General features: G+C 57.3%; 63 protein-coding genes, 1 tRNA gene and 5 pseudogenes (2 of these 69 running past the window's edge). 34 read left to right on the top strand and 35 right to left on the bottom strand.

Annotated features, from left to right (window positions below; translation table 11 throughout):
• The 3 genes from AC1Z1G_RS10850 to AC1Z1G_RS10840 form a co-directional block, all read right to left on the bottom strand.
• Positions 1-317 carry the 5' portion of a HEAT repeat domain-containing protein gene (locus tag AC1Z1G_RS10850; RefSeq protein ID WP_483626914.1) on the bottom strand. The gene continues 1033 nt to the left of window position 1, outside the view, so 317 of the gene's 1350 nt are visible here — the first part of the coding sequence; its start codon is at positions 315-317; the stop codon falls past the left edge of the window.
• A gap of 4 nt (positions 318-321) precedes the next feature.
• Entirely contained in the window at positions 322-1551 is a 1230-nt protein-coding gene (locus AC1Z1G_RS10845) for an RtcB family protein (RefSeq protein ID WP_483626913.1), read from the bottom strand.
• Between the two features lie 701 nt (positions 1552-2252).
• Positions 2253-3803: an RNA-binding protein gene (locus AC1Z1G_RS10840; RefSeq protein ID WP_483626912.1), complete on the bottom strand. Its 1551-nt coding sequence runs from the start codon at positions 3801-3803 to the stop codon at positions 2253-2255.
• Positions 3804-4000: 197 nt separating this feature from the next.
• Between AC1Z1G_RS10840 and rtcR the strand changes: the two genes are divergently transcribed.
• Complete coding sequence (rtcR, locus tag AC1Z1G_RS10835; protein WP_483627803.1) at positions 4001-5614, top strand: RNA repair transcriptional activator RtcR; 1614 nt, start codon at positions 4001-4003, stop codon at positions 5612-5614.
• 9 nt (positions 5615-5623) lie between these two features.
• On the top strand, positions 5624-6313 hold the full coding sequence (locus AC1Z1G_RS10830) for a DUF3885 domain-containing protein (RefSeq protein ID WP_483626911.1): 690 nt from the start codon (positions 5624-5626) through the stop codon (positions 6311-6313).
• A 10-nt stretch (positions 6314-6323) separates the two neighbouring features.
• Here the strand turns inward: AC1Z1G_RS10830 and AC1Z1G_RS10825 are convergent, their stop codons facing one another.
• Positions 6324-7679: an MATE family efflux transporter gene (locus tag AC1Z1G_RS10825; protein WP_483626910.1), complete on the bottom strand. Its 1356-nt coding sequence runs from the start codon at positions 7677-7679 to the stop codon at positions 6324-6326.
• 2 nt (positions 7680-7681) lie between these two features.
• On the opposite strand from AC1Z1G_RS10825, the gene AC1Z1G_RS10820 reads away from it, so the two are divergent.
• Both AC1Z1G_RS10820 and AC1Z1G_RS10815 read left to right on the top strand, forming a co-directional pair.
• On the top strand, positions 7682-7921 hold the full coding sequence (locus AC1Z1G_RS10820) for a hypothetical protein (protein WP_483626909.1): 240 nt from the start codon (positions 7682-7684) through the stop codon (positions 7919-7921).
• 138 nt (positions 7922-8059) lie between these two features.
• Positions 8060-9010: a class I SAM-dependent methyltransferase gene (locus AC1Z1G_RS10815; RefSeq protein ID WP_483626908.1), complete on the top strand. Its 951-nt coding sequence runs from the start codon at positions 8060-8062 to the stop codon at positions 9008-9010.
• Positions 9011-9019: 9 nt separating this feature from the next.
• Here AC1Z1G_RS10815 and thpR read toward each other — a convergent pair whose 3' ends face one another.
• A complete protein-coding gene (gene thpR / locus AC1Z1G_RS10810) occupies positions 9020-9571 on the bottom strand; it encodes an RNA 2',3'-cyclic phosphodiesterase (RefSeq protein ID WP_483626907.1) in 552 nt (183 codons plus the stop codon).
• Positions 9572-9738: 167 nt separating this feature from the next.
• Here thpR and AC1Z1G_RS10805 point away from each other — a divergent pair, with 167 nt between their 5' ends.
• Positions 9739-9951, top strand: coding sequence for a DUF1059 domain-containing protein (locus AC1Z1G_RS10805; RefSeq protein ID WP_483626906.1), 213 nt, complete (start codon positions 9739-9741; stop codon positions 9949-9951).
• Positions 9952-10012: 61 nt separating this feature from the next.
• On the opposite strand, the gene AC1Z1G_RS10800 is transcribed toward AC1Z1G_RS10805, so the two are convergent.
• Both AC1Z1G_RS10800 and AC1Z1G_RS10795 read right to left on the bottom strand, forming a co-directional pair.
• Positions 10013-10585, bottom strand: a complete 573-nt coding sequence (locus tag AC1Z1G_RS10800) for a YceI family protein (protein WP_483626905.1) — start codon at positions 10583-10585, stop codon at positions 10013-10015.
• Between the two features lie 137 nt (positions 10586-10722).
• Positions 10723-11622, bottom strand: coding sequence for a LysR family transcriptional regulator (locus AC1Z1G_RS10795; RefSeq protein ID WP_483626904.1), 900 nt, complete (start codon positions 11620-11622; stop codon positions 10723-10725).
• 139 nt (positions 11623-11761) lie between these two features.
• On the opposite strand from AC1Z1G_RS10795, the gene AC1Z1G_RS10790 reads away from it, so the two are divergent.
• The 6 genes from AC1Z1G_RS10790 (at position 11762) to AC1Z1G_RS10765 (ending at position 16582) form a co-directional block, all read left to right on the top strand.
• Complete coding sequence (locus AC1Z1G_RS10790) at positions 11762-13213, top strand: MFS transporter (protein WP_483626903.1); 1452 nt, start codon at positions 11762-11764, stop codon at positions 13211-13213.
• Between the two features lie 82 nt (positions 13214-13295).
• On the top strand, positions 13296-14147 hold the full coding sequence (locus AC1Z1G_RS10785) for a CAP domain-containing protein (protein WP_483626902.1): 852 nt from the start codon (positions 13296-13298) through the stop codon (positions 14145-14147).
• A 77-nt stretch (positions 14148-14224) separates the two neighbouring features.
• Complete coding sequence (locus AC1Z1G_RS10780) at positions 14225-14785, top strand: alpha-ketoglutarate-dependent dioxygenase AlkB family protein (protein WP_483626901.1); 561 nt, start codon at positions 14225-14227, stop codon at positions 14783-14785.
• A 93-nt stretch (positions 14786-14878) separates the two neighbouring features.
• A complete protein-coding gene (locus tag AC1Z1G_RS10775; protein WP_483626900.1) occupies positions 14879-15379 on the top strand; it encodes a PaaI family thioesterase in 501 nt (166 codons plus the stop codon).
• A 30-nt stretch (positions 15380-15409) separates the two neighbouring features.
• Positions 15410-15784 carry a GFA family protein gene (locus tag AC1Z1G_RS10770; protein ID WP_483626899.1) on the top strand — a complete coding sequence of 125 codons (375 nt, stop codon included), beginning with the start codon at positions 15410-15412 and terminating at the stop codon, positions 15782-15784.
• 351 nt (positions 15785-16135) lie between these two features.
• Positions 16136-16582 (top strand): DUF3806 domain-containing protein, encoded by a 447-nt coding sequence (locus tag AC1Z1G_RS10765; protein ID WP_483626898.1) that lies wholly within the window; start codon positions 16136-16138, stop codon positions 16580-16582.
• A 217-nt stretch (positions 16583-16799) separates the two neighbouring features.
• On the opposite strand, the gene AC1Z1G_RS10760 is transcribed toward AC1Z1G_RS10765, so the two are convergent.
• The gene (locus tag AC1Z1G_RS10760) at positions 16800-17522 is read right to left on the bottom strand and encodes a GNAT family N-acetyltransferase (protein ID WP_483626897.1); all 723 of its coding nucleotides are present in this window, start codon (positions 17520-17522) and stop codon (positions 16800-16802) included.
• A 196-nt stretch (positions 17523-17718) separates the two neighbouring features.
• Between AC1Z1G_RS10760 and AC1Z1G_RS10755 the strand changes: the two genes are divergently transcribed.
• From AC1Z1G_RS10755 to AC1Z1G_RS10745, 3 genes are all read left to right on the top strand, one after another.
• Positions 17719-18429: a FadR/GntR family transcriptional regulator gene (locus AC1Z1G_RS10755; protein ID WP_483626896.1), complete on the top strand. Its 711-nt coding sequence runs from the start codon at positions 17719-17721 to the stop codon at positions 18427-18429.
• 116 nt (positions 18430-18545) lie between these two features.
• Complete coding sequence (gene lhgO, locus AC1Z1G_RS10750) at positions 18546-19739, top strand: L-2-hydroxyglutarate oxidase (protein ID WP_483626895.1); 1194 nt, start codon at positions 18546-18548, stop codon at positions 19737-19739.
• Positions 19740-19900: 161 nt separating this feature from the next.
• The gene (locus AC1Z1G_RS10745; protein ID WP_483626894.1) at positions 19901-21229 is read left to right on the top strand and encodes an MFS transporter; all 1329 of its coding nucleotides are present in this window, start codon (positions 19901-19903) and stop codon (positions 21227-21229) included.
• A 52-nt stretch (positions 21230-21281) separates the two neighbouring features.
• On the opposite strand, the gene AC1Z1G_RS10740 is transcribed toward AC1Z1G_RS10745, so the two are convergent.
• A complete protein-coding gene (locus AC1Z1G_RS10740) occupies positions 21282-22853 on the bottom strand; it encodes a L,D-transpeptidase family protein (protein ID WP_483626893.1) in 1572 nt (523 codons plus the stop codon).
• A 144-nt stretch (positions 22854-22997) separates the two neighbouring features.
• Between AC1Z1G_RS10740 and AC1Z1G_RS10735 the strand changes: the two genes are divergently transcribed.
• The gene (locus AC1Z1G_RS10735; RefSeq protein WP_483626892.1) at positions 22998-23711 is read left to right on the top strand and encodes a murein L,D-transpeptidase catalytic domain family protein; all 714 of its coding nucleotides are present in this window, start codon (positions 22998-23000) and stop codon (positions 23709-23711) included.
• Between the two features lie 2 nt (positions 23712-23713).
• On the opposite strand, the gene AC1Z1G_RS10730 is transcribed toward AC1Z1G_RS10735, so the two are convergent.
• Positions 23714-24325 carry an NAD(P)H-dependent oxidoreductase gene (locus AC1Z1G_RS10730; RefSeq protein ID WP_483626891.1) on the bottom strand — a complete coding sequence of 204 codons (612 nt, stop codon included), beginning with the start codon at positions 24323-24325 and terminating at the stop codon, positions 23714-23716.
• A 92-nt stretch (positions 24326-24417) separates the two neighbouring features.
• Between AC1Z1G_RS10730 and AC1Z1G_RS10725 the strand changes: the two genes are divergently transcribed.
• Both AC1Z1G_RS10725 and AC1Z1G_RS10720 read left to right on the top strand, forming a co-directional pair.
• Entirely contained in the window at positions 24418-25065 is a 648-nt protein-coding gene (locus tag AC1Z1G_RS10725) for a TetR/AcrR family transcriptional regulator (RefSeq protein ID WP_483626890.1), read from the top strand.
• Positions 25066-25178: 113 nt separating this feature from the next.
• Positions 25179-25973: a suppressor of fused domain protein gene (locus AC1Z1G_RS10720; protein ID WP_483626889.1), complete on the top strand. Its 795-nt coding sequence runs from the start codon at positions 25179-25181 to the stop codon at positions 25971-25973.
• A gap of 87 nt (positions 25974-26060) precedes the next feature.
• Here the strand turns inward: AC1Z1G_RS10720 and AC1Z1G_RS10715 are convergent, their stop codons facing one another.
• Together AC1Z1G_RS10715 and AC1Z1G_RS10710 are read right to left on the bottom strand one after the other, a co-directional pair.
• Positions 26061-26696 carry a DUF6348 family protein gene (locus AC1Z1G_RS10715; protein WP_483626888.1) on the bottom strand — a complete coding sequence of 212 codons (636 nt, stop codon included), beginning with the start codon at positions 26694-26696 and terminating at the stop codon, positions 26061-26063.
• Between the two features lie 175 nt (positions 26697-26871).
• Complete coding sequence (locus AC1Z1G_RS10710; protein ID WP_483626887.1) at positions 26872-28164, bottom strand: Wzz/FepE/Etk N-terminal domain-containing protein; 1293 nt, start codon at positions 28162-28164, stop codon at positions 26872-26874.
• A gap of 494 nt (positions 28165-28658) precedes the next feature.
• On the opposite strand from AC1Z1G_RS10710, the gene AC1Z1G_RS10705 reads away from it, so the two are divergent.
• Entirely contained in the window at positions 28659-29231 is a 573-nt protein-coding gene (locus AC1Z1G_RS10705; RefSeq protein ID WP_483626886.1) for a type 1 glutamine amidotransferase family protein, read from the top strand.
• 116 nt (positions 29232-29347) lie between these two features.
• On the opposite strand, the gene AC1Z1G_RS10700 is transcribed toward AC1Z1G_RS10705, so the two are convergent.
• Positions 29348-29842, bottom strand: a complete 495-nt coding sequence (locus tag AC1Z1G_RS10700; RefSeq protein ID WP_483626885.1) for a GNAT family N-acetyltransferase — start codon at positions 29840-29842, stop codon at positions 29348-29350.
• A gap of 826 nt (positions 29843-30668) precedes the next feature.
• On the opposite strand from AC1Z1G_RS10700, the gene AC1Z1G_RS10695 reads away from it, so the two are divergent.
• Both AC1Z1G_RS10695 and AC1Z1G_RS10690 read left to right on the top strand, forming a co-directional pair.
• Positions 30669-31901 carry a hypothetical protein gene (locus AC1Z1G_RS10695; RefSeq protein ID WP_483626884.1) on the top strand — a complete coding sequence of 411 codons (1233 nt, stop codon included), beginning with the start codon at positions 30669-30671 and terminating at the stop codon, positions 31899-31901.
• A complete protein-coding gene (locus AC1Z1G_RS10690) occupies positions 31895-32083 on the top strand; it encodes a hypothetical protein (RefSeq protein ID WP_483627802.1) in 189 nt (62 codons plus the stop codon). The genes AC1Z1G_RS10695 and AC1Z1G_RS10690 overlap by 7 nt, the downstream gene beginning before the upstream one ends.
• 56 nt (positions 32084-32139) lie before the next feature.
• Here the strand turns inward: AC1Z1G_RS10690 and AC1Z1G_RS10685 are convergent, their stop codons facing one another.
• From AC1Z1G_RS10685 to AC1Z1G_RS10675, 3 genes are all read right to left on the bottom strand, one after another.
• The gene (locus tag AC1Z1G_RS10685) at positions 32140-32778 is read right to left on the bottom strand and encodes a LysE family translocator (RefSeq protein WP_483626883.1); all 639 of its coding nucleotides are present in this window, start codon (positions 32776-32778) and stop codon (positions 32140-32142) included.
• 74 nt (positions 32779-32852) lie between these two features.
• Positions 32853-33149 carry an AzlD family protein gene (locus tag AC1Z1G_RS10680; RefSeq protein ID WP_483626882.1) on the bottom strand — a complete coding sequence of 99 codons (297 nt, stop codon included), beginning with the start codon at positions 33147-33149 and terminating at the stop codon, positions 32853-32855.
• A complete protein-coding gene (locus tag AC1Z1G_RS10675) occupies positions 33146-33796 on the bottom strand; it encodes an AzlC family ABC transporter permease (RefSeq protein WP_483626881.1) in 651 nt (216 codons plus the stop codon). Before AC1Z1G_RS10675 ends, AC1Z1G_RS10680 begins: the two co-directional genes overlap by 4 nt.
• Positions 33797-33978: 182 nt before the next feature.
• On the opposite strand from AC1Z1G_RS10675, the gene AC1Z1G_RS10670 reads away from it, so the two are divergent.
• The 3 genes and pseudogenes from AC1Z1G_RS10670 (at position 33979) to AC1Z1G_RS10660 (ending at position 36067) form a co-directional block, all read left to right on the top strand.
• The gene (locus AC1Z1G_RS10670) at positions 33979-34890 is read left to right on the top strand and encodes a LysR family transcriptional regulator (protein WP_483626880.1); all 912 of its coding nucleotides are present in this window, start codon (positions 33979-33981) and stop codon (positions 34888-34890) included.
• Positions 34868-35152 (top strand): annotated as a pseudogene (locus tag AC1Z1G_RS10665) (SOS response-associated peptidase family protein); the annotation flags it as partial. The gene AC1Z1G_RS10670 and the pseudogene AC1Z1G_RS10665, both read left to right, overlap by 23 nt.
• Positions 35153-35233: 81 nt before the next feature.
• Positions 35234-36067 carry a hypothetical protein gene (locus AC1Z1G_RS10660; RefSeq protein ID WP_483626879.1) on the top strand — a complete coding sequence of 278 codons (834 nt, stop codon included), beginning with the start codon at positions 35234-35236 and terminating at the stop codon, positions 36065-36067.
• A 199-nt stretch (positions 36068-36266) separates the two neighbouring features.
• Here AC1Z1G_RS10660 and AC1Z1G_RS10655 read toward each other — a convergent pair.
• From AC1Z1G_RS10655 to AC1Z1G_RS10645, 3 genes and pseudogenes are all read right to left on the bottom strand, one after another.
• Positions 36267-36383 (bottom strand): annotated as a pseudogene (locus tag AC1Z1G_RS10655) (lysis protein); the annotation flags it as partial.
• Positions 36384-36851: 468 nt separating this feature from the next.
• A complete protein-coding gene (locus AC1Z1G_RS10650) occupies positions 36852-37376 on the bottom strand; it encodes a GNAT family N-acetyltransferase (protein ID WP_483626878.1) in 525 nt (174 codons plus the stop codon).
• Positions 37377-37503: 127 nt separating this feature from the next.
• Positions 37504-37728: pseudogene (locus tag AC1Z1G_RS10645) on the bottom strand (lysis protein); the annotation flags it as partial.
• A gap of 1 nt (position 37729) precedes the next feature.
• Between AC1Z1G_RS10645 and AC1Z1G_RS10640 the strand changes: the two are divergent.
• From AC1Z1G_RS10640 to AC1Z1G_RS10605, 8 genes and pseudogenes are all read left to right on the top strand, one after another.
• Positions 37730-38026, top strand: a complete 297-nt coding sequence (locus AC1Z1G_RS10640; protein WP_483628021.1) for a hypothetical protein — start codon at positions 37730-37732, stop codon at positions 38024-38026.
• Positions 38023-38223, top strand: coding sequence for a hypothetical protein (locus AC1Z1G_RS10635; protein WP_483626877.1), 201 nt, complete (start codon positions 38023-38025; stop codon positions 38221-38223). The genes AC1Z1G_RS10640 and AC1Z1G_RS10635 overlap by 4 nt, the downstream gene beginning before the upstream one ends.
• The gene (locus AC1Z1G_RS10630) at positions 38220-38396 is read left to right on the top strand and encodes a hypothetical protein (protein WP_483626876.1); all 177 of its coding nucleotides are present in this window, start codon (positions 38220-38222) and stop codon (positions 38394-38396) included. The genes AC1Z1G_RS10635 and AC1Z1G_RS10630 overlap by 4 nt, the downstream gene beginning before the upstream one ends.
• 113 nt (positions 38397-38509) lie before the next feature.
• Complete coding sequence (locus AC1Z1G_RS10625; protein ID WP_483626875.1) at positions 38510-38695, top strand: hypothetical protein; 186 nt, start codon at positions 38510-38512, stop codon at positions 38693-38695.
• A gap of 639 nt (positions 38696-39334) precedes the next feature.
• Entirely contained in the window at positions 39335-39565 is a 231-nt protein-coding gene (locus AC1Z1G_RS10620) for a hypothetical protein (protein WP_483626874.1), read from the top strand.
• Positions 39510-39722, top strand: coding sequence for a hypothetical protein (locus AC1Z1G_RS10615; RefSeq protein ID WP_483626873.1), 213 nt, complete (start codon positions 39510-39512; stop codon positions 39720-39722). The genes AC1Z1G_RS10620 and AC1Z1G_RS10615 overlap by 56 nt, the downstream gene beginning before the upstream one ends.
• 423 nt (positions 39723-40145) lie before the next feature.
• Positions 40146-40397 (top strand): annotated as a pseudogene (locus AC1Z1G_RS10610) (DNA cytosine methyltransferase); the annotation flags it as partial.
• Positions 40393-40786, top strand: a pseudogene (locus tag AC1Z1G_RS10605) (site-specific integrase); the annotation flags it as partial. The pseudogenes AC1Z1G_RS10610 and AC1Z1G_RS10605, both read left to right, overlap by 5 nt.
• Before the next feature lie 89 nt (positions 40787-40875).
• Here the strand turns inward: AC1Z1G_RS10605 and AC1Z1G_RS10600 are convergent.
• The 9 genes from AC1Z1G_RS10600 to thrS form a co-directional block, all read right to left on the bottom strand.
• A tRNA-Pro gene (locus AC1Z1G_RS10600) sits at positions 40876-40952 on the bottom strand.
• Between the two features lie 88 nt (positions 40953-41040).
• Positions 41041-41397: a MerR family transcriptional regulator gene (locus AC1Z1G_RS10595; RefSeq protein ID WP_003179985.1), complete on the bottom strand. Its 357-nt coding sequence runs from the start codon at positions 41395-41397 to the stop codon at positions 41041-41043.
• Positions 41378-41680 carry an integration host factor subunit alpha gene (ihfA, locus tag AC1Z1G_RS10590; RefSeq protein WP_002553164.1) on the bottom strand — a complete coding sequence of 101 codons (303 nt, stop codon included), beginning with the start codon at positions 41678-41680 and terminating at the stop codon, positions 41378-41380. Before ihfA ends, AC1Z1G_RS10595 begins: the two co-directional genes overlap by 20 nt.
• A gap of 3 nt (positions 41681-41683) precedes the next feature.
• Positions 41684-44062, bottom strand: coding sequence for a phenylalanine--tRNA ligase subunit beta (pheT, locus tag AC1Z1G_RS10585; RefSeq protein ID WP_483626872.1), 2379 nt, complete (start codon positions 44060-44062; stop codon positions 41684-41686).
• Between the two features lie 26 nt (positions 44063-44088).
• A complete protein-coding gene (gene pheS / locus AC1Z1G_RS10580; protein WP_007905876.1) occupies positions 44089-45105 on the bottom strand; it encodes a phenylalanine--tRNA ligase subunit alpha in 1017 nt (338 codons plus the stop codon).
• 109 nt (positions 45106-45214) lie between these two features.
• Positions 45215-45571, bottom strand: a complete 357-nt coding sequence (gene rplT, locus AC1Z1G_RS10575; protein ID WP_007905879.1) for a 50S ribosomal protein L20 — start codon at positions 45569-45571, stop codon at positions 45215-45217.
• Between the two features lie 28 nt (positions 45572-45599).
• Positions 45600-45794, bottom strand: a complete 195-nt coding sequence (gene rpmI, locus AC1Z1G_RS10570) for a 50S ribosomal protein L35 (RefSeq protein WP_002553160.1) — start codon at positions 45792-45794, stop codon at positions 45600-45602.
• Between the two features lie 60 nt (positions 45795-45854).
• Entirely contained in the window at positions 45855-46406 is a 552-nt protein-coding gene (gene infC / locus AC1Z1G_RS10565; protein ID WP_172435341.1) for a translation initiation factor IF-3, read from the bottom strand.
• Positions 46406-48328 (bottom strand): threonine--tRNA ligase, encoded by a 1923-nt coding sequence (gene thrS / locus AC1Z1G_RS10560; RefSeq protein WP_483626871.1) that lies wholly within the window; start codon positions 48326-48328, stop codon positions 46406-46408. The genes infC and thrS overlap by 1 nt, the downstream gene beginning before the upstream one ends.
• 386 nt (positions 48329-48714) lie before the next feature.
• Between thrS and AC1Z1G_RS10555 the strand changes: the two genes are divergently transcribed.
• A complete protein-coding gene (locus tag AC1Z1G_RS10555; RefSeq protein ID WP_483626870.1) occupies positions 48715-49017 on the top strand; it encodes a hypothetical protein in 303 nt (100 codons plus the stop codon).
• Positions 49018-49310: 293 nt separating this feature from the next.
• Positions 49311-49523 carry a cold-shock protein gene (locus AC1Z1G_RS10550; RefSeq protein WP_003179963.1) on the top strand — a complete coding sequence of 71 codons (213 nt, stop codon included), beginning with the start codon at positions 49311-49313 and terminating at the stop codon, positions 49521-49523.
• A 73-nt stretch (positions 49524-49596) separates the two neighbouring features.
• On the opposite strand, the gene AC1Z1G_RS10545 is transcribed toward AC1Z1G_RS10550, so the two are convergent.
• Together AC1Z1G_RS10545 and AC1Z1G_RS10540 are read right to left on the bottom strand one after the other, a co-directional pair.
• Positions 49597-49911, bottom strand: a complete 315-nt coding sequence (locus AC1Z1G_RS10545; RefSeq protein ID WP_483626869.1) for an I78 family peptidase inhibitor — start codon at positions 49909-49911, stop codon at positions 49597-49599.
• Between the two features lie 162 nt (positions 49912-50073).
• A complete protein-coding gene (locus tag AC1Z1G_RS10540; protein ID WP_483626868.1) occupies positions 50074-50379 on the bottom strand; it encodes a hypothetical protein in 306 nt (101 codons plus the stop codon).
• Positions 50380-50543: 164 nt separating this feature from the next.
• Between AC1Z1G_RS10540 and AC1Z1G_RS10535 the strand changes: the two genes are divergently transcribed.
• Entirely contained in the window at positions 50544-50756 is a 213-nt protein-coding gene (locus AC1Z1G_RS10535) for a hypothetical protein (RefSeq protein ID WP_483626867.1), read from the top strand.
• 36 nt (positions 50757-50792) lie between these two features.
• Here AC1Z1G_RS10535 and AC1Z1G_RS10530 read toward each other — a convergent pair whose 3' ends face one another.
• The 5 genes in view from AC1Z1G_RS10530 to AC1Z1G_RS10510 are tightly spaced (at most 45 nt apart) and all read right to left on the bottom strand, a layout consistent with a single transcriptional unit that may run on beyond the window.
• A complete protein-coding gene (locus AC1Z1G_RS10530; RefSeq protein ID WP_483626866.1) occupies positions 50793-51821 on the bottom strand; it encodes a nucleoside hydrolase in 1029 nt (342 codons plus the stop codon).
• Positions 51822-51866: 45 nt separating this feature from the next.
• Positions 51867-52271: a D-ribose pyranase gene (gene rbsD / locus AC1Z1G_RS10525; protein WP_483626865.1), complete on the bottom strand. Its 405-nt coding sequence runs from the start codon at positions 52269-52271 to the stop codon at positions 51867-51869.
• Positions 52268-53185: a ribokinase gene (gene rbsK / locus AC1Z1G_RS10520; protein WP_483626864.1), complete on the bottom strand. Its 918-nt coding sequence runs from the start codon at positions 53183-53185 to the stop codon at positions 52268-52270. Before rbsK ends, rbsD begins: the two co-directional genes overlap by 4 nt.
• Before the next feature lie 40 nt (positions 53186-53225).
• A complete protein-coding gene (locus AC1Z1G_RS10515) occupies positions 53226-54245 on the bottom strand; it encodes a LacI family DNA-binding transcriptional regulator (protein ID WP_483626863.1) in 1020 nt (339 codons plus the stop codon).
• 3 nt (positions 54246-54248) lie between these two features.
• On the bottom strand, positions 54249-54517 hold the 3' portion of the coding sequence (locus AC1Z1G_RS10510) for an ABC transporter permease (RefSeq protein WP_347905287.1). Its footprint extends 709 nt past the window's final position; only the last 269 of its 978 coding nucleotides appear in the window; its start codon lies off the right edge, out of view — the gene reads right to left on this strand; it ends in the stop codon at positions 54249-54251.

Raw genomic sequence — 54517 nt, 5'->3', positions numbered from 1 at the left:
ACCTGTAAAAGCAGGCCGACGCGCTCGGGTATCAGGTAGCTTTCCAGGCTGATCACAGCCTGCTGCCGCACCTGGGGGACCCAGTCATTCAGCCGTTCGAGCAACGCGACCAAGGCATCAACCGATGCATAAACCGAGAGCGCACGTACCGCGATTTCTCGAACGAAGCCGCTACCGGACCGGCTTAGCGCGACCCACCCACTGCAATCACCAGAGGACTCCAAGGAAAAATGTAGCCGCTCCATCTGCCCGATTTCATAGTCTGTCAGTGGGTAGGGACCACTTTGCAGACGCTCCAGCGCCTTGATGTATTTCATGGTTCTAACCCTTTACACACACCACTTGACGCAAGGTGTGCAGCACTTCCACCAGCTCGCGCTGGGCGTGCATGACTTGGTCGATGTCCTTATAGGCCATCGGTATTTCATCGATCACCGCTGCATCCTTGCGGCACTCCACGTGGGCGGTGGCGCGGATCTGGTCTTCGACGGTGAACATGCTTTTGGCCTTGGTACGGCTCATGGTGCGGCCGGCACCGTGGCTGCAGGAGCAGAACGATTGCTCGTTACCCAACCCGCGCACAATGAAACTCTTGGCCCCCATGGAGCCTGGAATAATCCCCAGCTCACCCTTCCTGGCTGACACCGCGCCTTTACGGGTGACCAGCACGTCTTCACCAAAATGCCGCTCTTTCTGCACGTAGTTGTGGTGGCAGTTCACCGCTTCCAGGGCAACCTCGAACGGCTTGCTGATCACCTGGCGCGTCGCCTGAATCACTGCCTGCATCATCAACGCACGGTTCTGCCGGGCAAAGTCCTGAGCCCAGCCCACTGCTTCGACGTAGTCATCAAAGTGCCGGCTGCCTTCTTCGAAGTAGGCCAGGTCGCGGTCCGGCAGGTTGGCGATGTGCTGACGCATATCGGCCTGGGCCAGGTGAATGAACAGATTGCCGATGGCGTTGCCGACACCGCGAGACCCGCTGTGGAGCATGAACCAGACCCGGTTCGCCTCATCCAGGCACACCTCGATAAAGTGGTTACCGCTGCCGAGCGTGCCCAGGTGCTTGCGGTTGTTGGTGTTGATCAGCGCCGGGTACTTGTCCGTGATCGCCTTGAACCGTGGATCGAGCGCCGCCCAGGCCTGGTCAGCCTGCTGCGGGATATCGTCCCAGGCTCCCTTGTCCCGGCGACCACGACTCAACGTGCGGCCATGAGGCACGGCTCGCTCGATGGCACTGCGCAGACCATGCAGGTTGTCCGGCAGATCCGCGGCAGTCAGCGACGTGCGCGCGGCGATCATGCCGCAACCGATGTCCACCCCGACGGCCGCCGGAATAATTGCGCCCACGGTCGGGATCACGCTGCCGATGGTCGAGCCCTTGCCCAGATGCACATCAGGCATCACCGCCAGGTGCTTGAAGATGAATGGCATCTTCGCGGTGTTCATCAGTTGCTGTTTGGCTTCGTTTTCGACCGGAACGCCTTGCGTCCACATCTTGATCGGCTTGCCGTTGGCGACTTCGAGCAGTTGGAATGTTGGTTGTTCTTGCATGACTTCAGTTCTTTTCTGATGGCCGATCATTCGGCGTTGTTCTTGAGCCTGCGGCGACAACAAAGGGTGAAACATGCATCGCGCTCTACCGCTGAGCTACAGCCTTTCGGCTGACGGGATTCGAACCCGCGTCCACGTTGTCCTGTAGTTCCACCGGCATTCGCCGGGCAAAGCGTAAAAAGTGCAGGCCAAGGCCTGCTGACAGCGACAAAGGAACAGGCACACTGCTCTACCCACTGAGCTACCCGTTACCGGGGCGGGGGTCGAACCCGCGACACGATGTAGTACCTGTGGCATTCGCTGCCTGCCCACCGAAGCGGGCCAAAAAGATGCGACGACAAGGGTGTGGTGAAACGTAGCTTTCGTATTCTGACCTTTGAACTACGGTCACTCTTTTCAGTGATGACCGGCAGGGAATCGAACCCTGCATCGCGAATCTGGAATGTAGTTCCACCGGCATTCGTCGCAAAAACCGCATAAAAGGTGGCACGACAAAAGAAGTGACTGTTGCGCGTTACCGCGCACCGGCTGATAGCCGGTCTCAGATGTACAGCCACTGGCATTCGTGCCTTTCACACATGCTGACAAGGGTTCGATGAGACGTCTCAAATGTAGTCCCGTCAGCATTCAGCACCTGTGAACATCAACTCTTGCGGCGCCCGCCGTGTCAGCGGCGGACGCGTTACTTCATTCGTTCCCGATCAAAGCTCCATCGCCTCGATCGCTTTCACCCAATGCTGCGCCCCATAAGTACCCTCGGTGAACTGCTGGATCACATTGAACACCGCGTCGCTGAAGCCGCCGACATTCAGAATGTCCTCACGGTCCGGCGCCTGAGTGGTCGCGCCGGGCTGCATATCGATGCACACCAGCCGCGCCTGCGGGTTGATCTGCTTGATTCGCTCCCATTGCCGCATCGTTTCGCTCGCCCCATGGCGACGCACATCGATCCAGGATTCGTTATCCGAGACCAGGATCAGCGTATCAACCTTGGCCTTGGCATTCGCCAATTTCGCCAGTGGTGCCGAACAGTTGGTCCCGCCACCACCGATGGCCGCCAGTTTCTGTGCATTGCTCATCACGCTGTCGCGAGGGTTGAGCTGGATGTTCACCACCTGCACCTCAAACGGCATCACTTTGGCTGCCGGCTGCTTGCGCAAGACTGCTGCAGCCACCAGCGCCGCGACATCGATGCAACGGACCGCACTGGTTGCGCCCTGGCGATAACCGGTCACCGGGCTGTGCATCGAGCCCGAGACATCCGGGCATACCACCACCGAACCTTGCAACATCGGCACGTTGGCCAATGACAGCTCCAACGCATCCTGCAACGCCTCACGCACCACTTGCGGCACGTCGTTGCCCGTCATCTGGTACGCCGCCAACAACTGATAAGGATAAACCCGCGCCTTGGCGACTGCTTCTGCATCCGCCAGCCGTGCCGCGACAAACTCGGCGCAACCCGGTACCAGGAACGCACCGTGGCGTGCCAGGGTGTTGAGGTTCATGCGCAGCGCCTGCCATCCCATGCTGCATGCCTGCGCCGCCCATTGCTCCTTGCTCAGCGTTTCGTTACTCAACAGTTGGAACGGCACCTGTGGCACGTCCTGACTGGCGCCACTGCGAAAAGCCAGCAACGAGCGTGTCAGTTCAGGCAAGGCCTGCACATCCACCGGTTTGCCGATCAACCAGGCGAAAAACGCTTCACGCCAGGCTTCGTTCGGCTTGGGGTGAACCATCTTCACCACATCGGCCAGCGAAGGCTGGTTACCGACCGAGGCCTGCAACAACTGACGCTCGCTGGCGTTGTTCAACCAGTTCTGCACCAGACGCTTGGGCTGCGAACCGAGGGACTTGCGGCCCGTCACACCGCTGCGCAGGATCTGCACGAAGTTGCGCAACATCTTGCCGCTGTCCACCACCCGCTCGAACACCTGTGGCACCAACGCCGAACGCTGAGCCGTCAAGGCCGCAAGCATCAGTGCCGGCATGTCCTTCATGTGGCCCTTCTGACGAGCATACAGAGCGGCCTTGGCCACATAAGCGCTGTCGAGTTCAGCCACCCGTTTCAACACATCCTCCAGCTGACTTTCGGCTGAGGCGTAAAAGGTCTGGTTCAGGCAACCGGTCACAGCCAGTTGGGCCAGCGTGTGTTTGGCCGTGTAGGCATAGGCCGGCGCCTGGGCGGCGTTCAGCGTGTCGCAGGCTGGCAGTGTTGCCTCTCGTGTGTTGAACAGCTTGAAGTTGGCCATCGTGGCGTCTCGCTCTGTTGTCTCATTCGTTGCAATAGGTATTGCAGCCGACGTGCCAGGTTTAATTTTTCGAACTTAATTATTTTTATGTTATTGATTTATATAGATATTTTTTAGTTTTTGATTTTCAAAGATTCATGACGAGACAGAATGCTCGTTAATTATCTATCCTTTGATATCGCTTTTTATCTTTAGGTATAAACACGCAAGGCAAGCGCACCGTCGCCATCGGTTTTATCGGCTCCACCCTCGATCGCGTCGGCAAGGGCGCCAATCGCTGGAGCCATTGGCGCCCAAGCGTAGGCCTGTGCCAGCAGCCAGATGTGCTGATCAACCGCCTGGAGCTGATTCACGGTGTCGACGCACGGGACATCAGCCTGGCCGGGCGGATTCGCGAAGACATCCGCCAGGTCTCACCGGAAACCGACGTACGCCTGCACCCCATGACCCTGCGCAACCCCTGGGACTTCGAAGAGGTGTACGGCGCGCTGCATGACTTCACCACCGACTACCGCTTTGACACCGAACACGAGGATTACCTGGTCCACATCACCACCGGCACCCACGTCGCGCAGATCTGCTGGTTCCTGCTCACCGAAGCACGCTACCTGCCGGCAAGACTGATTCAGACCTCCCCCGCGCGACGCAGCAACGAAGAAGAGCGCGCCACCGGCACCCACGCGCTGATCGATCTTGACCTGTCGCGTTACGACCGCATCGCCTCGCGCTTTGCCCACAAGCGCCTGGAAGGCCTGGCCTTTCTGAAAGCCGGGATCGCCACGCTCAATGCTGCGTTCAACCGCTCCATCGAGCAGATCGAGCGTGTGGCCGTGCGCTCGCGAGCGCCCATGCTACTGATCGGGCCGACCGGGGCCGGCAAGTCGTTTCTGGCGCGACGCATCTATGAACTCAAGCGCAGCCGGCATCAGATCCAGGGCCGATTCGTCGAAGTCAACTGCGCCACTTTGCGCGGCGACGGCGCCATGTCGACGTTGTTCGGGCATATCAAAGGCGCCTTCACCGGCGCACAAAACACCCGCGAAGGGCTGCTGCGCGCAGCTGATGGCGGGATGCTGTTTCTCGATGAAATCGGCGAACTGGGCGCGGACGAACAGGCGATGCTGCTCAAGGCCATTGAAGAGAAGCGCTTCTTTCCCCTGGGCTCGGACACCGAGGTGGAGAGCGACTTCCTGATCATCGCCGGCACTCACCGCGACCTGCGCAGTCGCGTCGCCGAAGGTCTGTTTCGCGAAGACCTGTATGCGCGCATCAACCTCTGGACCTTCGACCTGCCGGGCCTCGCAGGACGCCGCGAGGACATCGAGCCGAACATCGATTTCGAACTGGAGCGCCATGCACGCGAGCACGGCCAACTGGTACGTTTCAACCTGGAGGCGCGACGCCGTTACCTGGCCTTCGCCAGTTCCAGCGAAGCGGCGTGGCTGGGTAACTTCCGCGAGCTGTCGGCCTCGATCACCCGCATGGCCACTCTGGCAGACAGTGGCCGCATCGATGAAGCCCAGACCCAGGAAGAAATCGACCGACTGCGCTACGCCTGGGGCCTGACACAACCGGAAGATGACCTGGATTCACTGCTGGGCGACAACGCCGAGATAGACCTGTTCGATCGCCTGCAACTCAAGGCGGTGATCGACGTCTGCCGCGAGTCCGACAGCCTGTCCGATGCCGGGCGACGACTGTTTGGCGTGTCCCGCCAGGCCAAAGCCCAACCCAATGATGCCGACCGCCTGCGCAAATACCTGGCACGCTTCGCTATTGACTGGAAACAAGTGGCCGATTCAAAACGATAGGGTGTTGTTATGAACCGATGCAGCCCCAACCATTCAAAACCGTGTTTAGAGGTCGAAGTGAGTCTCAGGAATCAAATTGAAGAAATTTTTGAAGGGAAAGCATTTGCAAGACCGCTTTTTTACTCCTACCCCGCAGGCTTGCGATTTGAGCTGTCCGAGTCGGGCACGGCCATTGAAATGTTCCTCCAGGCCCTGCAAAAAGCCCGATTGATAAGCGATGACCTGTTCCCCGAGGAGGGGTCGCTGGTGGTTTGCCTTCGCGGGTACTCGGACGCCCTGCCCTCTGCCTACCGCCCCCTTTACTCGGAGCTGAAAGCGGCGGGCATCAAGATCCCCAAGGACCGATGCTATTGGGTTGAGCCGGCACCTCAAGAGGAGTGGTTTGACGAGAACGTTCCTCAGTGCTGGTCGAGCGTGGCTTTCCGCGCACCCTTGTCGCAACTTCAAAGTTTACTCTGGTGCGCCATGGCGCATGATTTCGGACACATCAAACCACAGCTGAGCTGCGCCATTTACCTGTTCAATCTGGAACAGCGGGTAATGGCATTCCCTTACGACGACCGCGGCATGGACGTGGTCGGCCCGAACCGGGAAGTGCTCTTGCAGCTCTATCGCAAACACCAGCGTTATCTACTGGACTATGACCGCCCCGAGATGGATGAGACCTTTGGGACCCCGGCAGACGACCATCCGCACTGATAACGGCCGCTCACACCAACCGTTGAATCTTCTGATGCTGCCAGACCAGCTTGTAATAGGCGGTCTGCAGCACCAACATGCTCAGGTAAGCCACCGGGAACGCCATCCACACACCCTCAAGACCGAAGCGCGCACTGAAGATGTACGCCACGGGCAGTTCGATTCCGAGGATGCAGAAAATAGAGATCGCCACCGGCATCAGCACCGTCCCGCTGGCCCGCATGATGCCACCCACCACCGCTTGAAACCCGAACACCAGCATGCTCCACAGCATGATCTGCAACAGGTATTCGGCCTGCATGCGGGCGGCCTGATCGGTGATGAACAACCCCAACAACCAATGGGACAGCAAGTAGCCCAACACCACCAGGCCACCGGTTAGCCCGACGTTGATCAGCAACCCGGTGCGCAGGATCGGCCCGATGCGCTCCAGGCGTCCGGCGCCAATGGCTTGCGCACCGAGGATCGACGCCGTAATCGCGATCGACAACGCCGGGAACTGCACGTAGTTGACGATCTGCGTCACCGCGCCGTAAGCCGCCGTTGCCTGGGAGCCGTGCTGGTTGACCAGCGACAGAATCACCAATTCAGAGAGTGAAATTACTACCATCTGCAAGCCCGTGGGCAAACCGATGCGCAGCACTTTACCGAGGATGTTCATGTCCAGTCGCATCGCCGCGAACAGCGCCCGATCCGGCGCCAAGACGTGCTGCCTGCGCAACAGGCGCCATGCCAGAAAAGCCATCGCCATGGCATTCCCCACCACGCCTGCGATCGCCGCACTCTGAATGCCCATGACCGGCAAACCCAGCCAGCCGCGAATCAAAGCAGGCGTCAGTAACAGGCCGACTCCGGTCGATACCAGCAACGCCAACAGCGGCGAAACGGTGTCGCTCACACCCCGCAGCAACTGGGTGAACAGCACAAACACCAGTAACAGCGGCATGATCCACATCATCACCCGCGCATAGGCCACTGCATCCTCGAGCACATCCGCCGGCGTCCCCAACCCCACCAGCGCCTGGCGCGCAAATACGCTGCCGAGCACCGCCGCCACGACGCCAATGATCACCCCCAGCAACAAGGTTGCCCCGGCAATCGCCTTGACCATCCCCGGCTCGCGCGCGCCCCACGCTTGCCCTATCAACACCCCAGCGCCCGAGCCCAGCCCGATCACCAGTGCGATGAAAAAGAACACGATGGGAAACATCCCCGACACCGCCGCCAGCGCATGCGTGCCGAGCAGTTGGCCGATGTAGATGCTATTGAGCGTGCCCGACATGGACTGCAGGAAGTTGGAGAGCACCATGGGAGCCAGGAAGGCCAGATAGACCTTCCAGAGGGAGCGTTGGGCAGGATTTTGCATGAATGGAAACGGTCTCGGCAGGCGCAGGCGTATGGGAAAGGCTTTCAGGTGACGAAAAATCAACCATGCAGGCGCGAGGCGAAACAGGACCGCCTCTGATCATCCATTTCCCGAAGCTGGCGCAGACTATAACAGTGCGAAAAATCGTAGAGTGTGAATTTGCGTCAAAGATGGTCGGGAAACTCCCCTTCGTAATGCCAAGAGGCATCGTCATATTTCACAGCGTTCACTCCTTCGAATGAATTGACGTTGCCAATGGTACAGAAGTGGCTCAAGTGCCGACACCGACTCACTGCCTGTTTCAGCAATCGGCCTTCCCGACCCGCCAGCACCGCAATTATGGTTAAAATGCCGCCCCTCGACACTGCCGGCCCTGCCCGATGAACCCTGACGCTCTCCACACCCTGCACCATCACCTGCTGACAGCCCTGGCCAACGCGCCGGAGGAAACCCGACGCCTGTTTCATGGCCGTGGCCGACGCTGGCCGGGGCTGGAACAACTGACCGTCGACTGGATGCAAGGCGTGGTGCTGGTCGCGTTGTTCAAAGAGCCTGAACACACACAGTTGGAAGCGTTGAAACACATGTTGATGGAGGTGACCGAGTCGCCCGCCTGGGCAACATCCGGCGCCCATACGCTGTTGCTGCAACTGCGCTACCTGCCGCAAAGCACCACCGAGTGGCTGCTGGGAGAAGCCATCGACGAATGGACGCTGACCGAAGGAGGCCTGCGTTATCGGGTGGACCTGGGCAAGAAACAGAACAACGGGCTGTTTCTCGACATGCGCTATGGCCGCAACTGGGTGCGGGCCAATGCCCAGGGCAAACGCGTGTTGAACCTGTTCGCCTACACCTGCGGGTTTTCAGTGGCGGCCATCGAAGGGGGCGCCGAGCATGTGGTCAACCTGGACATGTCCCGTGCGGCGCTGAGCCGTGGTCGCGACAATCACCGGCTCAATGGGCACGACCTCTCCAAAGTGACCTTCCTGGGCCACGACCTGTTCAAGTCCTGGGGCAAGGTGATCAACAGCGGCCCTTATGATCTGGTGATTATCGACCCACCCTCGTTTCAAAAAGGCAGCTTCCTACTGACCAAGGACTACCAGCGCGTATTGCGCCGCCTGCCGGAATTGCTCAGCAGCCATGGCACCGTGCTGGCCTGCATGAACGACCCGGCCTTCGGCCCGGACTTCCTCATCGACGGCGTGACTCGCGAAGCGCCGAGCCTGCGCTTCGAACAGCGCCTGGAAAACCCGCCAGAATTCCCCGACACCGACCTCGAAAGCGGCCTGAAGGCCTTGGTGTTCACTCTCGATGCACCCGATAAATGACGCTGACCACTAGGTGATAAGCGACCACTGGGCCACCGCCCGATAACGCCCCTTATGCGATTCGAACAGACTGAAGTGGCTGGCGCTCAGGTGAAAGTCCGGCGGGTTTGTCGATTCAGGAACCGGCGCCCGGTAGTTGCGCATCAAGGTCAAATGCGGCCGAAACTCCCGGGGGGCCTCCACAATCCCATAAGGCAGCAATGCCTGCTGCAAGGCATAAACCAATTGGCTTAATGCCTGCGGCGTCTGCGCCGGTGCCAGTAACAGGATACCGGCGCGGCGCCATACATCAAGACGATCGAGAGGCACATTCAAGGCCTCGCCCGGCACTCGAACACCCGCGACGGCAGCGCAGATACCCGGAATCTGCGTCACGGCCACCGCCCCCAGAAACATCAGCGTCAAATGAAAATTGGCCGCTGGCACTGCCCGCCCGTCACTCAACTCAAGCGCGCTGCGCCACCGGGCGATGGCGCGTCGTTGCGCATCGCTGCACGGCAAGGCAAAGAACAAGCGCTTGAACGGTTCCCCCTGCTCGCGGGGCTCGAACTTATCACTCATGCCTCGAACCTCCAGCGCACTGTGTTTTGAACCCCGCCAAAAACATCTTTGGCCTCCCGAGCGACCTATACTTTAAAGATAATTGCGCTCGACACCCTGCACACATGCTGCGTGTCGAGCGACCGTCCACCCAGGTGCAAGCCTGGCTTCGTTGCGAGGAGAACATCATGACGCGCAAATACATCGACTGCCGCGAATTCCCAAGCGACACCCATTGCTCTGTCGCCCTGTGCGCAGACTCTGAAAATGAACTGCTGGATGCTGCCGCGCAGCATGCGGTCTCCGTGCACAAGCACACCGATTCGCCGCAACTGCGGGAACAACTCAAAACCCTGTTCCACGATGGCACCCCTCCTCTTGAAGCCCCGCGGCTCGCGTGACACCGCCGCCCTGAGCGCTTGCGGGACTCCCCGACAGAGTCCCGCAACGCACGCGTGAGCATTACCGTTCGGGCGCCACTACCCGAAACATGATGTTGATGTCGTTGGAAATAACCCCGAAATCCGCCCACTCGCCTTCACCGACCTTGAAGTCGGCGCGCTTGAGTATGAGCTCACCCTTAAACACACCGATGCCGTTCTGGGGTTTCAACGTGACCTGCGCTCTGACCACGCGGGTCATGCCCTTGAGCGTGAGCTTGCCAGTGACCGCATAACGGTTGTTGCCGAGCGCCGTCACGCGGGTCGATTCAAACCGCGCCACCGGGTAGACCGCCGTGTTGAACCAGGCCGGTTTTTGCAGCTCGCTGTTGGAGTCGCTGGAGCCCACGTCGATACTATTGAGTTCAATGGTCAACATGGCATGGGCGGCGGCCGGGTTCGCCGAGTCAAAATCGAGCGTGGCCTCAAACCTGCCGAACGTGCCATACACCCTCGCCCCCATCTGGCCGTATGTGAAGCTGATCTGGCTGGCCGCCGCGTTCACTTGCGTGTATTCAACCCCATGGGCGCCACTCAAGGGACCGACAGCGAGGACTGCGGCCAGTGCGATGGATCGCGCAAATCGATGGTTCATATGACTCCCCGGCCAGGGCTGCGGCACATGAAATGAGGCTTATCGGACCCAGCCCGCCTATTGAAAGAAGTATGGGCGAAAGTCTGTCCGCGCAATCAATGAAATGAGGCATCGGTGACGGCCACACAATCACAACCTCAGCCGTCCTGTTGCGCACACACCTCCCGCAGGCAACCTCGTAACCAGCGATGCGCCAGGTCGGCATCCAGCCGTGGATGCCAGAGCATGGCGACGGTGAATGTCGGCAAGGGGAGCCCCAGTGCAAAGCTGTGCATGCCGGCACGCAGGTTCGCGGTATGCCGCTCGGGGACACTGGCGATCAGGTCGGTGGTCCGCGCAAGAGCCAGCGCAGTCGAAAACCCCGCAACGATCGTCACGATCTCCCGCTCAAGTTCGAGCGCCATCAGGGCCTCATCGATAGGCCCCTTGTCGAGCCCTCGTCGGGAGACGCTGATGTGCCTGCCCTCGGCATAACGCGAGGGGGTGATCTGGCCCTTGCTCAGTGGGTGTCCCGCTCGCACGACGCCGATGAAACGGTCCCGGAACAACGCCTGCGTGCGCACCTCCGGGCCAGCGGTCTTGCCCACGACGCCTGTTTCCAGATCGACACTGCCGTCGCGCAGCGACATGCTGTCTTTATCCGGTTTATGCACGAAGCGCAGCCGCACGCCTGGCGCCTCCTCGCTGATACGCGCAATGAGATCGGCGGCGAAATTCTCCACGAAACCTTCGCTGGTGCGCAGCGTGAAGGTCCGGACCAACCGTTTGAGGTCGAGCGTTTGCGCAGGGCGCAGCACCGCTTCTGCGTCCTGCACCAGTTGGCTGACCTGCTCGCGCAGTTCAAGCGCTCGCGGGGTCGGAACAAGACCGCGCCCAGCCCTGACCAACAGCGGATCACCCGTCGCTTCACGCAACCGCGCCAGTGCCCGGCTCATTGCCGACGGGCTCAGCCTGAGCCGCTGCGCTGCACGCGCAACACTGCCTTCGGCGAGCAATACATCAAGGGTGACCAGCAAATTCAAATCAGGTGTCGACATACATCGCTCCCGGCACGACATGATTGTGATGCGGCGTTTAACGCACGAATAAAGTGCAAGTGATGCGTCTTCCGCCATGTTAGGGCCGGGCGTAGATTTCTGACAGCTCCATTTCGGGAGCCGTCAGGAAGGGGGCAAGATGAAACCAGTCAACGCAACACCCGATGAGGCAGTCTCCACACAACCCGCACTGTCGGCTCGCGGGGTGCTTGCCAGCCTGTCGCTGTCCATGTTGCTGTCCTCGTTGGGCACCAGCATCGCCAATGTGGGCCTGCCGACCCTGGCCGAGGCGTTCGATGTCTCTTTTCAGGCTGTCCAGTGGATCGTGCTGGCTTACCTTCTCGCCATCACCACGCTGATCGTCAGCGTCGGACGGCTCGGTGACCTCACCGGCCGTCGGCGACTCCTGCTGGCCGGCATCTCGCTGTTCACCGCTGCCTCGGCCCTGTGTGGCTTCGCGCCCACGTTCGGGTTATTGGTTGCGGCTCGGGCGTTGCAGGGGCTCGGCGCAGCAATAATGATGGCCCTGACCATGGCCTTTGTCGGCGAGACCGTCGCGAAGGCAAAATCCGGGCGCGCCATGGGGTTGCTGGGGATGATGTCCGCGACAGGCACCGCGCTGGGGCCGTCGCTCGGCGGGGTGCTGATCGCCGGGCTCGGTTGGCGGGCCCTCTTTCTCTTCACGGTGCCGCTGGGTGTTTTGGCGTTGCTGCTTGCATATCGCTACCTGCCCACCGATCACCCAAAGCCGAAGTCCCGGCGAGTTGGCTTCGACTTCACCGGCACGCTGTTGCTGGCCCTGACGCTCGCGGCGTATGCGCTCGCCATGACGATGGGCCGAGGCCATTTCGGCTCCCTCAACATGGCCTTGCTACTGACGGCTTTCGTTGGTACCGGCCTGTTCATCCTTGCCGAAACGAAAGCCGTGTCGCCGTTGATTCAATTGGCAACGCTGCGCGATCCAGTGCTGAGCGCAAGCCTGGCCATGAGCACACTCGTTTCAACAGTGATGATGGCGACGCTGGTGGTCGGGCCCTTCTATCTCGACCAGGCGCTTGAGCTGGATCCCACGCAGGTGGGGCTGATCTTGTCGGCCGGGCCGTGTTTCGCTGCGCTGGCGGGCGTCCCCGCAGGTCGCCTGGCGGACCGTTTCGGCTCCCGGAGCATGACCCTCTTCGGGCTCATCGGCGTGGCGGTCGGCTGCCTGTTGCTGGCACTGTTGCCACACCGTTTCGGCATCTACGGCTACCTCGCGCCCATCGTGGTGATCACGGTTGGCTATGCACTGTTCCAGACAGCCAACAACACCGCCGTCATGGCCGATGTTCGCCCAGACCAGCGCGGTGTTATCGCAGGCCTGCTCAACCTGTCACGCAATCTGGGGCTCATTACCGGTGCATCCGCGCTGGGCGCCGTATTTGTGCTCGCCTGCGCAACACACGACATCACCACGGCACGCGCCGACGCGGTTGCCAGCGGTATGCGGATTACGTTCGCGGTGGCGTTGGTTCTGATCACCTGCGCACTCGTGATCGCCCTGAAACGTCGAGCACTGGCAGCACACCCACCGCTCACTGAAAACGGTTCATGATGCAGAAAAGACGCCACACTGGCGGTTTGCCGCAAGCACCAAATCGCGCATCATGGGCGCAGTCAGCTCAAGGGAGACTTACATGTTTGTCGGATCATGGGTTAAGCGCCTGGGCGCGTTGTCGCTGGGGCTGGCGTTTGCAGTCACGGCCATGGCCAGCGAAGAGTCGCAACTGGTCGAATCCATCAATACCTACCGCAGCCAGGTCCAGCGCTGCGCAGGCCAGGTGTCTCACGAATTGCCACCGCTGGCGTTCGATTCGCGCCTGATTCTGTCCGCCAGCAACATTGGCGACTTGCAGCAGGCGATGGCGCGAGCGGCTTACCCGATGGTCAACGTGCAGGCGATCAGTCTCTCCGGGCCGCGTGATGCGCAGTCAGCCATGAAGGCGGTGCAAGAGAGTTTTTGCCAGGTCGTGCTGGACCCGCAATTCGTCGATGTCGGTGTCAGCCGAGAAGGCCGCGAATGGCGCATTGTGCTCGCGCGGCCACTGCTGACTGCTCGCCTCGGTGACTGGCAAGCGGAAGGCCAGAAGCTGCTCGACATGGTCAACACCGCCCGCTCGCAGCCACGCCAATGTGGCAACCAGTCCTTTGCCGCCACCACACCGCTGGCCTGGAACGCCACACTGGCGAGCGCAGCTCAAGGTCATGCCCGGGCCATGGCCAATAACAACTTCTTCGATCACAAAGACCGCGAGGGTCACACGCCGGGTGACCGGGCCGAACTGGCCGGCTACATCGCCCAGCAGATCGGCGAAAACATCGCCGCCGGGCAAGACACCGGACGCAAAGTGGTCGATGGCTGGCTGACCAGCGCTGGTCACTGCGCCAACCTGATGAACCCGCAGTTCCGCGAACTGGGTGCGGCCTATGCGGTTGATCCGAAGAGCGATGCCGGGATTTACTGGACGGCGATGTTGGGTACGCAGTGAGTGCGTACCGACGGGCATCCTTAAGCGTCCAGCCTGGCTAGACGTGTTTCTGAATCCACCCAGACAAGAGCAGCAACATGAATCCACCGTCGATCAACCTGTTTCCTGACTTCATTCCAGCCCCACAACCGCTGTTCGACAGTTTGAAGGATTCGGTTCAATGGGACGAACGCATGCGGGCCAGAAAGACCGCCAGTTTCGGTGCGCCTTACGACTACTCGCAGATCACCTACCCAGCCGTCCCGATGCCCGCCGCACTGGATGAGCTCTGTTCACGCATCGAAGCACAACTGGGGTTTCGCCCGAACAACTGCCTGCTCAACTACTACCCGGACGGGCGCTCCTCCATGGGGTTTCACTCGGACGCGAGGGAGCAGTTCGTTGAAGGCACGGGCGTGGCGATTGTTTCGCTGGGCCACCCCCGTTCAATCCTGTATCGGCACAAGCAAGAGCAGACTGCCGAGTTCGACTACACCCTCGCCAGCGGCTCGCTGCTCTACATGTCCGACGCCGTTCAAGAGGAATGGCTGCATGCGATTCCAAAAGAGCTGGAGGCGGGAGAACGCATCAGTCTCTCCTTTCGATTGCTCAAGGATGAGCCGATGCAACGGCCTCTTGAGCCGAAGCCAGGCGAGTGATTCCAGGTCCTGGCGATGTCTCCCGGCCAGCGGTTCTGGTTCCAGGTGAAATCCGCTAGGCTTGGCGTTTTATTTTCCAGGATGGACCCCGGCATGCCTACGCTCGACACGTCACTGCAAGACACCGCCGCGCCAGAAGGTATCTGTTATGGCTGCGGCAGCCGCAACCCGCATGGGTTGCATATCAAGAGTGCGTGGCATGAGGATGGAGTGCATGTCATGGCCGAGCATTTGCCGGATGCCAAGTATTGCGGCTGGCCCGATCTGGTGTATGGCGGGCTGATCGCGATGTTGGTGGATTGCCATTCGAACTGGACGGCAATGGCCTATCACTATCGAGCGGAACGTCGCACGGTTGGTAGCCTTCCTCGCATTGACTGCGTCACCGGCAACCTTGGCATCAAGTTCATCAAACCAACACCGATGGGTGTCCCGCTCACCCTGCGTGCGAAGGTCGAGGGTGAGGTTGGACGCAAGTGCCGTGTCATCTGCGAGGTGTACGCCGGCGACGTGCTCACGGCCATGGGCGACTCCATTTTTGTTCGCGTCGATACCGGGCAATTGGCAGCGGCGGCCCATGGTCGTGAGGCTTGATCACATCACGCGAAGAGGGAGCGCACGAGCATGGACGAACTTCACCAGGGCAGTTGCCTATGCGGCGCCGTAAAGTATCGTGTATCAACGGAACTGAACGCCGTCACCCATTGCCATTGCCGCATGTGCCAAAAGGGCCATGGCGCAGCATTCGCAACTTACGCGAGTGCCCCCAGGTCAGCGGTTTCCATCATGACAAACGCGCAGGCACTCAAGGGCTTTGAATCCTCAGCAGGCGTCACCCGTCAGTTCTGCTCCCGCTGCGGATCGTCACTGTTCTGGTCTGATTCCAAGGGGCCTTACCCGGAGTGGATTTCTATCGCCCTGGGTACGCTGGATACACCGCTACTGGCGCTAAAGCAGAGACACACCTGTATCGACTCGAAAGTGTGCTGGTATGGATAGGGGTCAGCAGGATCTGGAATCAGGAGGTACAGATCTGCTTCTGTTTAAAGCGGGGAAATGGTGGCAAGGGCTCCAATCGCGATAGTCAAGATCAGAAAACCGCCCAAAAAAACCGACATCTTCAACATTTTGCCTCCAAAATTATAAATCTACGGTCACAGCGTCATTGTGAGGCGGCAGCTGAGCTCGTTACAGAAGCAGATAGCGAAGAAAAATACGGATCAGATCCGAAGGCCAGCGCCGGTCCATCGCTACCGGTCTTAACTATGCATTCAACCGGCACCCTTGGCCCCGACATTGCTTTCAACATCAAACTTCAAGGCTTAGTTTCTTCTATCAAGGAGCTCCATCATGACGGATTCCCATGCCGCAAAACCGATCTACGAACCGATTCCAACTGAGCTGCTGGCCAGCATGCAGAGCCTGAGGACTCAGCTCGGCGAGCTGATTTCCAGCCAGTACCCGGGAAAGTCGCTGACAGGTACGACAGGCGATTTCACGCTTTTGCAGGACGTCGTGGATGCGCAGATCCTGGCTGATTCCGATATCAAGGCCTGGGAAGCCATGGGCATCGTGTTCGGCGATGCGCTGACCGCTGAAATGCCGGGCCTCTCGTGGGTTCAGGTCACTGATGAGTACGGCGTCGATCCGGTCCTCAGGTATCAGGAAACTACGGTTCAGATCGGGGTAGCCACCCTGTTGCTCAAGCGGGTTGAACAAGGCGAAGAGATCAACATTAAACACATGGTCCACTGGCTTCAGGAGTTCATCGAGACCAGGGCGCATGAGTATCAGTGATATTTGTTAGTTGGGGCGGTTTCGCCCCTGTCGTTCCTGTTTACGTAATGCCTCCTTTAATCAGACCCGCAACTAGGGGTCTGTACGAAAAGTCGCCGAGTGGCGATCAGGCAAGGCAAAAACAGGCGAGGAAGCGGAGTTTACGGGTTGTAAATGAGCATTCCGAGCCTGTTTTTAACGCAGCATGATCGACACGCAGGCAGTTTTCGTACAGAGCCTAGAGCACCCGCGGCATGCGCCCAGGGCTCAGCGTTGCAGCCTCGCCGAGACGCTCCTGCACAAACACTTTTGCATGGTGCGTCATCTGATCGAGGTGCCGGTCTCGTTTCTTCTCCGCATCCACCATCGCTCTTTTTCCGTGTTGCTGAAGCAGATACGTATGAATCTGTTGTACCTCCAGCGAGCGGTAGATCGGTGCAACATCCAGCACGGCCAACAGACCGTCCGTGCCGTGATCACGCGTATTCATGAGCACCTGGGGCCCACGAGCGCCCAGCACCTGAAACCCCATCGCCTCGAAATACGGCACTTTGCCGACCACGCAAGCCAGTTCGGCGTGCGGGTATCGACCGACCATTTTTTGCAGCATCGCGCGCGCCACACCCTGGCGTCGGTGGCGGGTGTGCACACCCATGTAAGCCACGGCGCACGCCTCGGGGTCGTCCTTCACCGGCAGGTACAGCAGGAAGCCGACAACCTGGGCAGGGTCCTGCGCATCCAGCGCCACGATCAATTCGACCGGGATGCCCTTGGAACCATCCATCGCGTCCAGGTAGAGGTGAACCTCGAACCCGATGCCGTACTGATACAGGTTATAGAGCGGATTGCTCGGCGCGATGGCCACCATGCTGATATCGGTGACGTAGTCGACAACCATCTGCAAGATCTGGCTTTTGACGGACTCGGGCGGTGGGGTTTCAAAGAGGGTGATGCTGGACATCGCGTTTCTGACTCCGGGGCTTTAGGCATGCCTGCGACGTGAAGAATCGGCGCCAGGCGGGGCCATCATACCCCGTCGGCTTGTCGACTGCCCTCACCCTGAGCGTCGCACCGGAAAGGTTGGCGAGGCGTCTGCGTCTTGACAACAGAAAATCAGACCGACTATTGTCTGACAACCTGATCACCAAGGTTTTCTTATGTTTGAGCTTCAGCGCCCCGACTCTCTCGTAGTGCGTGTTGTCAGCGCCATTCGCGCCGAGATCGACTCCGGGCAGCTTGCTCCCGAGTCACGCCTGCCGACCGAGCAGCAGTTGGCGGAGCAGTTGAACGTCAGCCGTTCAGTGATTCGCGAGGCCATCGCCCAGCTCAAAGCTGACGGTGTACTGATCGCGCGGCGCGGCCTGGGCTCGTTTATCTCCCAGACGCCCGCCGGGACGGTGTTCCGCTTTCCGGAGAAAGACGGCCGCCGACCAGACCTGACGCAGATGTTCGAAATGCGCCTGTGGATCGAAACCCAAGCCGCCTCGATTGCCGCGCAGCGCCGAGACGACGCCGACCTGCAACGCATGAAAGAAGCATTGCAGGAAATGCACGACAAGCGCACCGACTTCGAAGCGGCTGCCCTGGCGGACGTCGAGTTTCACCGGGCCATTGCTGAAGCCACCAAGAATGACTACTTCGTCGCCTTCCATGACTTCCTGCGGAGTCAGTTGGCGGCCGCACGTAAAACCGCCTGGGAAAACTCGGCGTCACGCTTTGTCGGGGGCTCGGCAGACGCCACCCAGGAACATGAAACGCTGTACCAGGCCATCGCCGAGGGTGATCGCCATGCCGCCGCGGCCTGCGCCGACGCTCACTTGCGAGCATCGGCCAAACGCCTGCAACTCGAGCTTCCTGCCACCGACTGAACCCATCAACACCTGAAACCCTGAATGCGTGCTGCGGCACGCATGCTTTTAACCGAATCATTAGTCTGACAACCTGATAACTAGACCGACAATCACTGATCCAAGGTAACCCCACAATGATTTATGACTTTTGCATCATCGGCGGCGGAATCGTCGGCCTTGCCACCGCGATGGAGTTACTCAAACGCCAGCCCGGTGCATCGCTGGTGATTCTGGAAAAAGAAAACGTCCTGGCCAAACACCAGACGGGCCATAACAGCGGCGTGATCCATGCCGGCATCTATTACGCACCGGGCAGCCTCAAGGCAGATTTGTGCAAGCGCGGTGCCGAGGCGACCAAGCAGTTCTGCACCGAACACGGGATAAAGTTCGACGTCTGCGGCAAGTTGCTCGTGGCCTCCACCGCCCTTGAAGTCGAGCGGATGGAAGCGTTGTATACGCGCTCACAACTCAACGGCATGAAAGTCGAACGTCTTGATGCTGATGAACTGCGTCGCCGCGAGCCGAATATCGTGGGGCTCGGCGGTCTGTTTCTCGACGCCACCGGCATCGTCGATTACCGCGAAATCTGTGAAACCATGGCCCGCGTCATCAGCCGCAGCGGCGGCGAGATCTGCCTGGAGAAGACTGTCACCGCGATCGAGGAAAACGGCGACAACGTGACGGTCAGCAGCCATGACGGTGTCTGGCGCGCGAAGAAACTGGTGGTCTGCGCCGGTCTGCAATCCGATCGGCTGGCGACCCTTGCCGGTATCAAAATCGACCACCAGATCATTCCATTTCGCGGCGAATACTTCCGCCTGCCAGCGTCGAAAAACAACATCGTCAATCACCTGATCTACCCCATCCCCGACCCGGAGCTACCGTTTCTGGGTGTGCACCTGACCCGCATGATTGATGGCAGCGTCACCGTGGGGCCGAATGCCGTGCTGGGGCTGGGTCGTGAAAACTACAAAAAGTTCTCGATCAACTGGCGGGATGTGGCCGAGTACGCAAGCTTCCCGGGCTTTTGGAAAACCATCTGGCAAAACCTCGGTTCCGGCAGCGTTGAGATGAAGAACTCACTGTTCAAATCCGGTTACCTGGAGCAATGCCGTAAGTATTGCCCGTCACTGAACATCGACGACCTGCTGCCGTATGAAGCGGGCATCCGCGCCCAGGCCGTGATGCGCGACGGCACCTTGGTCCACGATTTTTTGTTCGCCGAAACACCCCGCATGCTCCACGTGTGTAACGCACCCTCTCCCGCCGCCACTTCAGCCATCCCGATTGGCGCAATGATCGCCGACCGGATTTTCAAACCCTGCTAGCCCAGCCGCCTGCAATCGCTCGTGCACCGCTGCGCAGCATCGGTGTTGGCTGTCGGCAGACCGACGAACAGGCACAAGACAACACTCCATTCGCCCGACGGCGAATAGAGAGCACTACGCGTCACCTTGACAATAAATATAAAGACTTAAGGAAGTACAAAATGACGGCAATTGAAAAAAACCAATCCTCGGCAGAAACCCCGGAACAGACCAAAAAACGCCTGCGTAAAGTGGCGGCAGCAACCATTTTTGGCTCCATGCTGGAGTGGTACGACTTCTATTTGTACGCCACGATGGCGGCGATCGTTTTCTCGAAAATCTTCTTTGATAACAGCGACCCGAAAACCGCGACGCTTCTGGCGTTTTCCACGTTTGCCATCGGGTTTATCGCCCGTCCGTTTGGCGGGGTTCTATTCGGCTACCTGGGCGACAAGTTCGGCCGCAAACAAGTGCTGGTGGTGACGTTCTGCATGATGGGCGTGTGCACCACCTTGATCGGCCTGATCCCCAGCTACGCCTCGATCGGCATTTGGGCGCCGATTGTCCTCGTCGCCGTCAGGATCATTCAGGGGCTGGGGGCCGGGGCCGAATTGTCCGGGGCAGCCGTCACCTCCTACGAGCACGCCAGCGAAGGCAAACGCGGAAGCCAGGGCGCATGGCCTGCACTGGGCTTGAACCTGGGCCTGCTGCTCTCATCGTTGACGGTTTACCTGCTGACCATCAACGGCAATGACTTCCTGCTGGCTGGCGGATGGCGCATCCCGTTCATTTGCAGCATTGCGCTGGTCGGTGTCGGTCTGTGGGTACGCAACAGCATTCCGGAAACACCTGAGTTCAAAGAGCTGAGCAAGGAAACGAAAAAAGCCCAGGCGTCGCCGTTGACTGCGCTGTTCAAAAACGACCTCAAGGGCTTGGCAGTCGTGTTCTTCGTGGCGGTTGGCTACAACGCACTGAGCTACATCTTCAAAACCTTCTCGCTGGCCTACCTGACCCAGTTCAAAGGCGTTGATGTTCACGTCACGTCGCTGTCGGTCACGATCGCCAGCCTGGTCGCCATTGTGGCCGTGCCCTTCTTCGGCTGGCTGTGTGACAAATGGAGCAGCAAGACCGTACTGATGCTCGGTGGTGTGTTTTCCCTGTTGTTTGCCTACCCGTTCCTGGCGCTGCTCAACACCGGTGAAAGCCTGATGATCTACATCGCCATCGGCGTGGGCACCGGTATCCTTGCGCCTATGATGTTCGCTCCGCAGGGGTCCTTCCTGAGCCGCCAGTTCCCAACCCAGACCCGCTCTTCAGGCTTTGGCACCGGGCGCGAAATCGGTACGGCAATTGCCGGTGGCCTGGCACCGCTGGGCGCCTTGTCCCTGGTGTCCGCGTCCACGACGCACTCCACCGATGGCGTGGTTATCATCCTGGCGATTGCGTCGGTACTGGTGGTAGTTTTCGCCTTGTGCGACCAGGGGCGCAAGCACTCGACGTTCAAGAACTGACTGGCAGCATGAGGGGGCATCAACTGCCCCCCATTCACCCACGGCCAGACACTCAGTGCCGAGTGCCCAACGCCGTCAGCAGTGCGGCATCACGCCCATAAATGTCCGGGGCATAGAGCAACTGCCCCTGGCCGTCGACCTGCGCGGTCCAGTAAGTGAGGAGGATCGGCACCGGCGCCGCCAACCGGAACTCGTGGGTAAGCCCCGTGGCCAACAGCACGTCGGTCCGTGCCCGCTCGGCCGGGCTCAACAACAGGTCCCGTAACTGCATCGCATGCTCGACCCTGACACAGCCGGAACTGAAGGCGCGTGGCCCCTTTTGGAACAGCGCCTGGCTGGGGGTGTCGTGCAGGTAAACGGAGTACGGGTTAGGGAAGCGGATAGCCATCTGCCCCAACGGGTTCTTCGGCCCGGCGTTTTGGCGCAGGAGGATATTGCCGGGGTTCTCCCAGTCGATCTCGTCCACCGCCAGTGGATTGCCATCGCTATCCAGCACCTGCAGGTTTTGTCTGCTGAGGAACGTCTGGTCCCGACGGATTTCCGGCAGTTTGTCCTCTCGCATAATGGTCGGTGGCACCGTCCAGGTCGGGTTCAGGGTCAGGCGCGTCACCGACGATTTCAGCATTGGCGTCTGCCGCTCGGCACGCCCCACCTGGGTGCGTGTCTGCCAGACCGGCCTGCCGCCCTGATAGACCGTCAACTGCGCTGCCGCAATGTTGACCAAAAGGCTGTTGGGCTCCATATCCTGCGCCAGCCAACGAAAGCGTTCGAGGTTGATGCGCAACTGCTCACGCCGTGTTGCCGGGCTGACGTTCAACTCGCTCAAGGTGCCCGGCCCGATCACACCGTCCGCTTGCAGCGAATGACTCTGCTGGAAGTTCTTCACCGCCCCTACCAGCTCTGAGTCGTAAGTGTTGTCATCACGGGCAGAGACGCTCGTCAGGTACCCCTCGCTAAACAGTCGCTGCGCAAGTTCCGGAACGCGTTTGTCCTGCATGTCCGGGCGCAGCAAAGGACCGCTGGCGAGAGTATTCCAGTGAGGTAACGCCCGCTGGCGCTGCTGGGAATAGAGGTGACGCAATGTCTGATACTGCTCAAGGCCAGGACGGGCCCGGGCAAAGGCCGATGCAATGTCCTGCAGCCCCGGAACAGCAATCGCAAGCACCTCGGTACTTCGGTCGCTCGGCAATTGCTGCGCATGCCACAACGGTTCGAAGCGGGCTTGCAGCAGGCGACCATAACGCAGGTCCTGCAAGGCTTGCAGGTAATGATGGCTGATAGCGATGTCCGTGCACAGCGCATTACCCATGGCCGGGCCTGCGCCCAGGTTGTAGCGCGCAGGGTCCAGCCCGTCATCGGCCAACTGCTGGAACTGAGCCTGCAAGGCCGGTAAACGCCCGTCGACAGACCAGATCAGGCCGTTATTCTGCTGAAGATAAAACGCCTGCAAGAGTGTCTGTGCCGGCGCGTCAAGGCGCACGGCCAGAGTCGGGCAATCGACCGACAGTTGCATTAAAGCGGCCTGCACCGGGCTTGCCAGTTCGGCTAGCTCATCCTGGGCGGTTGCGACCAATGGCGCAGCGAGCAGGCAAATGCTCAAGTAACATGCGTGTTTTTTGAACAACTGCTTTACTCCATTCGATGATCGCCGTATTGGCGCTCAACCTCTGCTGCAGGGGCGGCAAGCAATCTGGCCAGAAGGCAATCAGGCCCGCCGGGGGAGCGACAGGACGTCGGGAGCCAAAACTACAGTGGGGACCCTTTACGCATGCTTACCTTTTTGCGCCGGCTCTGTCTGGCCGCTATGACCTTGGGCGCCATGTGCACGCCTGCGCTCGCCGCCAGCACCAGCCAACAGACGTTGTACAACAGCCTCGCGCACGCCGCTCCGGAACTCAATCCCCAGGCACTAAAAAGTGCCCTCTCCGCCATGCAATGCGCCGTCAACAGTGGCGCCCGGCAAGCCCGGCACCTGGCGGTGATCGACTACTCACAACCCTCCACGGAACGACGCCTGTGGATCTTCGACCTGCGCACGAAGTCTTTGGTACTGCGTGACCTGGTTGCCCACGGGCAAAAGTCCGGGGAAAACTTCGCCACACAATTCTCCAACAACATGGGCAGCCACCAGTCCAGCCTGGGCCTGTTCCGCACCCAGGAAAGCTACGAGGGCAGCCACGGTTACTCGCTGCGCATGGACGGCCTGGAGCCAGGCATCAATGACCGCGCCCGCGACCGTGACATTGTGATTCACGCCGCCGACTACGTGACCCCGCTGTGGAGTCAGCGCCAGGGCCGCATCGGACGCAGCCAGGGCTGCCCGGCCGTGCGACCGCAAGTGGCGCGCAAAGTCATCGACAAACTCAAGGATGGCCAGTTCATGTTTTCCTGGTATCCCGACCAACGCTGGCTCAAATCCTCCGCCTACCTCAACTGCCGACCCCACCAGGTCGCCAGCATCCTCAGCGCCGACAACGGCTAACATCAGGCGCGGTTTTGACAGGGCAGCGCCGTGAAAAGTCCGCGCCCCAAATCTCGCGCCACGTTCAGATGATCCACCGGGTCTCGGGTTTCCGACTCAAGCAAGAGCTCGGACGTCACGACGCTCGCGCCGCAATAGTCGAAAATCCCATGGTCAATCTGCGTCCTCATGGCGGCAGCATAGCCGTACCGCTCATAGGTTCGCCCATCGGCACCCCCGACGCCGACAAGGTGGACGTTCAGGTGACGCAGCTTCTTCACCAACTTGGCATCCGAACTGAAATCAAACGCCCAGCCGTTGGCGAACACACGATCGATCCATCCCTTCATGAGCGCCGGCATCGACCACCAGTAAACGGGATAGACCAGCACAAGGGCATCCGCCCGGTCGATCCTCGCCTGCTCGGCGGCGACATCAGCCGGCGGCACCGTTTCCCTGTGATGGACGGCGATGTCGGCCCCGGTGAACCGCGGATCAAAACCTTCTGTGTACAGGTCCGCGATTTCAAAAGAATGAGCAGGATTGTTCAGGGCCAGCCCCTCAGCGACCTGACCCGCGAGGCTATGGGTCAGGGACCGGGGATCGTGATGAGCGACAACAATGAGTGCGTGCATGCCAAAGACTCCAGCAGCGGTTTGAGGGCAACAGGCAAAGCCTATATACTCTTGGTAAGTTACGGCCAGTAAGTTACTTTTGGTATATTGCCATGTCAAGCACCGACACCAGAGAACCAGGCACCGCCACACCGCCGCGCCGCCGCCTGTCGAGGGAAGACCGACAACGCCAGTTGCTGGACGTCGCCTGGCGACTGATCAGGGAAGAAGGCACAGAGGCGTTGACGCTGGGACGGCTCGCCGAACAGGCCGGCGTGACCAAACCGGTGGTTTATGACCACTTCAACACCCGGCCCGGACTGCTGGCGGCGCTGTATCAGGAATTCGACGCGCGCCAGACCGCGCTCATGGACGCCGCGCTTGAAAACAGCGAACCGACCCTGCCAAGCACGGCGACGGTGATCGCATCGTCTTATGTCGACTGCGTACTGCTTCAGGGCAACGAGATACCTGGCGTGATTGCGGCGCTCGCCAGCTCGCCCGAACTCGAAAAAATCAAACGCGAGTACGAGGCGATCTTCCTGAACAAATGTCGGGTTGCCCTCTCTCCCTTCACGGGTGAGGGTGCCATCGCGCCCGCCGGCCTTCGCGCCATGCTGGGCGCCGCAGAGGCGCTTTCCCATGCGGCCGCCATCGGAGAGATCACCCCCGGACAGGCGCAGGACGAACTCTTCGAAACGATCGTCGCCATGGTCGACAGAAGCGCGCGTGGTACGCCGGAGCTTGCCAAGGGCGGCTAGTGTTCGCCACGAGAGCGCTATGCACAGAACAACACAATGTCCATCCTCAAACCCATCGGCTCGATCAGGTAGCTTCGCTTGATCAGAACACTTCAACGCAGCAAGGAATGCGAATGAACCTCTTCAAAAAACTGCTCCACACATTGAAAAGCCCCTCAAACCCAGGCATTGAGCCTCCCGCTCAAACCGTGGCTATCGATCCTGCTCGCACAGCACAGAAAAGCACCCACGCCTGCCTGGATAATCATTGGCAATCCGTGGGGACGATGGAACAGGATGTCTTGGGATACGCCATCAGCCCCGCCTTTACAGGCGGCCCCGCCTGGCCGTCGACGCGCCAGGCTTATCGGGTTGTTCGACGCGGCGAATCCATCATTCTTGCAACCGATGGCATGTCCGACCCGTTTGACGATGCTGAAGGTTTGGGCAATGGTTTCGAAATGGAATTGTTCCTCGAGGCGCCCGACCTGCCGGCCTCGTTACGAGGAACGCTGGGAGACATCAGCCCTCTCAAAGACAGTTGGGTGTTTGAGCTACTCGAACATGTCGGGAAAACGGTAGCGGAAGCCGGCGGCATCACAGCCCAACTGGACCAGTACGGCGCACTCTCTCTGGAGCTTCCCGGTTTCAGTCAATCGAACTGGCTGAGCACCCAACTGCCCGCTCTGTTTGTGACCGATGACGATGCTATCGGTGTACTGCTGGGAGGTCCCGATCCTGACTTCCCTACCCGTCTGGATGACATGCCATTGTCCCCGGTCAGGCTGGTTCCGGTTCAGTTGCTAACGGCTTCGGAACTTGAATACATCCGCTCAGGCGGAGGTAAGGCACGCTCCGATCTAGTTGCCAGGCTGGAGGCCGCAGGTGCCAAGCACTTGAGCAGCCTTCAACGCACGAGTGTCATATAGCGGTTAGATGTTAGTTCTTTAACTCACGCCTATTCTCCCGGACGGTTGATTCGGCGTGCCGCCCAGAAAGAAGGTCAAAGCTGCCGGTCATGCCGCGACACAGACACAGAAGTGACGAAAGCTGTAAAAGCCGTCGGTCTCAGGCCATTGAATCTTCTGCAATGTGTCTAAGCCGCGCGGCCAGACTTCATTATTCAGGAGCGCCTCGTAGGTGTAGGCGCCCTTGACGTTGCCACAGTACACCCGGCACCAATTGACTTCATCGCTGGTTTTTTCTTTTTCGAGGACCGTCTTGATCAAGCCAAGCACCTCGCTGGGGGGCGATACATCAACACCAGCCGAAGACCGGATCCCGATGTTGCCGAGATGAGCGACGTACTTTTTTTCACCAATAAACAGATTCTCGGTCAACACCTGATCATTGTCAGTCTTGCCCCAAAAGGCTGAGAGAAAGACATGCAGCGAGTTGTCCATAAAACGACATAACGCATCGCCAAAGGCTTCATCGCCTTCGCCAAAGCCCGCAAAGCACTCTTCAATCATCACGTTCGGCTCAATAAAAACCTGAACATCCAAACGCCCCAAGGCCTCTCCTGGATACCAATATGCGCGGATGGCAGGTAACCGCCCCTCAGGCAAGAGCCACTCATCCTGCACACTGCAATCAAGACCATGCTCAGTCATGATAGTGCGCAACACATCCTGGGTATTTATTTCAGTCATTCGCACTCCAATTGCTTGTCGCATAACGTTCAATCGCCGGGGCAGGCTGCTGGCCACACGCTGTTAAGCTGCGGTGGTCTTGCGCCTCCCTGCCTCCGGTGTCCTGTCGACCGGACACCACTCCCTACTTGCTCAGTAATTCCTGCCTCTATCACGCTGTAAAAGATCAGTTCGCTCAACGATAAGCGGTGTCTATCCTAACAGGCTGTTCCGTCATGAAATAACGAATCAACGCCACGCCCAGACCAATGAATACCCCCAGCACGAGGCCGGACAGAAGGATCATTATTGTGTGTGGCTTGACTGGGCGTGACGGCTGTAACGCCAACTGATCAATCGTCACCAGCTTAAGATTGTTCACATCAACATTCAGCGCCTGCAAACGGGCTATCTCAGAGCGCAGAGGCTCAACATCACGCAGGAAAATATTTTCATTTACACGTTGATTCAATACTTCCGCTTCTCGATTAACCTGAAGCAACTGCAGTTCTTTAGCGATCTGGGTGACACGTCTCTCGGTAAAATCATCCGACTTTCGCTGCTGTAACACTGAGCGCTCAGCCTCAAGCGCTTCAGTGCCCATGAAGTAGAGCGGGATTTGCTGACTGTTGACCTCGGTGCGCACCATGCTGCCTGAGCCGGGTCGCTGAGTGTCTGCCAAAGATGATGGAGTAGTGGGTTTCTTAATACCTAACGTACTCGCAATGCTAATAGCCTCACTCAATTCAGCTATCCGATCGCTACGATCCGCTTTCAATTGAAGCCGTAATGCCTTCAACTCATCTTGCAGTTGAGCACGTTTTAGCTTATCCGCCTCAAGTAGAGAGGCGATTTTTGCTGATTTTTCGGTATCGTAGTTGGAGCGTGCCGCAGCAAGCTTGCCATTTAGTTCACGCAACCGATTTTCAACGATAACGTTCAAGTCAGTCGCAACCCGCTCGCGCTCAGTGGCGACCGCATACTTGACAAACTCATTGACAATTTGCACACCGTTAACGCCTGCCGGATAAACCAGGCTCATACGGACAAATGCATTTAAATCGTCAGCTTTTGTTTGATCAAGGACGACTAGCGAACTAAAGTTGATCTCGAATGCTTCAAAGCTTTGTTCTAGTGTCCGACCGGGCATTATAAAAGCTTTGAAGAGCGCCTCATTTTCGCGAAAAAAACCTAATCGCGTATCGTAAGAGTCAAGCGCTGCGCCTACCTTTAAGAGCGCTTTACCTGGAGGCAATTTATATACACCTGAATGGTTAATAGCATCGAATTCATTAATGGATACCGGACGCAACACACTGCTTGCCTGATACTGGCGAGGAGCAAAGTAAGTATAAGCAAATGCCACCGATACAAATAAGACCACCACACTCAGGATCAAATACTTCTGTTTCCACAGCGACCGACAAACTTCAACCAGATCGATTTCATCTGAGCGCATCATTTTGGCGGCGTTTACAAAATCATTCATTAGCCAACTTGCTCCATAATCAAACCCGGGATTCCATTTCAAAACAACATACATGCGTTAAACTGCTTGATACTCAGACTAAGCTTCCACAGATGGAAGGCGATGAGCGCGCTCAAGAGTTTTTTGCCAGGTTTTTTTACATCATAGCAAAATGATTGCACATTTTATTGTCTACTGCATGGACTTTAGCAAGAAACCCGCTCTAGCACGGGCTTTGCAAGCAGCCAGTGCGATCATACCCAGCTCGTCGTCGCCGATCATTACACCCCATCGCCGAGTCTGTGCTGGGGCAAGTCGGCCGCACACAGCGCCATGAGCCACACCGCCGCAAAGTTCTTCTCAAAGCACGGTGTTGCGTAAAGCTGGCACCGTCCCTGCGCACTATGAAAATACTACTGACAGAAACTGACGGTCGCGTTTGTTACGCTCCAGGCTCATGCAGGAGAAGTAGTTCCATCATGAATTTACCAACACAACAAGAGAAGGACTCTCTAATGACACGCGCCATTACCATCATCACCGAGAACTTTTCAGATTGGGAAACTGCCCTGATCAACTCTGCCGGTCGCGCCTACTACGGCTTCGATACACGCTTCGCCACCCCCAAAGGCACCCCGGTCACGTCCTCCGGAGGCATGATCGTCACCCCACACTTGGCGCTTGAAGCCATCCAGCTCGACGAACTCGACCTGCTAATCATATGTGGAGGCACCCTTTGGCAAACCGATCAGGCCCCTGATATCACGGCTCTGGTTACCGCCGCCCATGAAAGAAACATCATTGTCGCCGGCATTTGCGACGGTACCCGTGTGTTAGCACAATCGGGCGTGCTCAATACCCTCCACCACACTTCCAATTCGGCAGAAAACCTGTTGAAAGTGAATTATGGTGGAGCCGATTATTATCAAGATGTGCCCTATGCAGTTGCCGATCAGCGAGTCGTCACAGCTCCCGGGACCGCTCCAGTCAGCTTCATGGCCGAAATATTGCAAACCTTGGGTATAAGCGACAAAAATCTCAAAGCGTACCTGGCAATGCACGCTGCTGAGCACCGCAAGTCTGCCTAGACAGATCGACACTGCGTTTATTGGCGTGTGTTTCAGCAGCAGATATCAGCCGCTGCATTCAACCCCCGCTCGTACTCCATACGCTGACGGCGCTCAGCCAAGAGCGCCCGAATAGATCACCGAATGAATTTGAAATAGACAAGCTCTGGGTCGTGCTCATCAAGGTTCTCGATGAAGCCGCTAGGCAAAAAACCAGCTTTTGAGATGAGCTGCCGGGAGGCCAGGTTGGACTTGTTCGTTGAGATGAAGAGCTTTGGCGTCTTACATGCTGCCTCAGCGGCTGCAAGCAGCCGAAGTGCCATTCCTTTGCGTCGGTGCACAGGAGAAACAACAACCAGAGAAACAAAACCATTCTCGAAAAAATTGTAGGTGAGTACAACGTAGCCGACGACACTACCAGACTCGACCCCAACGAAGCATTGGCGCTTCTCTACGACCCCACGAATAAAATTTCCACGACTGACGCTTGAGCTCGCATACGCATCGAACTTGAGCATTGCGTCCACATCCTCAGGCGTTGCATCTCGGATAAGCGTGACTGGTTTTGCTTCACTGCCCTGACCTCCCGCACTCTTTCTGCGTAGGCCGGGATCTTGTTTGCTGCTGCTCATCGACTCTGAGTCCTAACACGTAGTACCTGCGTTTTGGCACCAAATCATGGACATTCATCCAGTGTTTAGTATTCGCCAAGATCAACAGGATAGCCCGCATGGATAAGCAGGTGAAAGGTTCGGCAGACTTTGTGCGCGAGGTAAAAGCCTAGGCTAGACTTTTAGGGACGTCTGTGGGGACGGCGACTGTCCGGAATGTTGACGCAGCCAGAGCAATCAGTCTGGTGGACCAGCTTCCTCTCACCATGACACACATGTCTAAAGGCCATCATTGACGTCAGGACGCCCACTCATTGAATATTGCATATTTATTACAAAATAAATACTGACCAGCGTGTCCTAACAACCATGGAGGGTGTGTTTTGAAATTTATACTTGTTGCCTCCTCAATGCTTGCGTGCTCAGTTGCTTATGGGCTAGATACCAAAATAACTTACCCAGAAGACCCACATACAAATTACTCGATAGTTTCCATTGAAGAGTCCGGCGCAAATCGAATCGTAGTGACAAAAGTTGCAAAGGCTGAATTCACAACGTATGTGAAGAGAGAGTTCAACTGTAGCAACTCAACCGTTCGCTATTTAGGGTCGAGTAAAACACCTAGTCGCTTCAACCCTCAGGGCGAGGATGAGTACTTCTCTAGGGCGGATATCACCACACTGACCGCGTTGGTAGGGCATGAGGCTTGTCGAGGATTTCCAGCTCCGCTGACTGCTATTCAGTGACGCCTCAGATTGAATGATCGCCGTATCGTCTGCTAGCCCACCTGAATGATACGGTGAATCTACGAGCCCTCCCTTCGGGCGACCCTTGTAGAGATGAGAGCATGGCCGCACTCGAAAAACGCTATCCCCGCGAGTCGTTCACCAAGAAGCTCATACGGATGTGCCAGAAGCTCGATGAGCGCCCTGTACGTACCATCACGCACAAACACATCTACCGCGAGTTCACTGGTGAAATCGAAATCACCTCAATCTGGGTTGTAGGATCCTATGCCCGTGGAGCAATCACTTGCGGCGATCTAGACCTCGTAGTTGGATACAAGCAAGTTGAGGGTGTATTACCTTCACATCGAGCTTGGGCTAGAGCCTTCTTTGGCTCTCCTGCCCTCGTGCGCTACTACCCTGGTAATCCGATTGAGAACACATCGGGCGTGGCATTCTCGGAGGCAGTCCCGATCTGGACTGGCCCAGAATGCGATTGGAAAGCAGCGATCGCATCAATTAAACCAGATCCCCAGGCTGGTAGGGCTTCACGTGAAACAGACCCTATCCCGCTACGGAATGAACAATTGCGTACCTACAATAATGAATATCACGAAGCAGTCGACATGCAACGCGACGGTCTGTGGGAGTGGGAGTTTGTAGAGATTGGGAAGCAGGTGCTTTCCCTCACTCCAGCCGAGGACACCGCAGAAGATGTAGCGTATTTCAAGCGATGCTCGCCGATGATGGGGCGTAAGTCGCAAGAGCTGATACCGGCAATTATCAAACTCATGAGAGAGCAGGAGCCATTCGGATCATGGTCCTCTGCAGATAGCTATAGAACGTCGTTTAGGTGTGGCAGTTCGGAGCTGCATCTAGGCCGCCCAGGCCTTCCAATAGATTTTTTCGACTATTCACCATGGGTTCGCCAGCTGATCTTGATCCCTCATATCAGCGCCAGAGGACCAAACGGCGCCTGGATTATTCGTCGTGGACCAGAGCATCCGGACCGTAAAGCCTTAGGGGGTAAACACGCTTATTACCTCATGACCTCAGGACAGCCCGACACCATCATCTACTGCGACCGCTCCAGCTACCGGCCACCTGTTGCTATAGAACTGCTTGAGTCTCGCGATGAAGCTCAAAAGCTCGCAGCTCAGTTCACCTATGAAGCCGACTTCGAAACTCCAGAGATAGGCAGAGCCGAAGGAATCGATTTATTCACCCTGTTTGGGCTGGTGGACATCGTGGAGGCACGCGGTGAACAACTAGCTTTGACACATTCCGGATCTTCTTATCTGGAAAAAAACATAGTCTCTCTAGATGAACTAATCGCTGTCCTCCCGTCATCCTGAAACGAAAAGGTCCGGCGCCAAACCAACTCGCCCTCAAGGCTGCCATCCTGGAGCTTTCAAATTGGGTTGAGCAGCGCGGATCGGCCGATGTCGCCGACAACGTGCGAGGCGCCCTGGAGGCGATCGAGCGGAATGAGGCGTTCGTCAAGATGACGCTCGCGGTGCTGATGGCGCCGGAATGACGTCTTACAGGCAGCTATCGACGGTGGATTCAACCGGTCGATGCAACACTCATGTTCTAGGCCGTCTGCCTACGTATGGCGAGAATCGCAGCACCAAATCCGATGAACGTTACCCCCACCACCCGACTAACCCAACGGGACAGCTCGGGTCGCACCAGCACGCCCTTGGCGCGCGAGGCCAGCGCGGCATACAGACTCAACGACGACACCGAGAGCGCCATGAAAATCGCGGTCAGGATCAGAAATTGCGGAAACAGGGCTGCGCCTTGATCAATAAACTGCGGGAATAACGCCGTAAAAAACAGAGTCGCCTTGGGGTTGGAGAGCGCGGTAAAAAACGCCGATCTGTACAGTTTCAGGCGTGTGGGCCGGAGGCTCAGCCCCTCCTGAATGCCATCAACCAGCAGCGGCGTCTTGTTGAGCAACTGCCTCACCCCCAGGTAGAACAGATACCCGGCGCCGACGATCTTTACCATGTTGAACAACCATTCGGAGCTGGCAAGTAGCGCCCCCAACCCCAGCATCGCTGCTGCCGACAGGCAGAACAGGCCACTGGCATTGCCCAGCGAGGACCACATCGCGCTGCGTTGGCCATGGGCGAGGCTGTTGTTGATCGCCATCAATGTCGCAGGCCCCGGGCTGGCGATGGCAATCGCGGCGACCAGGGTAAAAGCCAGCAAAGTGTTCGGGTCCATGGTTCCTGGCTCGTAGAAAATTGAGGGCATACTACCGAAAGCTTCGTTGCCTGATGATGCAAATTACTCATCGCCTACAGGAACAACCGGAGCCCCGCCAGCGACCCCACAGCAATAGCGACGGTGAACAGCATCGACAACCGCCACGCCGCAACCAGTGTGATGGCCAATGCGATCAACTCTTCAGGATGAGGCGAGACGAAGTGTGGCGCGATCACCGAGATCAGCACGCACCCCGGTGCGGCCTCCATTACCGCGCGGGCGCGCGGCCCGAGCTTGCGTTTACACAGCAGCAGATAACCCGCCAGGCGTGTCGCATAGGTGGCTGACGCCATGCCCACTATCGTCAGCAAAGCCGCCATGCTGATCAAGACTCTATCGCCCGCAGGTAAGTGAACAGCATCCCGGCAATGACGCCGGCGAACACGAACCAGGCGCCGGGCACCGTAAGGTAGACCAGGATCGCGACTAGCAGGCTGACCAACCAGGAACAAGCCAACCGCGGGCCTTTCCACATGCCTCTGAGCAGCACGATGAAAACCGCCGGGAACGCCATTGCAAAGCCATAAGCTTCAATGTTTCCCAACGCCGGTCCGATCGCCGCGCCGATCAAGGCAAAACCGACCCAGACGGGGTAGAAAGGCAAGCAGGCGCCCCAGTAGTAGGGCCAACTGAAGGCCGGTTGCTGCTGTGCCAGAGACCGCCGCATGGTATCGGCATAGCTGATCGCCCAACCCTCGTCCGCCATGAAGAACAAGGCCGGGATCACCTTGCGTTTGGGCAAGTGCTGGAGATAAGGCGCCAGCGCCGCGCCCATGACGATATGGCGGCTGTTTATCAGCAGGGTGATGAGCACGATCGTCAGCATCGGTGGCACCGCAGCCCACATTCTGATAGCGGCGAACTCCGAACCACCGGCGAAGTTGAGGCCGGTCATAGCACCCACCTCAACCAGTGACAGGCCTACCTGGGAGGCTTGCGCACCGAGGACCATGGCATAAGGGGCAACCGCGAACATGACCGGGAGAGCGTCCCTCGCCCCTCGCAGGATCTCGCTTCTCGTATATGGGTGGGTCATCGGCGGCTACTCACTGCATCGCTATTGCTGTCGTTGTGGCGATAATTGTGAATGCCCATGGATCACCCAGAAAAGCGAATATCTGTTATACAAGACATTCGATTATCGAATACCTGGACACAATGATTCATTCCAAAGATTTGCAGATCGACTGGTTGCGCACGTTCCTGGCCATCGTGGATACCGGCTCCATGACTGCGGCGGCGCGCCAGGTCGCCCGGTCTCAGTCCGCGGTGAGCATGCAGTTGAAGAAGCTGGAGGACAGCCTCGGTCGGCCGCTGTTCAAGCGCGAGCCGAGGCAACTGACGTTGACCCCTGCCGGGTATGACCTGCTCGGCCACGCCCGCAAGCTGCTCGAAGCCCACTCGACGATGGTTGATGCGATGCACGGGGGCGCAGTCTCCGGGCGCGTTACCCTGGGTGTGCCGGATGACTACGCCCTGACCTACCTGATGCCGGCCCTGCGCAGTTTCATGACCCGCTTCGGCGAGGTCGAGGTCACATTGGTCTGCGAAGACTCCGCAAGCCTCTGGAAAAAGGTCGACCGCGGCCAGATAGACCTCGCCCTGGTCACCCGCGACGGTCCTTCACGGGGTGAACTGCTGTTCAGGGAAGCGTTGGTATGGGGCGGCGCCGATCAACATGAAGCCTGGAAGCACAGCCCGCTGCCAATCGCCGTGCACGGGCTCAGCGAACGTTTGCGCACGGCAATACTTGCCGCTATCTCGGAGTTGGGCCGTGAGTACCGAGTTGTCTACAACAGCCCCAATGTCAGCGGCCAATTGGCGGCAATGGAAAGTGGCCTGGCAGTGGCTGTGGTAACTCGTTGCAGCCTGCCGGCGCATCTTAAGGTGCTGGATACTCGGCACGGTCTGCCAGAATTGCCGGTGGCGGAAGTCGTGTTGACCCGAAGCCGAGACTCGACAGGCTCACGCGCTGTAGATGCGCTGTATGCACATGTTGCAGGGGCGTTGCGCGACCCACTCTGCGATGGAGCAACCCAAGTCCCAGGGTCAGCTCCCCGACACCGATGAAGTCGCAGGCGAGCATGACGGTTTTGTAATCATCACCACCGACAGCGCCGGCGGCATGATTGACATTCACGACCGCCGACCAGTGGTCCTGACGCCGGAGCTGGCTCGGGAATGGTTGGACCCGGCCACGCCCAAGGAGCGCGCCGAACAGATGGCGCTGCAGCAGGGCGAGCCTGCCGAGGCCTTTGAATGGTTCAAGGTTGATCGAGCGGTGGGCAATGTCAGGAATCAGGGAGCACACTTGTTACAGGCCGCCCCGTGACGAGTGCCCCGGCCTGGTTGAGCGGCAGGATATAGACGCATCCACTATTATATGTAATATACAACTTAACCGGATGGATTTATGCAAGTAAGACGCCAAGTCCATAAATTCATAATGCGGACAGATAAGAGCTCTAAGAAAAATAAGCTATCATCGCTCCTTAGACACCCTCTCACAACTCTCAGCGTGGGTTTTTTATTTACGATTGTAATTGGCGGATCTATATCCAGGCATTACGAGAGTGAAAGCCTAAGACAGCGGCAAATAGACTCTAGAATTGTAACATCCGAGCAATTCCTTGAGTCCGCCGCGAATTTAATAGCACGCACCAAACTGCTAACAGAGGCCATTCGCAAAGGAGAGCCGGACGACCGCATTCTTGCAAGAACAATTAAGTATGAAGAGAGCAAGATAGACTGGTGGAAGAAAGCACTTCTACTACATTTTTATACCGACAGAACCTCAGTCAGCCCTCTATCATCCGAAGCCCTTTCTGAAATTATCGAGTTCAGCTTCGAGGGTGCTATAAATGGTATGGACAGATGTATGAGCAACGCTTTAAATGAAACAACTATAGATGATACAAATAGAAAACTAGACAAGTGCAGCAATAGCAACCCTCAAAATAGATGGCTCCACTCCGAACACGAAATGGAGGATAGAATTGCAATCGCCGAATACTGTACAGATGACATCTTAGGTGTTTTTGCAGAATACTCTACACAAAGCATTGAAAATCCTTATACACCACTAGACACCGCCAAATTCGACGAAGACTGCAGGCACATACCAAGTGAGCTTCTACCACTAAAAAAACGCCACATTCGATTTCATGACGCCACACTTCTTGAATACTTAGATATCTTCTTGGGTGACAGCTTGAAGGAGAAAAGGCCGCCACATTTTTCGCACTAGTTCCTGAGTAAGCCATCATTCTAAGACCCAGTGTGAGATTTTCCGCACACAAGCCTAGCACGCAGCCAGATCAGTCAGTCCTTGATTGCCAGTATCGGCAATTCCGATAACGGGATTTTCCGTCACGAATTCCAGTTAACGGGATTCGGTACAAGAAGCTCGTACACGGGATGCTAATTTTTACGACCGCAAATGTAGGTCAGTGCGAAACGACCCCAATGTAGGCTTGGCATGCCCGCAGCGCGATCAGTCCTTTGTCGCCGTCGCCGGTAATTCCGACAATTCGTTGAGCATGCACTGGGGCAAGTCGGGCGCGCAGCATGACCTATGATCTTCCCGCCACTTACGTTTTTAACCGCAAAGCGCTCACCCATCCCTGAAGTTGGCTATACCTACACGGTCACCAAGGAGGTGTGCGCCATGCTTTTTTTCTGGTCTCTATTTGCTCCACGCAATGAATATAGAAATTTTGCCCGGGTTGATCACAAAGGATTGTGCACAGCCTTCAAGCGGTCCGGTACGCCATCGCAGGGCGAATCGTGGATCGAGGTTAAAGAGCCGTGCCTCAGTTGGCTCGGTAAGCCACTCCCCAGCTCCGCCCGGGTCATTCCTGCCACTGCGCATCACTGCGTTGAAGCTGGTGGCGCATCACTGACACGCGATCAATGCCGCCCCTAACTCCCGCTCGTAACCCATCCGCTGCCGACGCTCGCCAGCAGCACTTCCACCTTCACCTCAAGGGATACCCCCGGCATCCTGCCGACTGGGCATCGCGCAATACAGCTCACCCCTTCGGAAAATACTCTGGATTCAAGCATGACACGCATACTCTATCCACAGCCTCGCCGTTTACCCAGTAGTAGCCATTCAACGTGGCCTCAACAGCCCATCCGGCTGCGGTGTACGCTTTTATCGACGCAATATTTCCCGAGAGCATCCCACCCTGAAGACGTCGGATATCGAATCTTGAAAAGGCGATTTCATTAGCTAAGGCGATGGCTTTTTTAGCAACCCCCTGACCAATAAACTTTCGATTCCCAACCAAGCAAACAAGGTCGGAGGTCTTATTTTTCAGGTCCATTGGACCTATTTTCACGTTCCCTATCTTTTCTCCGCTATCGCTCTCAATCAGAAAATAGGTCCACAGGCCTGACTCGACTCCTTTGCTGTAATCTTCCCTGATCATCTTTTTAGTGAATACACGTCCTGACCCAGTAAAGTAGTTCAAATGCCCGTCATCATTGTTGAACCAGGACAGATACTGATCGTCAATGTCGCCAAGCTCAAGCTCGCGCAGCTTTATTCCCATGCTCATACAGTTCCTTAAATGCTGAGTAATTTTGTAACAGCAGGCACTATCTATTGAGCAAGATTACAAAATTGCATATCGCTACAATACTATCTATTTTTGGTGTTCTGTCGATCCAACACAACCCCTATCGATTAACCTCCTTCACATACTCCTGACATTCCGCCAGCGCGATCAATCCTTGGTCGCCGTCATCGGTAATTCCGATAATTCGTTGAGCATGCGCTGGGTCAAGTCGGGCGCGTGCGGTTGCATGAACCACGGTGCCGGGGGCGGCTGGCACTGCACAGTCACCAGCTGCATCCGTGGCGTCGAGAAGGACTGGCAACCGCAGATCAGCAGTGGCTATCTGCTTGGAAGAGATTCTTGGCGAGCATGGCATCGAGGCTACAAGTGAACAAATCGAAGCCATGGCAAAGGATGTTGATTCCTGCGCTGGCGTCCAGGGTGACTACTCGGCACCTGTAGAGAATCCGGCTGCTCGCGAGGTGGAAGAACTGCGCAAACAGCTTAAAAAAGAGCAGTCGAAGGTGTTCTGCATCACCTGCCAGGGAACTGGGCGCCTCATTGAGCGGATCAGCTCAGGGCACAGCAGTAACTCACAGTGCTGGAAGTGCAACGGTAGCGGATACACAGGAGTTGCGGCATGACGACCTCCCTAGTCAAAACCCTGATCGACAAACAGCTCGAAGACATCAGCGTTCACAACCTGCGCGAAGCCTATGGCTTGGCCGAACGCCGTGGCTTCTATGGCGCACCGGTTGAGCAGTACGTAGAGCCAGGCTATGGCGGACGCGTGCTTCAGGTTCTGCGCTACCGCGTACAGCTCAAGGAATCTCAGCCATGAGCGGCTACGGCGCACACCTGCGCGGCCAACACCTGGCCATCCGCTGCGCGAAGCTGCGGCGAGAAGAACTGTCGCTATCTGAGGTCGCTCAGATCGCCGACGTAAACAAGGAACAGGTCTCCGCCAAGATTCAACTCGGCGAGCGCCTCTTATCACTGGTGGAATCCCCATGATCCCCGTCGTCGCCATTGCCTGGTTTGCCTACGTCTATCTGAGGTAGGTCCGCAGCACCTCCCCCTTTCACCGAATTTAAGATCGCCCCGCAAGGACGGCGCGAGAGACAGTCATGTCTGCGAAAAATCTCGCTCTTTGGGATGAAGTCGAAAAGACCAACCCCAAGTTCACCAAGGAGTACACCGGCCCCAGCGGCTTCACCGGTACCGCGGTCAATGCTCAGTACCTGGCCAAGCGTGCCACCGAACAATTCGGCCCGTGCGGTACCGGCTGGAGCCAGTCACAAGCATGTGATTGAGTTGTTGATTCTGTGCGCTCATGCTGCAGGGCCGGAAGGCACCGCCAAATATCTGTGCATTCCGCGACACGAAATCACGATTAGCGAAAACGTGTCGCGGAAATTGGAGTTGGCCTACCAGAAAGAATCTCTTCGCCACCCCCAAGAGAATCCACGTCCTGACGTACCACACGGTACTATAATTTACTCACAAACAAGAATTTATTAGATAGTAAAAACTCACAGGACCAACACTTACCAAAGTATCTACTAAAGAGCTTTGAAGGCTGGCCCACCCATAACATTAGCGACTGACTCATAAAACTGTTAGACCTTTCCTTATCTAAAATCAAAATCATTCGCCCCCCTCTAAAACGCGTTGCGATATCTAACTCTTGACCAACATCACATCCAAAAAAAACACATCAACAATCACTGGCGGTTCTTTATTAGCCCTTGATCTTCCTACTTCTCTATAGGCGGCCTTGGGAAAATAATGACTACCCCTTAGTTCTTTTTTCTTTACAAAGCGCACAATTACTCATATGGACTCTAGACCTATAACGAAATTGGCTAGAGGTTACATGATGAGTTCGAAGAAGACCAAAACTTACTTGTCGCATCCGATCACGGAAGGCGGCGCCTGATTGGAGATAACCCATGAGCACATTTGCAGTATTTGGAATGACCCGCAACGTCGCCATGGTTGAGACCAAGAAGACGGTGAAGACCACCCGACCTGACCCGAAGAACATCGGCCAGTACATCGAGTTGTCGGTCAATGACTGGCTGTACAAGGTTGGCCAGCGCGCCGATCAGATCATGGGGGGGCAAGGTGAAGCAGCTCAGCCCGCCATTCGACGCACCGCAGTACGCCGAGCAGTTCATTGAGCAGGCCCGCAAGACGCTTCAGTGCCGCGACTTGCGGGCCAGGGCCAAGCACATGATCGTCGATGCCCAGGGCGAGCCGATCATCAACCCGAAGACGAAGGCGCCAAAGGTTGGATTTACGGAGTGGCCGCCAGTGAAGGTTGAGCGGGCGGCGTGACCGATATCGCCTGACCCACCCTCACCTATTGCGTCGGACTTCTTCCTCCACCCTAGGCCGGGCATTCCTTTTCCTGCCCTATTTAGTTGAAAGATCTCTTTCAACGAAAACACTCTCAACTCTTCCTTGATCATCTACCAAGAACGTTATTCGCCCTGCTTCAAGGCCATGCGGCTCCTTTCCGTTTAGCTTGACGATGCGCACCTCCCTCCCTACGAGTTCTTTGATTTCGGAAGGAGCCCCAGCCTCAGAAAGCGGCCATGGCGTGAAGTCGTCTCCTAGCTTCTTGACCGAGGACCAAGGCCAAGGGTGTGTGTCATCTCCGGGACCACTCATAGAGCACCTCCATTATCCAGCGCCAACAGCAGTATCGATAAGCACTAGCCCACAAATTCACTTCACGCCAGCCGGCGAGGACTCTTCATGTTCGCTCACCAAAAGATGCACGCCGCCAACTTTAAAACCCAATACGGACTTGGCTTCAACCCTCAGGACGATGAAATCGTTGTCGACTTCTTCTGCGGTGGTGGCGGTGCCGGTACTGGGCTGGAAATGGGCCTGGGCCGCGCGGTGAATGTCGCCAAGAACCACAGCCCTCAGGCGATCAGCATGCACACAGTGAATCACCTGGGCGCAGTGCACTACACCACCGACGTGTTCGACGGTAATCCGGATAACGCCAGAATTGCAGGCGGTAATAAGCCGATGCCGTGACGATATCGCCTCACCGTACTTGGTGCACCGCAAGCCGGACCGCCTGAAACAGAAGCAGGCGCAGACCAAGGGCCACTGGACGAAGGTTGAAGAGAGGTATTTGACTCGAGCGTTCAAGGATGCCCGAGAGGCGGCGGAATGCTACAAAGGATGGAAGGAAGAGGAGATGCCGGGCTTCCACGAAGTGCGAGCGCTGTCACTGCACCTGTACAAGAAAGCTGGGAAGGATGGGCAGAAAATCTGCGGACCATGCGAGCGAGGGGATGACCAAAAACTACCAGCGGGACCACGAAGAAATTGTCTGGTCCGAGGCAATTCCGGACCTGAATATCAGCGAAATCACTGGATAGTTTTGCGCCAGTTTTGCGCGGGTTTTGCGCAGGCACAAAAAAGCCGATCCAGATGATCGGCTTAAGTGTCTGATTTTACTCAGGAAATATGGTCGGGACGGAGTGATTCGAACACTCGACCCCTAGCACCCCATGCTAGTGCGCTACCGGACTGCGCTACGCCCCGACTAGGCGTGTAACATGCCCCTCATCTCGAGGAGCGATCAAGAATATATCGCAAGCTTTTGAAAACTGGAAGTATTTAAAGCAGGAATTTATTTCTTGAGTACCACCAGTACATCCTCAAGCTCAGCGATCATCTGGCGAATCATTTGCTTGTATTGAGTCGTATCGTCTTTGGCCTCATCACCGGAAAGGCGCAGTCGCGCTCCGCCGATGGTGAACCCCTGATCGTACAGCAACGCGCGGATCTGCCGGATCATTAGCACATCCTGGCGCTGATAGTACCGGCGGTTTCCGCGGCGCTTGACGGGGTTGAGTTGAGGAAACTCCTGCTCCCAATAGCGCAGCACGTGCGGTTTTACCGCACAAAGCTCGCTGACTTCACCGATGGTGAAGTAGCGTTTGCCTGGGATGACGGGGAGCTCGTCGTTATGACTTGGTTCCAGCATAAGCCTCAACTCGGGCCTTCAACTTCTGCCCTGGACGAAAGGTGACCACACGGCGAGCCGTGATCGGGATTTCTTCTCCCGTTTTCGGATTGCGGCCAGGCCGCTGGCGTTTGTCCCGAAGGTCGAAGTTGCCGAAACCGGACAACTTCACCTGTTCGTTGTCTTCAAGAGCGTGCCTGATTTCTTCAAAGAACAGTTCGACCAATTCCTTGGCCTCCCGTTTATTCAGGCCCAGCTCTTCATACAGACGTTCCGCCATTTCAGCCTTCGTCAGAGCCCCCATACGTCACTTCCTTAACGTGGCGTTCAACCTTTGTTCGAGCGAGGTGAGGATGTTTTGCGTCGTGGTATTCACCTCATCGTCATTAAGAGTGCGCGATGGATGCTGCCAGGTCAAGCCGACGGCAAGGCTTTTTCTATCAGGATCAATGCCTTTACCCTGATAAACGTCAAAGAGCCTGAGGTCTGTCAGCCACTCGCCTGCATTTTCACGGATTACGTCCAGTACAGCATTGGCCGCAACAGCCTTATCGGCCAGCAATGCCAGGTCACGACGTACTTCAGGAAAGCGCGATAACTCGTGGAATTTAGGCATTTTGCCCAACGCCACTTCGGCCAGAACCAGCTCAAAAACGAATACTGGACGATCGAGACCAAGGGCCTTCGACAATTCAGGGTGGATCGCGCCGATAAAACCGACTTCGCGACCATCACGCTCGATGCGTGCGGTTTGCCCCGGATGCAACGCCGGATGGCTGCCTGGCACAAAGGTGAACGACTCCAGTGCACCTGCAAAACCCAGCACCGCTTCTACATCAGCCTTGACGTCGAAGAAGTCCACGACATCGCGACCTTGCGCCCAGCCTTCCGGCAGACGGCTGCCGCATACCACACCAGCCAGCATCGGCTCTTGCTTCAAACCTTCCAACTGACCGACGAAGCGCAGGCCACTTTCGAACAGACGGACACGATCCTGCTGACGGTTCAGGTTGTGCTGAAGCGCCTTGACCAAGCCTGGCCACAGGGACGAACGCATGGCAGCCATATCGTTGGAAATAGGGTTGGCCAACAAGAGTGGCTCGACGCCCGGGTTGAACAGCTCGAACTGTTTCGGGTCGATGAAGCTGTAAGTGATCGCTTCCTGATAACCACGAGCGACCAACAGACGACGCAGCTCAGGCAGGTCGCTACGCGCTTCAGCCTTGGCTTGTGGCGCCAGACGCGCTTGCGGGTAGCGGACCGGCAGACGGTTGTAACCGTACAGACGGGCCAGCTCTTCGATCAGGTCGACTTCCAGGCTGATGTCGAAGCGATGGCTTGGCACTTCTACACGCCACTGCCCTGCCCCATCGGCAGAAATCGACAAGCCCAAAGCGCTGAGCAACCGCTCGACTTCGGCCGAATCCATTTCCATACCCAGCATCTGGGTGATGCGCTGGGCACGCAAAGTGATTGGTGCAACCGACGGCAAGTACTGCTCGCTAACGGTTTCGATGATCGGGCCGGCTTCGCCGCCGGTGATTTCCAGCAGCAGGCCAGTGGCGCGCTCCATGGCTTCACGGGCCAACTGCCAGTCCACGCCACGCTCATAGCGGTGCGAAGCGTCAGTGTGCAGGCCATAGGAACGGGCTTTGCCCGCGACCGCGATCTGGTCGAAGAAAGCACTTTCCAGGAAAATATCACGCGTGGTGGCAGAGACACCGCTGTGCTCGCCACCCATCACGCCGGCAATAGCCAGGGCACGGGTATGGTCGGCAATCACCAGTGTATCGCTGCGCAGGCTGACTTCCTGACCATCGAGCAACACCAGCTTCTCGCCTTCCTCTGCCATACGCACGCGGATACCGCCGTTGATTTCGGCGAGATCGAAAGCGTGCAACGGTTGACCCAGTTCCAGCATCACGTAGTTGGTAATGTCTACCGCTGCGTCGATGCTGCGCACCTCCGCACGACGCAGACGCTCGATCATCCACAGCGGTGTAGGCTTGGACAGGTCGACGTTACGGATCACTCGACCCAGGTAACGTGGGCAAGCAGCCGGGGCCAGCACTTCAACCAGACGCACTTCGTCGTGCACGGCAGGTACGACAGCCACGACAGGACGCGTGACTTGGGCAGCGTACAAAGCACCCACTTCACGGGCCAGACCGGCCAGGGACAGGCAGTCGCCGCGGTTCGGGGTCAGGTCGACCTCGATGCTGGCGTCTTCCAGGTCCAGGTAGACGCGGAAGTCTTCGCCAACCGGTGCATCGACCGGCAATTCCATCAGACCGTCATTGCCTTCGCCAACTTGCAGCTCGGATTGCGAGCACAGCATGCCGTTCGACTCGACGCCGCGCAGCTTGGCTTTCTTGATTTTGAAGTCGCCTGGCAGCTCTGCACCAATCATCGCAAACGGGATCTTCAGGCCCGGACGCACGTTAGGCGCACCACACACGACCTGAAAAGTCTGCGAGCCATTGCTGACCTGGCAAACACGCAGCTTGTCGGCGTCGGGGTGTTGTTCGGTGCTCAGTACCTCGCCCACGACCACGCCACTGAATACACCGGCGGCCGGCGTAACGCTATCGACCTCAAGACCGGCCATCGACAGGCGAGCAACCAGCTCGTCGCGACTTACCTGCGGGCTTACCCAGCCACGCAGCCATTGTTCACTGAATTTCATCCTGCTCTCCTAAAAGTTCGTTACGACTAGCGAAATTGCGCGAGGAACCGCAAGTCGTTGTCGAAGAACAGACGCAAGTCGTTCACGCCGTAACGCAGCATGGCCAGACGCTCCACACCCATGCCGAAGGCAAAGCCCGAGAACTCTTCCGGGTCGATGCCGGACATACGCAGCACGTTCGGGTGAACCATGCCGCAGCCCATGACTTCCAGCCAGCCAGTCTGTTTGCAGACACGGCAGCCTTTACCGCTGCACATCACGCATTCCATGTCGACTTCAGCCGATGGCTCAGTGAACGGGAAGTAAGAGGGACGGAAACGCACAGCGAGTTCTTTTTCGAAGAACACGCGCAGGAACTCTTCGATAGTCCCTTTCAGGTCGGCGAAATTGATGTCGCGATCAACCAGCAGGCCTTCGACCTGGTGGAACATCGGCGAGTGGGTAATATCGGAGTCGCTACGGTACACACGGCCAGGGCAGACGATGCGGATCGGCGGCTGTTTCGATTCCATGGTGCGGACCTGTACCGGCGAGGTATGGGTGCGCAGCAACATGTTGGCATTGAAATAGAAGGTGTCGTGCATCGACCGGGCCGGGTGATGGCCTGGGATGTTGAGCGCCTCGAAGTTGTGATAATCGTCTTCGACCTCAGGGCCTTCGGCAATGCCGTAACCAATGTGGGTGAAGAACTGTTCGATACGTTCCAGAGTGCGGGTAACCGGATGCAGACCACCCGAGGTCTGACCGCGGCCAGGCAGGGTCACGTCAATGGACTCGGCGGAGAGTTTGGCGGCTAGATCAGCCTCTTCAAACAACGCCTTGCGCGCATTGAGAACCTCTGTGACACGCTCCTTGGCAACGTTGATCAGCGCACCGACTTGCGGACGCTCTTCTGCCGGCAAATTCCCCAGGGTCTTCATCACCTGAGTCAATTCACCCTTCTTGCCAAGGTAGTGAACCCGGATTTGCTCCAGGGCATTGATATCTTCAGCGCTTTGCACAGCCTCTAGTGCTTGAGAGACGAGCGCATCCAGGTTTTCCATGTACAGACTCCAGATACAAAATAGGGGAAGAGCTTGAAGGCTCTTCCCCTATTTATGACGTTTAACACCTGGGCCCACAGAGGTGAGCCCGGGTGACTGTCGGGGGTACTTAAGCCAAGGTGGCTTTAGCTTTCTCGACAATCGCAGCAAACGCCGCTTTTTCGTTCACTGCCAGATCAGCCAGAACCTTACGGTCGATCTCGATGGACGCTTTTTTCAGGCCGGCGATGAAACGGCTGTAGGACAGACCGTTGATACGAGCACCAGCGTTGATACGAGCGATCCACAGAGCGCGGAACTGACGTTTTTTCTGACGACGGTCACGGTAGGCGTATTGGCCTGCCTTGATTACCGCTTGCTTGGCAACACGGAATACGCGCGAGCGAGCGCCGTAGTAGCCTTTAGCAAGTTTCAGAATTTTTTTGTGACGTTTACGGGCAATGACGCCACGCTTTACACGAGCCATGAGTTACTTCCTCTATTCTTGACTAAAATTAACGAAGGCGCAGCATGCGCTCGACTTTTGCCACGTCAGACGGATGCAGCAAGCTGCTACCGCGCAGTTGACGCTTACGCTTGGTCGACATTTTAGTCAGGATGTGGCTCTTGAAAGCGTGCTTGTGCTTGATACCGTTAGCAGTTTTCAGAAACCGCTTAGCAGCACCACTTTTCGTTTTCATTTTTGGCATGTTCGGATACTCCGCATTCAGTTGATAAACATAATCAGAAGGCCTGCCGTGCCCTGTTGATTACTTCTTCTTTTTCGGGGCGATGACCATGATCAGCTGGCGTCCTTCCATCTTAGGATGCTGTTCGACCGAACCGTACTCGAGCAGGTCACCTTCAACCCGCTTGAGGAGTTCCATCCCCAGCTCCTGGTGGGCCATCTCACGGCCGCGGAATCGCAAGGATACCTTGGCCCTGTCCCCATCACTCAGGAAACGTACCAGGTTGCGCAGTTTTACCTGGTAATCCCCTTCCTCCGTCCCTGGACGAAACTTGATTTCTTTAACCTGAATCTGCTTCTGGTTCTTTTTCGCAGCAGCAATCTGCTTCTTCTTCTCGAAGATCGATTTGCCGTAGTCCATCAGCTTGCAAACAGGAGGTACTGCATCGGCGGAAATTTCCACCAAATCGAGCTTGGCTTCTTCAGCCTTAAGAAGCGCGTCTTCAATTGACACAATCCCAAGCTGCTCGCCTTCAGCCCCAATTAACCGAACCTCGCGTGCCGAGATATTCTCGTTGATCGGGGCTTTCGGTGCAGCTCGTTTATCTTGTCTCATTTCACGCTTAATAATAATTACTCCGAATCTGGGCGACCACGCCGGGAAACCGCTTGCGCGAGAAACTCAGCGAACTGGGCGACGGGCATCGAGCCCAGGTCAGCACCTTCACGAGTACGCACAGCGACAGTCTGCATCTCGACTTCCCGATCTCCAATAACCAAGAGATAGGGAACCTTGAGCAAAGTATGCTCGCGGATTTTAAAGCCGATCTTTTCATTTCTCAAGTCGGACTTGGCACGAAAACCGCTTTGATTGAGAGTTTTTTCAACCTCAGCGGCAAAATCTGCCTGTTTATCAGTGATATTCATGATCACTGCCTGAGTCGGAGCCAGCCACGCAGGGAACGCGCCCTCGTAATGCTCAATCAGAATCCCGACGAAACGCTCGAAGGAACCCAGGATCGCCCGGTGCAACATAACCGGGTGCTTGCGACTGTTGTCTTCGGAGACGTACTCGGCTCCCAGACGGATCGGCAGGTTAAAATCGAGCTGCAAGGTACCACATTGCCACACACGGCCAAGGCAATCTTTTAGCGAGAACTCGATTTTCGGACCATAGAAAGCGCCCTCGCCTGGCTGCAGATCGTACGGCAGGCCCGCACTATCAAGGGCAGCGGCCAATGCGGATTCTGCGCGATCCCACAATTCATCGGATCCCACACGTTTTTCCGGACGAGTGGACAGCTTCATTTCGACGTCTTTAAAGCCGAAGTCGGCGTAGACGTCCATTGTCAGCTTGATGAATGCTGCGGACTCGGCCTGCATCTGCTCTTCGGTACAGAAGATGTGTGCGTCGTCTTGAGTGAACGCACGCACGCGCATGATGCCGTGCAACGCGCCGGACGGCTCGTTACGGTGGCAAGCACCAAACTCGGCCAGACGCATCGGAAGTTCGCGGTAGCTTTTCAGGCCCTGATTGAACACTTGCACGTGGCAAGGGCAGTTCATCGGCTTGATGGCGTAGTCGCGACTTTCCGACTCAGTGGTGAACATGTTGTCGGCGTAGTTGGCCCAGTGCCCGGATTTCTCCCACAGGCTACGGTCAACGACTTGCGGAGTCTTGATCTCCAGATAGCCATTCTCACGCTGCACCTTACGCATGTACTGCTCAAGCACCTGGTACAACGTCCAGCCATTCGGGTGCCAGAACACCATGCCGGGTGCTTCTTCCTGGGTGTGGAACAAGCCGAGACGCTTGCCGATCTTGCGATGGTCGCGCTTTTCAGCTTCTTCGATACGCTGAATGTAAGCTGCCAACTGCTTCTTGTCGGCCCATGCGGTGCCGTAAACACGCTGCAACTGCTCGTTTTTGGCATCGCCACGCCAGTAGGCGCCAGACAGCTTGGTCAGCTTGAAGGATTTCAGGAAGCGGGTGTTCGGCACGTGCGGGCCGCGGCACATATCGACATATTCTTCGTGATAGTACAGGCCCATGGCCTGTTCATTCGGCATGTCCTCGACCAGGCGCAACTTGTAGTCTTCGCCACGGGAGGTAAACACGTCGATCACTTCGGCACGCGGGGTGACCTTCTTGATGACGTCGTAATCTTTCTCGATCAGCAGGTTCATCCGCTGTTCGATAGCCACAAGATCGTCCGGAGTGAAAGGACGCTCGTAGGCGATATCGTAATAGAAGCCTTCATCGATGACCGGACCGATCACCATTTTTGCCGTTGGGTACAGCTGCTTGACCGCATGGCCAATCAGGTGGGCGCAAGAGTGGCGAATGATCTCCAGCCCCTCTTGGTCCTTAGGCGTGATGATTTGCAGGGTCGCATCGCTGTCGATGACATCGCAGGCGTCAACCAGCTTGCCGTTGACCTTGCCGGCTACAGTAGCCTTGGCCAGGCCTGCACCAATGGATGCGGCGACCTCGGCTACGGAAACCGGATGATCGAAGGAACGTTGACTGCCGTCGGGAAGAGTAATGGTGGGCATGGCGCCTCCTCTCCTAGTGGTGACCCCTACCAAAGGTCACGTGGGTTGGGATGAGCAGCCAGTACGCGACTCAGTTCAGGCCATTCAATGATGAACGCCTGCCTTACAGCGGCAGGAGCCTTGCGGCCAACCGGAAACCGAACCAGAGTGACTGGAGATCAAATCAGGGTTATTCAGGTATTTACCGCCACTGACGAACGGATCGTCCAGAGCCTGAAAATACCCAAGCGCTGGATCCTAGCACAGATGAACGGTCATCGCCGCGACCTTGTTTCGACCGTATCGAATTCGCGGCTTTTACGCTTCAAAGTGAACTTGATATGTACGACCCGCCTCAAACAGGCTAAGAATTGCCACAACCCTATAGAGTTCAAGGAGTTCCAATCATGCGTCGTATCCACCTTTTCGCCCTTGCCTCCTCGCTGGCAGCGCTGCTTCCCCTGAGCGCACACGCCGCCTGGCCTGCCGGGGCCCGTGAAAGCTACATGAAAGATTGCGTTGCTGCCGCCAGCCAGAACATAGACCAGAGGTCCGCCGAGATGCATTGCGCATGCGGTGCAGACAAACTGAACGAGAAATTCACGACCGATGAAATCAAAGAGCTGATGAGCAAACAGAAGCAGCCTAGCGCGCAACTGCGTACCAAGGCACTGGACGCCATTCAGGCATGCAGAGCCACCGCCAAATAAGCCGCCACAGGGTAAAAAACCACTGCCCTTGCGAGTAAAAAGCGGCTGAAAAGCCACTATTTCAGACAATTTACGCAGCTTTTACAGCTTTTTTTACAGGACGTTTATTTGCCTGAAAGCCCCTGAAACCGGGGCTTCCAGCCATAAATAGACATAAACAAAACACGGTTCGAACGCAAACAGCACGTCCGGGGGGCTCCCAAACCGAACATTTCGACTATGATACCCCGGTGTGCCCAGTTGGCCTGAGCAGCACAGTACTACTGAAAATATATGTTTCTTGGAGATACACCATGTCTAATCGCCAAACCGGCACCGTTAAATGGTTCAACGATGAAAAAGGCTTCGGCTTCATCACTCCTCAAGGTGGCGGTGACGACCTGTTCGTACACTTCAAAGCTATCGAAAGCGACGGTTTCAAAAGCCTGAAAGAAGGCCAAACCGTTTCCTTCGTGGCTGAGAAAGGCCAAAAGGGTATGCAAGCTGCACAAGTTCGCCCAGAGTAATTTCCTGGCGCACTAAAAAAACCCCGTCCATGTGACGGGGTTTTTTATGCGCGGACAAAAGAGCCTGAAGCAATCAGCCGCAGTTGACGCGCACAACCACCAGACTGGTGTCAGTGTTGAGATTGAGGCGGTCAGAGCGGTACTCCAGCGTCACCATGTCGTCAGGCTGGAGGAATCGCGCACTCTGTGCTCCGGAGCGCGTACGCGCCTGCTCCAGCAGCTCGGGCGAAGCTTTCTTGCCAATGGTGAATTCAGCGGCCTTTGCTTCACAGCGACTGTGACCGGTCTCGGTCACCCCAGGATCTTTTGCCGACTCGGTGGTACTGCTGCAACCCGTCAACATGACAGCGGCCAACAAGGTACCCAATGACGCGAGCTTCCAAGGCATGACGCCTCCTTTCAATAGTTAAGCTGAGATCGTGCGACAACGGATCGGGCGTTTGGTTTCATGCTCAGTGCCATCACCTTGCCCCCCCTCTACAGAGCGAACCAGTTTGCCTGAGCGTTACGCGCTGTTCAGCCCACAATCGTGACTGAATATGAGCAACATTCAGTAGATGTCTATGTAATCGAAGGGTGGGGTCGGCCAGTTCTGCTGCAATGCATTGAAAATCTGCATGACCCAGACCGCGTCACTGGCTGCCACCGCCCCTACGTAACCCGAGCCCTTGGCCCAGGTTTCCAGGCGAAACAACAGCCCTTCGATGTCTGAGCCACCCACAACGCCCGATGAGATGTACGCAATACCGGCCTTGGTGACCCGCAGCTGAGTGTGCATGCCGTCGCTGGCCGACGCCAGCAACTGGCGCACCGCATCAAGCGTCAGGCCATCAGGGGTGTTCAAATCGATCTGCACCACGCGCATCCTTGAAAATCAGTAAAGCCCAAGTGTCGCATAGCCTTGAGCTCATGCCTAAGTAGGAGTGCCAAAAACGCCGCAAGGTGCTTTACTCCGCAGACTCCCACGCATACGGACGAGGCGCTCAGCCCCTCTGCCCTACCCGACTTCACGAGACGCTCATGACCACTGTGACTATCGACGCCGACATCAAAGCCCGCTGGCCCCAGGGCCACTGCTCTTACAGCCCCGGCAGCCCGGAAGAGCTCGCAATCATCGGTATAGACTTGCTGGTCAAGGAACTGGGAACCCAGGCAGCCCAGGTCTTTATCGAACGGGTATTTGAAAAGTACCCGGCCAACCACATGGGCGCACCGCATACAGAGAGGGAATAAGAACCCGCAGGCGAGCGCCTGCGGGTGGGGACACACTTACTTGAGGCGAGCCAGACGCTCGGTCAGCAAGTCAAAGAAACCCTGGGCATCACCATTCTCGACCCAGAATGCATTCTTGGGTTGCTTCAGGCCGTCGTACCAGTCGACAACAGTCTGGCCGAAGGTCGGACCTTCACGGCTGTCGACCACAACATTGACCTGACGTCCGGTGAACAACTGCGGCTTGAGCAAGTAAGCAATCACTGTCGCGTCATGCACCGGGCCACCAGGAATACCGTAGTGCTCCATGTCGCCCTTGACGTACTCATTGAGAATATCGCCCACCAGTTTGCTGGCATTGTTGTTCAGTGCTGCGATCTGTTTCAGGCGAGCGTCGCTGGTCAGGATCTTGTGAGTCACGTCCAGCGGCAGGTAGGTCAGTTTCACGCCACTCTTGAGAACCACTTCCGCCGCTTGCGGATCGGCAAACAGGTTGAACTCGGCGACCGGAGTGATATTGCCCCCGTTGAAATGCGCGCCCCCCATGATCACCACCTCCTTGATGCCCTGGGTGATTTCCGGGTCCTGGATCAACGCCAGTGCCAGGTTGGTCTGTGGACCCAGCATGGCAATGGTAATGCTGTGAGGCTTGGCAGCACGCAATGTCTGAATCAAGTAATCGACCGCATTGCCCTTGGCCAGCCCCGCCTTGGGCTCGTGCACCGTGACACCCGACAGGCCTTCCTTGCCATGGATGTTTTCGGCGTAGATCGGCGTACGCATCAAGGGTCTCGGTGCACCGGCATACACCGGCACTTCCTCGCGCCCTGCCCACTCGCGGGCCAATCGCGCGTTCCGCGAAGTCTTGTCCAGACGCACGTTACCGGCCACCGTGGTTAATGCGCGAATGTTCAGTTCTTCCGGTGAAGCCAATGCAAACAGCAGGGCCACCACATCGTCGGCACCTGGGTCGGTGTCGATGATCAGATCGATTTTTTCCGCCGCATGAGCGGTTGTCGCAGTGAGAAAGGACAAAAGCAGCAGGCTCCGAATGAGGTATTGCAGTCTCTGAGCATAGCGTTGCATAGCGCACTCCTTGTGCATGGAAAAACAGGATTGGAATACAGCGAACTAGAACGTTACCCCGGCGACCAGCACGATGTTGCAGTACGGCTGACATTCTCCCGTACGAACAATCGCCCGCGCCTGTCGGGTGAGGAGTTTGAATTCGTCATGGCTGAGCAGTTCACGTCGTCCCAACTCACCCGCCGCCGATAACGCTTCAAGCTGTGGCAGCGCGCAAGGCTGCTTGACGAGGATCTCTTGCGCCAGCACATGACTTTCCACCTGCATTTCGCTGAGCACGACCTTCACGGTGCTGACGAAATCCGGAATACCGTGGGTCAAGGCCAGGTCGATCAATTCAACCCCTGGCGGGACTGGCAGGCCGGCATCACCAATGACAACCATGTCGCCATGGCCCAGGGAGGCAATCAGTCGCGACAGCGCGACGTTGAGCAAGGGCGTTTTTTTCATGATGCAGTAAAGGCCTGTACGTCGGACAACAGAGGAATGGAAGGCTGCGCACCCGCGCGAGTGACCGACAATGCGGCCGCTACCTGGCCAAAACGAATGGCATCGGCCTCGCTTTTACCCGCCGCCAGCGCTGCGGCAAAACCGCCAACGAAGGTGTCACCAGCAGCCGTGGTGTCGACTGCCTTGACCTTGGGCGCCGGGAAATGCTCGAAACTTTGCCCAGTAGCGAACAACGAGCCCTGAGCCCCCAAGGTGATGATGACTTTACCCGCGCCGGCGACCATCAATTGACTGGCCGCCTGCTCGGCGCTTTCCAGCGAATCCACTGGCACGCCGCTCAAGGCTGAGGCTTCACTTTCGTTGGGGATCAAATAGTCGATGGATGAGTACCACTGCGCCGGTAAGGGACCGGTGGCCGGTGCCGGGTTCAGAATCACCGTTTTTCCCAACTCCCGACCGCGCTTGAGTGCGTAACCGACGGTCTGCATCGGCACTTCGAGCTGGCAGACGATCACATCGGCCGCCTGCAACACCGCATCGAATGAAGCCAGCACCTCAGGCGTCAACAGGCCATTGGCCCCCGCGACAATGACGATTGCGTTCTGACTGTTATCGTCGACCACAATCAGCGCGACACCGCTGGAGCCCTCGATTGTCGTCACGGCCTGACAGTCGATCTGTTCGGCCAGCAGCGCATCCCGCAACTGCTTGCCGTAAGCATCACTGCCCACACAGCCGACCATCGACACCTGCGCGCCGAGCCTGGCCGAAGCAACAGCCTGGTTCGCGCCCTTGCCGCCCGAGACGGTGGCAAACGACTCGCCGATCAGCGTCTCGCCGGCCCTCGGCAGCCTGGACGCCCGAGTGACCAGATCCATGTTCAGGCTGCCTATAACCACTACTTTTGCTGGCATACATCAATACTCGTCAATTCGGTTCAGCGGTGCTTTGGGGTTAGCGAAATTGGGCAAACACACCGGCCAGCGGTGCGGTCGACTCTCGCAAGACAATACTCGGCGTCACGATCCGCTGATCGGTCGCCAATTCAGGTGCCGCGATCCGTCGCAAAAGGACTTCTGCCGCCATTTCCCCCAGTTGCAGAATCGACTGACCGACCGTGGTCAGCGCAGGGTAGACGTACCGGCTCATCTGGATATCGTCAAAGCCGATGACCGACAACTCGCTCGGCACGCGAATATTTCGCTCGGCGGCCGCGCGCAACACTCCGATCCCCAGCAGGTCGTTACCGGCAAAAATCGCACTGGGCGGCGTGCGCTCAAGCAAGGTTGCCGCCGCGTTGTAGCCACCGGTGCTGGTGAAGTCACTTTCAAGCATCCGCTCCTGCGGCACTTCAACACCGGCCTCCTTGAGCGCCCGGCAATAACCCGCCAGCCGCATCTGCGCCACACTGGTGTGCGCCGGACCACCAATGTAGGCGATGTCCCGATGGCCCAGTTCAAGCAGATGTCGGGTCGCGAGATAGGCGCCGTACTCGTGATCAATGCGCACCAGATCCGCATCGACCCCTTCCAGGCTACGGTCGACTATCACCATTGGTGTGCGCACGGCAGCCAGGCCCGCAGCCAGGCCACTATCACCACCCGCCGAGGCGACAATCAGCCCGTCGATGCGCTTCTCCAGTAGCACGCGAAGGTAGCTGCGCTGCTTGTCCGGGTTGTCGTCGGAGTTGCACAGGATCACGCAGTAACCATTTCGCTCACAGTAATCCTCGATCCCTCGGGCCAGCTCGGCGAAGTACGGGTTGAGGCTGTTGGGCACCAGCAAGCCGATGGTCGCGGTGGTCTTGGCTTTCAGCGAGCGGGCAACGGCGCTGGGCACGTAGTCCAGGCTTTTGATCGCTGCCTCGACTTTGACCCGCACCTCTTCACTGACCGGTCGTGTCTTGTTCACCACATGGGACACCGTGGTGTATGAAATCCCGGCAAGCGCCGCCACATCCTTGATCGTTGCCATGGTTCAGGCCCGCCGGCTTGCGCGTTGACTGCGATATGTATCAAGCACCACCGCCACGACTATCACCGCGCCGGTAATGATGCGTTTAGTCGGCTCGGTTGCACCGATCTGCGCCAAACCAGCCGCCAGCACCGAAATAATCAACACACCGAAGAATGTACTGATGACCGAACCACGCCCGCCCATCAGGCTGGTCCCGCCAATGACTACTGCGGCAATGACTTGCAACTCAAGACCGGAACCGGCATTCGGGTCCGCCGCCTCCAGGCGCG

The organism is Pseudomonas sp. JL27(2026), from assembly GCF_056933555.1.
This window is presented reverse-complemented; position numbering and strand designations above follow the sequence as displayed.

Coding starts and splice junctions, on each gene's coding strand:
- AC1Z1G_RS10845 (WP_483626913.1), bottom strand. CDS start 1,551: ATGCAAGAACAACCAACATTCCAACTGCTCGAAGTCGCCAACGGCAAG.
- AC1Z1G_RS10840 (WP_483626912.1), bottom strand. CDS start 3,803: ATGGCCAACTTCAAGCTGTTCAACACACGAGAGGCAACACTGCCAGCC.
- AC1Z1G_RS10830 (WP_483626911.1), top strand. CDS start 5,624: ATGAACCGATGCAGCCCCAACCATTCAAAACCGTGTTTAGAGGTCGAA.
- AC1Z1G_RS10825 (WP_483626910.1), bottom strand. CDS start 7,679: ATGCAAAATCCTGCCCAACGCTCCCTCTGGAAGGTCTATCTGGCCTTC.
- AC1Z1G_RS10820 (WP_483626909.1), top strand. CDS start 7,682: ATGGAAACGGTCTCGGCAGGCGCAGGCGTATGGGAAAGGCTTTCAGGT.
- AC1Z1G_RS10815 (WP_483626908.1), top strand. CDS start 8,060: ATGAACCCTGACGCTCTCCACACCCTGCACCATCACCTGCTGACAGCC.
- thpR (WP_483626907.1), bottom strand. CDS start 9,571: ATGAGTGATAAGTTCGAGCCCCGCGAGCAGGGGGAACCGTTCAAGCGC.
- AC1Z1G_RS10805 (WP_483626906.1), top strand. CDS start 9,739: ATGACGCGCAAATACATCGACTGCCGCGAATTCCCAAGCGACACCCAT.
- AC1Z1G_RS10800 (WP_483626905.1), bottom strand. CDS start 10,585: ATGAACCATCGATTTGCGCGATCCATCGCACTGGCCGCAGTCCTCGCT.
- AC1Z1G_RS10795 (WP_483626904.1), bottom strand. CDS start 11,622: ATGTCGACACCTGATTTGAATTTGCTGGTCACCCTTGATGTATTGCTC.
- AC1Z1G_RS10790 (WP_483626903.1), top strand. CDS start 11,762: ATGAAACCAGTCAACGCAACACCCGATGAGGCAGTCTCCACACAACCC.
- AC1Z1G_RS10785 (WP_483626902.1), top strand. CDS start 13,296: ATGTTTGTCGGATCATGGGTTAAGCGCCTGGGCGCGTTGTCGCTGGGG.
- AC1Z1G_RS10780 (WP_483626901.1), top strand. CDS start 14,225: ATGAATCCACCGTCGATCAACCTGTTTCCTGACTTCATTCCAGCCCCA.
- AC1Z1G_RS10775 (WP_483626900.1), top strand. CDS start 14,879: ATGCCTACGCTCGACACGTCACTGCAAGACACCGCCGCGCCAGAAGGT.
- AC1Z1G_RS10770 (WP_483626899.1), top strand. CDS start 15,410: ATGGACGAACTTCACCAGGGCAGTTGCCTATGCGGCGCCGTAAAGTAT.
- AC1Z1G_RS10765 (WP_483626898.1), top strand. CDS start 16,136: ATGACGGATTCCCATGCCGCAAAACCGATCTACGAACCGATTCCAACT.
- AC1Z1G_RS10760 (WP_483626897.1), bottom strand. CDS start 17,522: ATGTCCAGCATCACCCTCTTTGAAACCCCACCGCCCGAGTCCGTCAAA.
- AC1Z1G_RS10755 (WP_483626896.1), top strand. CDS start 17,719: ATGTTTGAGCTTCAGCGCCCCGACTCTCTCGTAGTGCGTGTTGTCAGC.
- lhgO (WP_483626895.1), top strand. CDS start 18,546: ATGATTTATGACTTTTGCATCATCGGCGGCGGAATCGTCGGCCTTGCC.
- AC1Z1G_RS10745 (WP_483626894.1), top strand. CDS start 19,901: ATGACGGCAATTGAAAAAAACCAATCCTCGGCAGAAACCCCGGAACAG.
- AC1Z1G_RS10735 (WP_483626892.1), top strand. CDS start 22,998: ATGCTTACCTTTTTGCGCCGGCTCTGTCTGGCCGCTATGACCTTGGGC.
- AC1Z1G_RS10730 (WP_483626891.1), bottom strand. CDS start 24,325: ATGCACGCACTCATTGTTGTCGCTCATCACGATCCCCGGTCCCTGACC.
- AC1Z1G_RS10725 (WP_483626890.1), top strand. CDS start 24,418: ATGTCAAGCACCGACACCAGAGAACCAGGCACCGCCACACCGCCGCGC.
- AC1Z1G_RS10720 (WP_483626889.1), top strand. CDS start 25,179: ATGAACCTCTTCAAAAAACTGCTCCACACATTGAAAAGCCCCTCAAAC.
- AC1Z1G_RS10715 (WP_483626888.1), bottom strand. CDS start 26,696: ATGACTGAAATAAATACCCAGGATGTGTTGCGCACTATCATGACTGAG.
- AC1Z1G_RS10710 (WP_483626887.1), bottom strand. CDS start 28,164: ATGAATGATTTTGTAAACGCCGCCAAAATGATGCGCTCAGATGAAATC.
- AC1Z1G_RS10705 (WP_483626886.1), top strand. CDS start 28,659: ATGACACGCGCCATTACCATCATCACCGAGAACTTTTCAGATTGGGAA.
- AC1Z1G_RS10700 (WP_483626885.1), bottom strand. CDS start 29,842: ATGAGCAGCAGCAAACAAGATCCCGGCCTACGCAGAAAGAGTGCGGGA.
- AC1Z1G_RS10695 (WP_483626884.1), top strand. CDS start 30,669: ATGGCCGCACTCGAAAAACGCTATCCCCGCGAGTCGTTCACCAAGAAG.
- AC1Z1G_RS10685 (WP_483626883.1), bottom strand. CDS start 32,778: ATGGACCCGAACACTTTGCTGGCTTTTACCCTGGTCGCCGCGATTGCC.
- AC1Z1G_RS10675 (WP_483626881.1), bottom strand. CDS start 33,796: ATGTTCGCGGTTGCCCCTTATGCCATGGTCCTCGGTGCGCAAGCCTCC.
- AC1Z1G_RS10670 (WP_483626880.1), top strand. CDS start 33,979: ATGATTCATTCCAAAGATTTGCAGATCGACTGGTTGCGCACGTTCCTG.
- AC1Z1G_RS10660 (WP_483626879.1), top strand. CDS start 35,234: ATGCAAGTAAGACGCCAAGTCCATAAATTCATAATGCGGACAGATAAG.
- AC1Z1G_RS10650 (WP_483626878.1), bottom strand. CDS start 37,376: ATGGGAATAAAGCTGCGCGAGCTTGAGCTTGGCGACATTGACGATCAG.
- AC1Z1G_RS10635 (WP_483626877.1), top strand. CDS start 38,023: ATGACGACCTCCCTAGTCAAAACCCTGATCGACAAACAGCTCGAAGAC.
- AC1Z1G_RS10630 (WP_483626876.1), top strand. CDS start 38,220: ATGAGCGGCTACGGCGCACACCTGCGCGGCCAACACCTGGCCATCCGC.
- AC1Z1G_RS10625 (WP_483626875.1), top strand. CDS start 38,510: ATGTCTGCGAAAAATCTCGCTCTTTGGGATGAAGTCGAAAAGACCAAC.
- AC1Z1G_RS10620 (WP_483626874.1), top strand. CDS start 39,335: ATGAGCACATTTGCAGTATTTGGAATGACCCGCAACGTCGCCATGGTT.
- AC1Z1G_RS10595 (WP_003179985.1), bottom strand. CDS start 41,397: ATGCTGGAACCAAGTCATAACGACGAGCTCCCCGTCATCCCAGGCAAA.
- ihfA (WP_002553164.1), bottom strand. CDS start 41,680: ATGGGGGCTCTGACGAAGGCTGAAATGGCGGAACGTCTGTATGAAGAG.
- pheT (WP_483626872.1), bottom strand. CDS start 44,062: ATGAAATTCAGTGAACAATGGCTGCGTGGCTGGGTAAGCCCGCAGGTA.
- pheS (WP_007905876.1), bottom strand. CDS start 45,105: ATGGAAAACCTGGATGCGCTCGTCTCTCAAGCACTAGAGGCTGTGCAA.
- rplT (WP_007905879.1), bottom strand. CDS start 45,571: ATGGCTCGTGTAAAGCGTGGCGTCATTGCCCGTAAACGTCACAAAAAA.
- rpmI (WP_002553160.1), bottom strand. CDS start 45,794: ATGCCAAAAATGAAAACGAAAAGTGGTGCTGCTAAGCGGTTTCTGAAA.
- thrS (WP_483626871.1), bottom strand. CDS start 48,328: ATGCCCACCATTACTCTTCCCGACGGCAGTCAACGTTCCTTCGATCAT.
- AC1Z1G_RS10555 (WP_483626870.1), top strand. CDS start 48,715: ATGCGTCGTATCCACCTTTTCGCCCTTGCCTCCTCGCTGGCAGCGCTG.
- AC1Z1G_RS10550 (WP_003179963.1), top strand. CDS start 49,311: ATGTCTAATCGCCAAACCGGCACCGTTAAATGGTTCAACGATGAAAAA.
- AC1Z1G_RS10545 (WP_483626869.1), bottom strand. CDS start 49,911: ATGCCTTGGAAGCTCGCGTCATTGGGTACCTTGTTGGCCGCTGTCATG.
- AC1Z1G_RS10535 (WP_483626867.1), top strand. CDS start 50,544: ATGACCACTGTGACTATCGACGCCGACATCAAAGCCCGCTGGCCCCAG.
- AC1Z1G_RS10530 (WP_483626866.1), bottom strand. CDS start 51,821: ATGCAACGCTATGCTCAGAGACTGCAATACCTCATTCGGAGCCTGCTG.
- rbsD (WP_483626865.1), bottom strand. CDS start 52,271: ATGAAAAAAACGCCCTTGCTCAACGTCGCGCTGTCGCGACTGATTGCC.
- rbsK (WP_483626864.1), bottom strand. CDS start 53,185: ATGCCAGCAAAAGTAGTGGTTATAGGCAGCCTGAACATGGATCTGGTC.
- AC1Z1G_RS10515 (WP_483626863.1), bottom strand. CDS start 54,245: ATGGCAACGATCAAGGATGTGGCGGCGCTTGCCGGGATTTCATACACC.